Consider the following 57,671-nt stretch of genomic DNA (forward strand, 5'->3'; position numbering starts at 1 on the left):
GGCGAGCCGTCCATCCTGGTCGGTCACTCGCTGGGCGGGATGCTGAGCATGATGGCGGCGCGCCAGCGGCCCGACCTGGTGCGCTGCGTGGTGATGCTCGATTCGCCGGTGGTGGCGGGCTGGCGCGCCATGCTGTGGCGCGTGGTGAAGTCGAAGCAAAGCTGGAGCGATTACCTGTCGCCGGCGCGCCTGTCTCGGCGCCGCCGCACCGTGTGGCCGAGCGTGCAGGCGGCCTACGACCATTTCATTTCCAAGCCGGTGTTCGCCAGCTGGGCGCCGGGCGTGCTGCACGACTACCTGGAACACGGCCTGGAACCGCACCCGGACGGCGTGCAGCTGCGCTTTTCACGCGAGGTGGAGACCGAGATTTACCGTGGCCTGCCGCACCACCTGGGCAGCGTGATGGACAAGGCCTACCCGGTGCCGATCGGCTTCATCGCCGGCACCGAATCGGTGGAGCTGCGCCAGGCCGGCCTGGACGCCACGCGCAAGCTGGTGGGCGACAATTTTGCCGAGATCCCCGGCGGCGGCCATCTGTTCCCGATGGAGTCGCCCGAGCTGGCGGGGCGCCTGACGCGCGAGATGATCGCCAGATTGCTCGCGCAGCGCCAGGGTTGACGATTCCCGGGCGCGGCCAACGCCGCGCCCGGGAGGACCGCATCAGCCGCGCGGATAGGGTGGAATCGGTCCGGCCTGCTCCGCGTCGGCCCCAGGCGCCGTATCCGGCAAGCCGGCGCTGGCGATCAGTCCACGCAGAAACACCAGGATCAAGCGTCCCGACGGATCGGGCCGTCCCCCCACTCTTTGCAGCGCCAGGCCATGCGTCAGCGCCATGAAGGCCCCCGCGAGCTCCTCCGGTTCGGCCGGCGGCGTGCGTCCGAGCACGGCGAATAATCTGCCGACCACGCGGCCAAGCCCGGCCCGGTGCGCATCCCACACCGTCTGGTACTCGAGCGCGAACGTCGGGCTGCGATTGGCGTGCAGCTGCAGCTCGATCGACAGCATGCACCAGTCGGCATCGTTGTTGAGCGTGGCAGCCCAGGATTCCAGCTCGCTCAAAATCTGTTCCGGCGCGCGCCCGTCACTGTCGATGACCTTGGACAGTTGCGCGGCTTCGGCCGCCATATGCCCCCGCAGCAACTCCAAAAGAACCTCCTCCTTGCTGGCAAAGTTCGAGTAGAAGGCCCCCTGCGAATACCCCGCCCCATCGGCGATATCGCGGATCGACGTGCCTCCATAGCCGGTCGTGACAAACAGCTGGCGCGCGGTGTCGATCAGGCGCGTGCGCGTCTGGGCCTGGCTTTCCTCGCGCGACAAGCGCTTTCGTGGTGTGGTTTGACTCATACCCATAAAGATATCATATGAACTCTGGATATGGTCTGAAATATTGCTTGACATGCCTGGATGTCTCACGCACACTAAATATCACTTGAACTTTGAAAATCATCTGATATGAACACAAACACCCAACTGAGGTCCGCCTTCGTCACCGGCGCGACTGGCCTGCTCGGCAACAACCTGGTGCGCGAGCTGATCGGGCGCGGCGTTTCCGTCAAGGCGCTGGTTCGCTCTCTGGAGAAGGGCCGGCAACAATTCGGGGAACTGGAAGGCATCGAACTGGTGTTGGGCGACATGGCGGACGTGCCCGCCTTCGCCGACAAGCTGCGGGGATGCGATGTCGTGTTTCACACGGCGGCCTTCTTCCGGGACAACTACAAGGGCGGCAGCCACTGGCAGGAACTCAAGCGCATCAATGTCGACGGGACCCGCTCGCTCATCGAACACGCTTACGGCGGCGGCGCCCGGCGTTTTGTCCAAACCTCATCGATTGCCGTGCTCAATGGTGAACCGGGCGCGCCCATCGACGAATCCTGCTTGCGCGAGCTGGACGATGCGGACGACTATTACCGCAGCAAGATATTGGCCGATCAAGCCGTGCTGGACTTTCTGGAAAGCCACCCTGAGATGCACGCCAGCCTGGTTCTGCCCGGCTGGATGTGGGGACCGGCGGACATCGGTCCCACCTCGTCGGGACAATTTGTCAACGATGTGGTGCTCGGCAAATTGCCGGGGCTGGTGCCAGGCAGTTTTTCCGTGGTCGACGCGCGCGACGTGGCGCAGGCGCACATCGCGGCGGCGCTGCACGGGCAACGCGGCGGACGCTACCTGGCGGCGGGCCGCCACATGACAATGCGGCAACTGGTGCCTATGCTGGGCAAGATCGCCGGCGTCAAGACGCCGGAGCGCAATCTGCCCTTACCCCTCTTGTATGCCTTGGCGGCGGTGCAGGAACTCTACGCGCGCATCACCGGCAAGCCCGTTCTGCTCAGCCTGGCTACGGTGCGCCTGATGGTCAAGGAAGCCGGACGCAGCCACTTCAACCACGCCAAGAGCGAGCGCGAACTCGCACTGAAGTTCAGGCCGCTTGAACAAACCATGGCGGATACCGTCGCGTGGTATCGCAGCCATGGCTGGTTTTGACGCAACGTTTCCCGCGCGCCGGCCTGGCGACTGTCGCTGGCAGGGACTTTTCGCGTAAAATCGCGGGAAAATCCCTATTCTCTCTTCTGGAACGACACGTATGAGCATTAAATCCGATAAATGGATCCGCAAGATGGCGGCCGAAACGGGCATGATCGAGCCTTTCGAACCGGGCCAGGTCAAGGAGCGCGATGGTCAGAGAATCGTTTCATACGGTACCTCGAGCTACGGCTACGATATCCGCTGCGCCGACGAATTCAAGCTGTTCACCAATATTAATACCACCATCGTCGACCCGAAGAATTTTGACGAAAACAATTTCGTCGATGTGTCGGGCAAGGGCTTCTGCATCATTCCGCCCAATTCCTTCGCGCTGGCGCGCACCGTGGAATACTTCCGCATTCCGCGCAATGTGCTGACCATTTGCCTGGGCAAGTCGACCTACGCGCGTTGCGGCATCATCGTCAACGTGACCCCGTTCGAGCCCGAATGGGAAGGGTTCGTGACGCTGGAGTTTTCCAACACCACGCCGCTGCCGGCCAAGATCTACGCCAACGAAGGCGTGGCGCAGGTGCTGTTCTTCGAATCGGACGAAGTGTGCGAAGTGTCATACAAGGATCGCGGCGGCAAATACCAGGGCCAGGTCGGGGTGACCTTGCCGAAGGCCTGAGCATCGCCCTCGCGTCCGCGCGCATGAAAAAAGGAACCCGAGGGTTCCTTTTTTGTTGTGCCAAGGAGGCGCTGGCGCCTCCCGACGGTGCCGCTTACTGGCGCACGCAGTCCACGAAGTAGCCGCGCTTGCCGTCCACTTCGCGCTTGACCAGGCCGTGCACGTCGGTCTCGAAGCCGGGGAAGCGCTCGTTGAAGTCGCGCGCGAAGCGCAGGTAGTCGACGATGGTCTTGTTGAAGCGCTCGCCCGGGATCAAGAGCGGAATGCCCGGCGGGTAAGGCGTCAGCAGAATCGCCGTGATGCGGCCTTCCAGCTCCTCGATCGCCACGCGGTCGATCTCGCGGTGCGCCATCTTGGCAAAGGCGTCGGACGGCTTCATCGCCGGGATCATGTCCGACAAATACATCTCGGTGGTCAGGCGCGCCACGTCGTAGGTCTTGTAGAAGTCGTGGATCTGCTGGCACAGGTCGCGCAGGCCCATCGCTTCGTAGCGCGGGTTGGCCGCCGCAAACTCCGGCAGGATGCGCCACATCGGCTGGTTCTTGTCGTAGTCGTCCTTGAACTGCTGCAGCGCCGTGACCAGCGTGTTCCAGCGGCCCTTGGTGATCCCGATCGTAAACATGATGAAGAACGAGTACAGCCCGCACTTCTCGATGATCACGCCGTGTTCGGCCAGGTACTTGGTGACGATCGAGGCCGGAATGCCGGACTCGCCGAACACGCCGTCGAGCGACAGGCCGGGGGTGACCACGGTGGCCTTGATCGGGTCGAGCATGTTGAAGCCGGGGGCGAGGTTGCCGAAACCGTGCCAGTCGTCCTCGGCGCGGATCATCCAGTCGTCCTGGGTGCCGATGCCTTCTTCCGAGAAGGTGTCCGGGCCCCAGACCTGGAACCACCAGTCGTTGCCGAATTCGGCGTCGACTTTTTTCATGGCGCGGCGGAAGTCGAGCGCTTCGAAGATTGACTCTTCCACCAGCGCGGTGCCGCCCGGCGCTTCCATCATGGCCGCGGCCACGTCGCACGAGGCGATGATCGAATACTGCGGCGAGGTCGAGGTGTGCATCAGGTAGGCTTCGTTGAAGGCATCCTGGTCCAGCTTGACCGTCTCCGACTCGCGCACCAGCACTTGCGACGCCTGCGACAGGCCGGCGAGCAGCTTGTGGGTCGACTGGGTCGAGAAGATCATCGATTCCTTGGCGCGCGGACGGTCCTTGCCGATCGCGTGCATGTTCTTGTAGAAGTCGTGGAAGGTCGCATGCGGCAGCCACGCTTCGTCGAAGTGCAGGGTGTCGATCTTACCGTCCAACATTTCGCGCAGCGTTTCGACGTTGTATACCACGCCGTCGTAGGTCGACTGGGTAATGGTCAGGATGCGCGGCTTCTTGTTGACGGCCTGGCGCGCGAACGGATTGGCTTCGATCTTGCGGGCGATCGACTCGGGCGTGAATTCTTCGAGCGGAATCGGGCCGATGATGCCGAGGTGGTTCCGGGTCGGCATCAGGAACACGGGAATCGCGCCGCACATGATGATCGAATGCAGGATCGACTTGTGGCAGTTGCGGTCCACCACGACGATGTCGCCCGGTGCGACGGTCGAGTGCCACACCATCTTGTTCGAGGTCGAGGTGCCGTTGGTGACAAAGTAGCAGTGGTCGGCGTTGAAGATGCGCGCCGCGTTGCGCTCGGACTTGGCGACCGGGCCGGTGTGGTCGAGCAGCTGGCCGAGTTCTTCGACGGCGTTGCAGACGTCGGCGCGCAGCATGTTCTCGCCGAAGAACTGGTGGAACATCTGGCCGATCGGCGACTTCAGGAAGGCCACGCCGCCCGAGTGGCCGGGGCAGTGCCAGGAGTACGAACCGTCGTTGGCGTAGTTGACCAGCGCGCGGAAGAACGGCGGCGCCAGGCCGTCGAGGTAGGACTTGGCTTCGCGGATGATGTGGCGCGCCACGAATTCGGGCGTGTCTTCGAACATGTGGATGAAGCCGTGCAGTTCGCGCAGGATGTCGTTCGGGATGTGGCGCGAGGTGCGCGTTTCGCCGTAGATGTAGATCGGGATGTCCGAGTTCTTGTGGCGGATTTCCTTCACAAACGCGCGCAGCGCGATCAGGGCCGAATCGGTGTCTTCGATCGAGCCGGTGCCGAATTCCTCGTCATCGATCGACAGCACAAAGGCCGAGGCGCGCGACTGCTGCTGGGCGAACTGCGACAGGTCGCCGTAGCTGGTCACGCCAAGCACCTCCATGCCCTCTTTTTCCATCGCCTCGGCGAGCGCGCGGATACCGAGCCCGGAGGTGTTCTCGGAACGAAAATCCTCGTCGATAATGACGATTGGGAAACGAAATTTCATGGACAGCTCCAAAGCGAAGCGCCGTGAGGATGTCCACGCCTGTGCGGGACGCCTCTCACGGCACCGGTCAAAAAAAGAAGAAGCGGATTTTCGCAGAAATGGCGGCAATCCGGTGAAAAACTTTTGCTAGATTAACTACAAGCGGGCCGTAGTGTCGCACACTATGCCCGCCACCGTGAAAGCGTACCGGATCAGTGGTGCGCGAGCGCGCCCGCGCCCATCAGCGCGCCGATCGGATCGACGTGCAGCCAGGCGAACACGCCGAGCAAAATGCCGACCGCGGCGACCGCGTAGGCGCCGATCATCAGCCATTTTTTACGCGTCAGCAGGGTGATCGCCGCCAGCGATATGGCAATCTGTTCGGCCGTGGTGGCCAGCGCCCACTGGTGATGCTGGTGCATCTTGGAGTCGGACTGGTGGTTCCAGTCGTCGGCCTTGGCGTCGAGCGCTTCGGCTTCCTTGCGGATGTCGTCCTTCTCCGCCTTGTAGCGCACCACGTCGGCCTTGTATTTTTCCGGGTCGACCCCGGGCAGCACCATCGCCAGTTCGGCCAGGTTCTGCTTGTTCGACTTGGCCTGGTAGTAGTTCCAGCTGTTGGCGGCCTTGGTCTTTTCGATGGCGGCGTTGTTCTTGTACAGGGCCGCGTCGTTCTGGGTGGCGCCGCCCTGGTAGCCGAACATGGCGCCGACTGTGGCCAGCACCGCCGTCATGACGGCGATATTGTTCGAAAAGGGATCGTTGTTGTGGGCTGCGTGTTCGACCGCATGGTCGTGCGGTCCGTGTACGTGAAAACCGTGTCCTGACATGTATTCAGCTCGCTTTTTTGGTGTAGGTGACGAAGGCGTAATCGAAGCCGTTGGCATCGGAGCGGTGCGCTTCGCGCGCGCTCTCGGACCATGCGGGGGCGTCGAGCGGCGGGAAAAACGCGTCGCAGGCGAAGGTGTGCGCGATCTCGGTGACGATCACGCACTGCGCCAGCGCCAGGGTTTGCGCGTAAATCTGCGCGCCGCCGATCACAAACGCCGGCGCCTCGCCCGCCAGCGCAATCGCGTGCGGCACCGACAGGGCGCGTTCGACGCCGTCGCGCTGCCAGTCCACATCGGTGGTGACGACGATGTTGCGGCGGTTCGGCAGCGCTCGCCCGATCGAGTCGAACGTCTTGCGGCCCATGATGATGGGGTGGCCCGTGGTCAGGCGCTTGAAGTGCGCCAGGTCTTCCGGCAGGCGCCAGGGCAGGGTGTTGTCGATGCCGATGCCGCGCATGGCATCCATGGCGACGATGAGAGTCAGTGTGCTCATAAAGCCTTAGTGTTTCGAAAAAAATCGGAAGGTCGCCATTATGGTCCAAAACGGCGGCTTCGCAAGATGCTCATGCCGGCTACAGTGTCTCAGGATTGTGAATTTTTTGTTTTGGACGGAACCAAATGTCACACACTCTCACCATTGTGTTGCCTGTATATCCTTAATTACAAAGGGGAAATTGACTAAGTAAAAACTAAGTGTTGGGTTAAAACGTCAAATCCTAATTTCTGTGTGGCAACTTCGTCGTTTGCTGTATCGTCTTTCAACGCCTGCAGTAACGCACCTGGGATGAGCAGGTTTTCTTATCGATATGCAAAGAAACCTCACCAGAGCCGGCCGAGCTTGCCCTACGTCTTGGAGACCCGATGAAGCACCCACTCAGTAACAGCAGCAGCGCAGGTCCGCGCGCCACCCTGGCCTTGGCGGACGGCACGCTGTTCGAAGGCCGCGCCATCGGCGCCGCCGGCCAGGCCAGCGGCGAAGTTGTGTTCAACACCGCCATGACCGGCTATCAGGAAGTGCTGACCGATCCGAGCTACACGCGCCAGATCGTCACGCTGACCTATCCGCACATCGGCAACACCGGCATCAACAGCGAAGACGGCGAGTCCGGGCGGGTGCAGGCCGCGGGCCTGGTCATCCGCGACCTGCCTTTGCTGGCTTCGAATTTTCGCTCTACCCAAAGCCTGTCGGATTACCTGGTGCGGCAGGGCGTGGTGGCGATTGCCGATATCGACACCCGCAAGCTCACGCGCCTGCTGCGCGAAAAAGGGGCGCAGAACGGCGCCATCGTCGTCGACGCCGCACCGGGCCAGGCGCTGGCGCTGGCGCGCGCCTTTCCCGGCCTCGATGGCATGGACCTGGCGCGCGTGGTCTCGACAACGGCGCCTTACGAATGGACTGAAGGCCCGTGGCGGCTCGGCGCCGGCTTCGCGCCGCAACCGGGCCGGCACCTGCACGTGGTGGCCTACGACTACGGCGTGAAAACCAATATCCTGCGCATGCTGGCCGGGCGCGGCTGCCGCGTCACCGTGCTGCCCGCGCAAGCGAGCGCGCAGGACGCGCTGGAGCTCAAGCCGGACGGGATCTTTTTGTCGAACGGCCCGGGCGACCCGCAGGCCTGCGACTACGCCATCGAAGCGGCGCGCACCCTGATCGACAGCGGCACGCCGGTGTTCGGCATCTGCCTCGGTCACCAGATCATGGCGCTGGCCTCGGGCGCGCGCACGGTCAAGATGAAATTCGGCCACCGCGGCGCCAATCATCCGGTTCAGGAGCTCGATACTGGAAAGGTTTCTATCACCTCCCAGAACCACGGCTTCGCGGTCGATGCCGCCACCTTGCCGGCCAACTGCCGGGTCACCCACGTGTCGCTGTTCGACGGCACCTTGCAGGGCTTCGAGCGGCTCGACAAGCCCGCTTTCTGCTTCCAGGGCCACCCCGAAGCTTCCCCTGGCCCGCACGACCTGGCCGTGCTGTTCGACCGCTTTGTCACCCTGATGGAAAGTAGCAAACATGCCTAAGCGCGCAGATATCCGCAGCATCCTGATTATCGGCGCCGGCCCGATCGTGATCGGCCAGGCGTGCGAGTTCGATTATTCCGGCGCCCAGGCCTGCAAGGCGCTGCGCGAGGAGGGCTACAAGGTCATCCTCGTCAACAGCAATCCGGCCACCATCATGACCGACCCCGAAATGGCCGACGTCACCTACATCGAGCCGATCGACTGGGAAGTGCTGGCGCGGATTATCGCCAAGGAGCGTCCCGACGCCATTTTGCCGACCATGGGCGGGCAGACCGCCCTCAATTGCGCGCTCGACCTGCACCGCCACGGCGTGCTGGCCGAATTCGGCGTGGAGCTGATCGGCGCCACGCCCGAAGCGATCGACAAGGCCGAGGACCGCGCCAAGTTCAAGGCCGCCATGACCAGCATCGGCCTGGCCTCGGCCCGTTCGGGCGTGGCGCACAGCATGGCCGAAGCCTGGGAAGCGCAGGCGGCGCTCGGTTTTCCGGTCGTGATCCGGCCATCGTTCACCATGGGCGGCAGCGGCGGCGGCATCGCTTACGACGCCGCCCAGTTCCACACCATCTGCCAGCGCGGGCTGGAGCTGTCGCCCACCAAGGAGCTGCTGATCGAAGAGTCCCTGCTCGGGTGGAAAGAGTTCGAGATGGAAGTCGTGCGCGACCGCGTCGATAACTGCATCATCGTCTGCTCGATCGAAAACCTGGACCCGATGGGCGTGCACACGGGCGACTCGATCACGGTGGCGCCGGCGCAGACCCTGACCGACAAGGAATACCAGATCATGCGCAACGCCTCGGTGGCGGTGCTGCGCGAAGTGGGCGTGGACACGGGCGGCTCGAACGTGCAGTTCGCGGTCAACCCGCACGACGGGCGCATGATCGTCATCGAAATGAACCCGCGCGTCTCGCGTTCGTCGGCGCTGGCCAGCAAGGCCACCGGATTCCCGATCGCGCGCGTGGCGGCCAAGCTGGCGGTCGGTTTTACGCTCGACGAACTGCGCAACGAAATCACCGGCGGCGCCATGCCGTCCTCGTTCGAGCCGTCAATCGACTATGTGGTAACCAAGATCCCGCGCTTCGCCTTCGAAAAATTCCCCGGCGCCGACGAGCACCTGACCACCCAGATGAAGTCGGTCGGCGAAGTCATGGCGATCGGCCGCACCTTCCAGGAATCGTTCCAGAAGGCCCTGCGCGGGCTCGATATCGGCGTCGACGGCGTGCGCCGCGACGGCATGCAGACCGGGCGCTCCGTCATCGAAGAGCAATTGAGCAAACCGGGACCGGACCGCATCTGGTACGTGGGCGAAGCGTTCGCCCAGGGCTTCACCGAGGACGAGGTGCATGCCTGCAGCGCCATCGATCCGTGGTTCCTGGCGCAGATCGGTGACCTGGTCGAGATCGAGCTGTGGATCGAACAGCAAACCCTGGCCGCGCTGGACAAGCCGGTCATGCATCGCCTCAAGCAGCAGGGCTTCGGCGACCGCCGCCTGGCCGCGCTGCTGGGCGCGAGCGAGCAGGCGGTGCGCGAGGCGCGCCACGCGCTCGGCGTGCGCCCCGTGTACAAGCGGGTCGACACCTGCGCGGCCGAATTTGCGACCAGCACCGCCTACCTGTACTCGACCTACGACGAAGAATGCGAGGCGGCGCCTAGCGCGCGCAGCAAGATGATGGTGCTCGGCGGTGGCCCGAACCGCATCGGCCAGGGCATCGAATTCGATTACTGCTGCGTGCACGCGGCGATGGCCCTGCGCGAAGATGGCTACGAAACCATCATGGTCAACTGCAATCCCGAAACCGTCTCCACCGACTTCGACACCTCCGACCGCCTGTATTTCGAGCCGGTGACCCTGGAAGACGTGCTGGAGATCGTCGCCCTCGAACAGCCGGCCGGCGTGATCGTGCAGTACGGCGGCCAAACGCCTTTGCGCCTGGCGCTGGCGCTGGAAGCGGCTGGCGTGCCGGTCATCGGCACTTCGCCCGACATGATCGACGCCGCCGAAGACCGCGAGCGCTTCCAGCAATTCCTGCAAAAGCTGGACCTGCGCCAGCCGCGCAACCGCACCGCGCGCACCGAGCCTGAAGCGGTGCGCCTGGCCGGCGAGATCGGCTACCCGCTGGTGGTGCGCCCCTCGTATGTGCTGGGCGGACGCGCCATGGAAATCGTGCACGAGCAGGCCGACCTGGAACGCTACATGCGCGAAGCGGTCAAGGTGTCGCACGATTCGCCGGTGCTGCTGGACCGTTTTTTGAACGACGCCATCGAGGTGGACGTCGATTGCATCTGCGATGGCGAGCGCACGCTCATCGGCGGCGTGATGGAGCATATCGAGCAGGCCGGCATTCACTCGGGCGACTCGGCCTGTTCGCTGCCGCCGCATTCGCTGGGTGAATCGACGGTGCGCGAAATCAAGCGCCAGACGGCGCTGATGGCCAGGGAGTTGAACGTGGTGGGCCTGATGAACGTGCAGTTCGCGGTCCAGCAGAGCCGGATCGATGGACGCGTGCACGATGTGGTGTACGTACTCGAAGTGAACCCGCGCGCCTCGCGCACCGTGCCGTTCGTGTCCAAGGCGACCGGCCTGCAGCTGGCAAAAATCGCCGCGCGCTGCATGGCCGGGCAGTCGCTGGAAAGCCAGGGCGTGCTCGATGAAGCGGTGGCGCCGTGCTTTTCCGTCAAGGAGGCGGTTTTCCCGTTCGCCAAATTCCCCGGCGTGGACACCATCCTCAGTCCCGAAATGAAATCGACCGGAGAAGTGATGGGCGTTGGCGCTACTTTCGGTGAAGCCTACTTCAAGGCCCAGCTGGGCGCCTCGGTCAAGGTGCCGCGCTCCGGCCTGGTGTACCTGCGCGTCAAGCGCGGCGACCAGGCGCGCGCGGTCGCGCTGGCGCGCCAGCTGCTTGGCGCCGGCTTTACCCTGTGCGCCAGCCTGGTGACGGCAAGCGTGATCGAGGCCGCCGGCATGGCGGTCGAGGAGATCGACGAAGCCGCCATCCTGGAGCGGCTGGCCGCGCGCCAGGTCGCCATGATGGTCCTGACGGTCGACGAAAAGCGCAGCGCCGTGGTGGCCTCGCGGCCGCTGCGGGTGGCCGCGCTGGCCGCCGGCACGGTGGTGTGCACCACCATCGCCGGCGCCGAATGCATGTTCGAAGCCACCCTGCACGCCGACAGCTACAGCCTGGCGTCGCTGCAGGAACTGCACGGCAAGCGGGGCGCAGCCATGGAGGCGCCAGCGCCGCATGCGCGCCCCTTGCCCGGCCCCGCCGACTTGGCGGCGGCGTCCATCGTCCTGCCCGAACGGCGCGCCCATGCGCGTGAAAGGACGGCCGGCGGCACGCCGCTCAAGCTGTTCATCCGCCAGCCGTTCACCGAATCGGACGCCGAGCAGCAGCGCCTGATCGGCGACATCATGGCGCTGATCGACAGCGCCAACGGCCTCCCGCATCCGTTCGACTACCTGACCGGCACCCGCGCCGAAAGCGCGGACACCTTCAAGAAGTCGTTCGAGCGCGATTATCACCTGCCGTTCACGCCCAAGAACTTCCGCGACCACCGCCTGGGCCTGCTCGACCATGCCGATGCGGTGGTCAACATCCGGGTCGGCATGAGCGAGAGCAGCGCTTTCGAACTCGGTTACCACATCTTCAAAGGACGCTGCACGCCTGTGCTGTTCCTGGTGTGGAAGCACGCGCCGATCAAGACCACCCTGATCCGCGAGCTGCAGGACCTGTGCGACGTCACCTACCTCGAATTCGAGCATGTGGACGAACTGCGCAGGGGCATTCACGCATTTTTCGGCACCATCCGGCGCGGCACGAGCAACGCCACAATGAATAGTCAGAAGGAGTAAAACATGTTCGCCAACTTGAAAATCAGGACACTCGTCATTGGTGTCCTATGCTTTCTCATCGCGCTGATGGTCACCATCGGCGCCATGGGCATCTACAGCGGCCGCCATGCGGTCGGCCTGGTGCGCGACGTTACCGTCGAAGACGAGCGCAACACCACCGTGCAAACGTCCATCCGTCTTGAAATGGAACTCAATCGCAGCCAGATCCTGCAGGCGCTCCAGCATAATCCGGTGCTCTCGTGGGCGCAGCTGCACGACCATCCGCTGACGGTCCACTTCGACCAGATCGACGCGATCGCCGGGCGCACCACCAAGCGCTGGGAAGAATACATCGCCGCCATCAAGACGCCCGAAGAGAAACGCCTGGCCGAGGAGTGGTACGCCAAGAGCGATGGACTGGGCATCGAGAACGTGCGCGCCGCCGCCGCCTTCATCAAGGCCGAGAAGTGGGATGACGCCGAAACGGTCCTGATCAAGAAGATCAACCCGGGCTACCGCATTGGCGACGCCACCCTGGCCAACCTCAAGGAGCTGGCCGCCAAGCGCGTCAAGGCCGACGATGAGATGGTCAACGCCAGCCTGGCGCGCATCGCCTACGGCATGGTCGGCATCCTGCTGCTCGGCGTGGGACTGGGCGTAGCGGTCGGCTGGGCGCTGGTGCGCGCCATCTCGGCGCCGCTGCAGGAAGCCATGCGGATCGCCGTGCGCGTCGCCGACGGCGACCTGACCGGGCAAATCGCCGCGCACGGGAACAATGAAATCGGCGCCTTGCTCGGTGCGATGGACAAGATGAAATCGAACCTGGCGCAGATTGTCTCGGAAGTCCGCAACAGCACCGACACCATTTCGAGCGCCTCGAGCGAAATCGCGGCGGGCAATACCGACCTGTCGGACCGCACCAGCTCGCAGGCCAGTTCGCTCGAGCAGACCGCCGCGTCGATGGAAGAACTCACTTCCACCGTGCGCCAGAACGCCGACAATGCGCGCCAGGCCAATGTGCTGGCCATGTCGGCGTCGGAAGTGGCCACCAAGGGCGGCCTGGTGGTGGCGCAGGTGGTCGAGACCATGGGTTCGATCAACGCCTCGTCCAAAAAGATCGTCGACATCATCGCCGTCATCGACGGCATCGCCTTCCAGACCAACATCCTCGCGCTCAACGCGGCGGTGGAAGCGGCGCGCGCCGGCGAACAGGGACGTGGCTTCGCGGTCGTGGCGTCCGAAGTGCGCAACCTGGCGCAGCGTTCGGCCAGCGCCGCCAAGGAAATCAAGCAGTTGATCGGCGACTCGGTCGATAAGGTCGACAGCGGCGCCAAGCTGGTCGACCAGGCCGGCCTGACGATGCAGGAAATCGTCACCAGCATCCATCGGGTCACCGACATCATGGGCGAAATCACCACCGCCAGCGCCGAGCAGACCGCCGGCATCGACCAGATCAACGAAGCGGTCGGGCAGATGGATTCCATCACCCAGCAAAACGTGGCCCTGGTCGAAGAAGCCGCGGCGGCGGCTGGCCTGCTGCAAGAGCAAGCCAGCACGCTCACGCAAGTGGTCAGCGTGTTCAAGCTCGATGGCGCGGCCGCGTCGATGGCCGCGGTGCGCCACGCGCCGCAGCGCAAGCTTGCCGCCGTGACGGCGCGCCCGGCCGGCAAGCCGGCGCCCGCCGTGCGCAAGCTGGCAGCGCCCAAGCCCGCGCCGCACCAGCGCGCCGCCGCCACGGTCGCCGCATCGGACTGGGAAGAGTTCTGACGCGCGTGCGCGCGCAACGATCGGGCAGGGCGCGGGAGCGCGCCCGCCCGTTTTGTAACAAACTGTCATTGATCCATATCATTGCCGTTTTCCCTTTCGCTGCTGGCGAACAGACGGCACATACCAAATGTTGGTTTAAGAAGACAAGCGACAAATCTTCGATGTAAGGCTTTATTTCTTTCAGGTATCGTGTTTTTCGACAGGCAGCGTGGGCTCCCAACCGCCACGCGCCGTGCCGAATGCACCCTACTGGGAGACAGTATGAAGCACCCGCTCAGCGGCTCGGGCACTCGCCCCGGCGCCATTCTCGCACTTGCCGATGGCACGCTATTTCACGGCAGCGCCGTCGGCGCGCCAGGCCGGACCAGCGGCGAAATCATCTTCAACACCGCCATGACCGGGTACCAGGAAATCCTGACCGACCCCAGTTACGCGCGCCAGATCGTCACCCTGACCTATCCGCATATCGGCAACACCGGCGTCAACCCACACGACTGCGAATCGACGCGCGTGCATGCGGCGGGGCTGGTGATCCGCGACCTGGCGCTGCTGGCATCGAACTTCAGGAGCGGCGCCAGCCTGTCCGACTACCTCGCCGCGCACGGCGTGATCGCAATTGCCGGCATCGACACCCGCAAACTGACACGCCTGCTGCGCGACGGCGGCGCCCAGAACGGCGCCATTGTCAGCGGCGACGACCCGCAGCCGGCGCTGGCACTGGCGCGCGCTTTCGGAGGCCTGGCCGGCGCCGACCTGGCGCGCCTGGTCAGCACCCAAACGGCGTACGAGTGGGACCAGACGGTGTGGCGGATGGAAACCGGTTTCGGACGCCGGCAAGGGGCGCACCTGCACGTTGCCGCCTTCGACTTCGGGATCAAGTCGAACATCCTGCGCATGCTCGCCGAGCGCGGATGCAGGATCACCGTTCTGCCCGCGACGACGCCCGCGGCCGAGGTGCTGGCGCTCGCCCCGGACGGGATCTTTTTGTCGAACGGCCCGGGCGACCCGGCCGCCTGCGACTACGCGATCGAGGCGGCGCGCATCCTGATGGAAAGCCGCATTCCGATGTTCGGCATCTGTCTCGGCCACCAGATCATGGCGCTCGCGTGCGGCGCCACGACGGTCAAGATGAAGTTCGGCCATCGCGGCGCCAACCACCCGGTGCAGGACCTGGCCAGCGGCAAGGTGGCGATCACGTCGCAGAACCACGGTTTCGCGGTCGACGCCGCGACCTTGCCGGCCAATTGCCGGGTCACCCACGTGTCGCTGTTCGACGGCACCTTGCAGGGTTTCGAGCGCGTCGATACACCAGCGTTTTGCTTCCAGGGCCATCCCGAAGCCTCACCCGGCCCGCACGATACGGCTGGCCTGTTCGACCGGTTCGTGACCATGATGGAGGATTGCAAACATGCCTAAGCGCGCAGATATCCGCAGCATTCTGTTGATCGGCGCCGGCCCGATCGTGATCGGCCAGGCGTGCGAGTTCGATTACGCCGGCGCGCAGGCCTGCAAGGCGTTGCGCGAGGAGGGCTACAAGGTCATCCTCGTCAACAGCAACCCGGCCACCATCATGACCGATCCCGAGATGGCCGACGTCACCTACATCGAGCCGATCGCCTGGGAAGTGGTGGCGCGCATCATCGCCAAGGAGCGTCCCGACGCCTTGTTGCCGACCATGGGCGGGCAGACCGCGCTCAATTGCGCGCTCGACCTGCACCGTCACGGCGTGCTGGCCGAATTCGGCGTGGAGCTGATCGGCGCCACGCCCGAAGCGATCGACAAGGCCGAGGACCGCGCCAAGTTCAAGGCCGCCATGACCAGCATCGGCCTGGCGTCGGCCACATCAAGCGTGGCGCACAGCATGGCCGAAGCCTGGGAAGCGCAGGCGGCGCTCGGTTTTCCGGTCGTCATCCGGCCCTCCTTCACCATGGGCGGCAGCGGCGGCGGCATCGCTTACGACGCCGCCCAGTTCCACACCATCTGCCAGCGCGGGCTGGAACTGTCGCCCACCAGGGAGCTGCTGATCGAAGAGTCCCTGCTCGGGTGGAAAGAGTTCGAGATGGAAGTCGTGCGCGACCGCGTCGACAACTGCATCATCGTCTGCTCGATCGAAAACCTGGACCCGATGGGCGTGCACACGGGCGACTCGATCACGGTGGCGCCGGCGCAGACCCTGACCGACAAGGAATACCAGATCATGCGCAACGCCAGCCTGGCGGTGCTGCGCGAGGTCGGCGTGGACACGGGCGGCTCGAACGTGCAGTTCGCGGTCAACCCGCAAGACGGGCGCCTGATCGTCATCGAAATGAACCCGCGCGTCTCGCGTTCGTCGGCGCTGGCCAGCAAGGCCACCGGGTTCCCGATCGCGCGCGTGGCGGCCAAGCTGGCGGTCGGTTTCACGCTCGACGAACTGCGCAACGAAATCACCGGCGGCGCCATGCCGGCCTCGTTCGAGCCGTCGATCGACTACGTGGTGACCAAGATCCCGCGCTTCGCCTTCGAAAAATTCCCCGGCGCCGACGAGCACCTGACCACCCAGATGAAGTCGGTCGGCGAAGTCATGGCGATCGGCCGCACCTTCCAGGAATCGTTCCAGAAGGCCCTGCGCGGGCTCGATATCGGCGTCGACGGCGTGCGCCGCGACGGCATGCAGACCGGGCGCGCGGTGATCGAGGAAGAGCTGCGCAAACCGGGGCCGGACCGCATCTGGTACGTGGGCGCCGCCTTTGCGCAGGGTCACACGCTCGATGAGGTGCACGCCTGCAGCGCCATCGATCCGTGGTTCCTGGCGCAGATCGGCGACCTGGTCGAGATCGAATTGTGGATCGAGCAGCAAACCCTGGCCGCGCTGGACAAGCCGGTCATGGTCCGCCTCAAGCAGCAAGGCTTCGGCGACCGCCGCCTGGCCGCGCTGCTGGGCGAGACCGAGCAGGCGGTGCGCGAGGCGCGCCACGCGCTCGGCGTGCGGCCCGTGTACAAGCGGGTCGATACCTGCGCCGGCGAATTCGCCGCCACCACGGCCTACCTGTATTCGACCTACGACGAACAGTGCGAAGCGGCGCCTAGCGCGCGCCGCAAGATGATGGTGCTCGGCGGTGGCCCGAACCGCATCGGCCAGGGCATCGAATTCGACTACTGCTGCGTGCACGCGGCGATGGCCCTGCGCGAGGATGGCTTCGAGACCATCATGGTCAACTGCAATCCCGAAACCGTTTCCACCGACTTCGACACCTCCGACCGCCTGTATTTCGAACCGGTGACCCTGGAAGACGTGCTGGAGATCGTCGCCATCGAACGGCCCGAAGGCGTGATCGTGCAGTTCGGCGGCCAGACCCCGCTCAAGCTCGCCCTGGCGCTGGAAGCGGCCGGGGTACCCATCATCGGCACCTCGCCCGACATGATCGACGCCGCCGAGGACCGCGAGCGCTTCCAGCAGATGCTGCAACAGATCGACCTGCGCCAGCCGCGCAACCGCACCGCGCGCTCGGAGCAGGAAGCGGTGCGCATGGCCGACGACATCGGCTACCCGCTGGTGGTGCGGCCCTCGTATGTATTGGGCGGGCGCGCCATGGAAATCGTGCACGAAGCGGCGGACCTGGAACGCTACATGCGTGAAGCGGTCAAGGTCTCGCACGATTCGCCGGTGCTGCTGGACCGTTTTCTGGATGACGCCATCGAGGTCGATGTCGACTGCGTGGCGGACGGCAGCCGGGTCCTGATCGGCGGCGTGATGGAGCATATCGAGCAGGCCGGCATTCACTCGGGCGACTCGGCCTGTTCGCTGCCGCCGCATTCGCTGAGCGAGGCCACGGTGCTCGAAATCAAGCGCCAGACCGCGCGCATGGCGATGCAACTGAACGTGGTCGGCCTGATGAACGTGCAGTTCGCGGTGCAGCAGTTGCGGGTCGACGCGCGCCTGCTGGACTTCATCTACGTACTTGAAGTCAATCCGCGCGCCTCGCGCACCGTGCCGTTCGTGTCCAAGGCCACCGGCCTGCCGCTGGCCAAGATCGCCGCGCGCTGCATGGCCGGGCAGTCGCTCGACCAGCAGGGCGTGCAAGAAGCACTGGCGCCACGTTTCTGCGTCAAGGAAGCGGTTTTCCCATTCGCCAAATTCCCCGGCGTGGACACCATCCTCAGTCCCGAAATGAAGTCGACCGGCGAAGTGATGGGGGTCGGCTCGAGCTTCGGCGAAGGCTTCTTCAAGGCCCAGCTGGGGGCGTCGGTGAGGGCGCCCACGGGCGGGCGCGTGTACCTGCGCGTGCGGCGCGGCGACCAGGCGCGCGCGGTGGCGCTGGCACGGCGCCTGGCGGGCGCCGGCTTCACCCTGTGCGCCAGCCTGGTGACGGCGACCGTCATCCACGCCGCCGAAATCGAGGTCGTCGAGATCGACGACGCGGCGGTGCTGGCCGCGCTGGCGGCGCGCGAACTGGCCATGGTGGTGCTGACGGTGGATGAACGGCGCAGCGCGGTGGTCGCTTCGCAGGCGTTGCGGGTGGCCGCGCTGGCCGCCGGCACGGTGGTTTGCACCACCATCGCCGGCGCCGAGAGCATGTTCGAGGCGAGCCTGCATGCGGCCAGCTTCGGCCTGGTGTCGCTGCAAGAGCTGCACCGCGCGCCCGCCCTGGCCGCGCCATCGCCCACAGCGCGGCCACGCCCCACGCCGGCCGACCTGTTGGCGGCCGCCGCCACCTTGCCCGAGCGGCGTCGCCAGGCGCGCCAGCGCACGGTCGGCGCGCCCGCGCTCAAGTTGTTCATCCGCCAGCCCTTCACCGAATCGGACGCCGCCCAGCAGCATCTGATCGGCCAGGTGCTGCACCTGATCGACAGCGCCAACGGCCTGCCGCACCCGTTCGACTACCTGACCGGCGCCAAGGCCGAAAGCGCCGACACCTTCAAGAAATCGTTCGAGCGCGATACCGGCCTGCCGTTCACGCCCAAGCACTTCCGCGACCACCGGCTTGGATTGCTCGACCAGGCCGACGCGCTGGTCAACATCCGGGTCGGCATGAGCGAGAGCAGCGCTTTCGAACTCGGTTACCACATCTTCAAAGGACGCCGCACGCCGGTGCTGTTTTTGGTGTGGAAGGAGGCGCCGATCAAGACCACCCTGATCCGCGAACTGCAGGACCTGTGCGACGTCACCTACCTCGAATTCGGGCATGTGGACGAACTGCGGGCCGGCATCCAGGCATTTTTCGCGCGCTTGCCGCCTCCCGCCGCAAGCTGGTAGGGCACGCACGCACGCAGGCACGCCGGCCGCATGGTGCGGCCGGTGCTTCAACGCTTCCCTTAAGAACAGTAATCCAAGGAGTATTCGAATGTTCGACAACATCAGCATCAAAAGCCTCGTCACCGGGGTTCTCGGCTTCCTGATCGCGCTGCTGGTGGCGGTTGGCGCCATGGGAATTTTTGGCGCAAGCCATTCGGTCTCCCTGATTCGCGACGTCACGCTTGAAGACTATAAAAACAGCTCGGTGCAGGCGGCCAGCCGGCTGGAGATGGAACTCAATCGCAGCCAGATCCTGCAGGCGCTCCAGCACAATCCGGTGCTGCCCTCGTCGCAGTTGCACGACCATGCGCTGACCGTGCATTTCGACCAGATCGAGGCCATCGCCGAACGCGCCACCAAGCGCTGGAAGGAGTACATGGCCGCCATCAAATCGCCTGAAGAAAAGCGCCTGGCCGAGGAGTGGTTTGCCAAAAGCGAGGGGCTGGGCCTGGAACATATCCGCAGCACGGCGGCCCTGATCAAGGCCGGAAAATGGGACGACGCCGAACATGTGCTGATCAAGAAAATCAACCCGACCTACCGTGTGGGCGACGCGGCGATGGAGCGCATGAAGGAAGCCATCGCCACGCGCGTGAACAGCGACGAATTGCGCGTCAAGGAAGAACTCAAGGAAATCGGCTACGCCATGATGGTGGTGTTGTTTGTTGGCGTGGTGCTCGGGCTCGCGGTAGGCTGGGCGCTGCTGCGCGCCATCTCCGCGCCGCTCGAAGAAGCCATGCAGATCGCGGTGCGCGTGGCCGATGGCGACCTGACCGGAAAAATCGGCAAGCACGGACGCAATGAAATCGGCGCCTTGCTTGGCGCGCTGGACAAGATGAAAGCCAACCTGGCCAGCATCGTCTCGGAAGTTCGCAGCAGCACCGACACCATTTCGAGCGCCTCGAACGAAATCGCGGCGGGCAATACCGACCTGTCGGACCGCACCAGCTCGCAGGCCAGTTCGCTCGAGCAGACCGCCGCGTCGATGGAAGAACTCACTTCCACCGTGCGCCAGAACGCCGACAATGCGCGCCAGGCCAATGTACTGGCGCTGTCGGCGTCGGAAGTGGCCACCAAGGGCGGCGTGGTGGTGGCGCAGGTGGTCGAGACCATGGGTTCGATCAACGCCTCGTCCAAAAAGATCGTCGACATTATCGCCGTCATCGACGGCATCGCCTTCCAGACCAACATCCTCGCGCTCAACGCGGCGGTGGAAGCGGCGCGCGCCGGCGAACAGGGACGTGGCTTTGCGGTAGTGGCGTCCGAAGTGCGCAACCTGGCGCAGCGTTCGGCCGGCGCCGCCAAGGAAATCAAGCAGTTGATCGGCGACTCGGTCGATAAAGTCGACAGCGGCGCCAAGCTGGTCGACCAGGCTGGCGTGACGATGCAGGAAATCGTCACCAGCATCGCCCGCGTGACCGACATCATGGGCGAAATCACCACCGCCAGCGCCGAGCAGACCGCCGGCATCGACCAGATCAACGAAGCGGTCGGGCAGATGGATTCGATCACCCAGCAAAACGTGGGCCTGGTCGAGGAAGCGGCGGCGGCGGCCGGCCTGCTGCGCGAGCAGGCCGGCGCGCTGACGCAGGTGGTCAGCGTGTTCAAGGTCGATGGTGCGCCGGCGCGCACGCCGCAGGAGGTGCGCAAGGCGCCTGCGCGCAAACCCGCGTCGGCGGCCCCGCGCCTGGCGGGCAAAGCGCAAGCGGCGGCGCCCAGGGCCGCCGCACAGAATGCGGGCGCACCCAAGGCGGCCGCACCCAAGGCGTCCGCCGCGAGGCGCCCCGCCAGCACCGCCGTCGAAGCCGATTGGGAAGAGTTTTAAGTCAGGTAGAGCGCCCGCGGCGCCGGGCCGCGGGCGTGTATTTATACCGCGACCTTACACCGCGACCGGCGCCTTGATGTGCGGGTGCGACTGGTAGCCCTCGACCTCGAAGTCCTCGAATTTGTAGTCGAACAGCGAGTCGGGTTTGCGCTTGATGAGCAGGCGCGGGAGCGCGAACGGCTCGCGCGCAAGCTGCAGGTCGACCTGCTCCATGTGGTTCGAATACAGGTGGCAGTCGCCGCCGGTCCAGACGAAGTCGCCCACTTCCAGGCCGGCCTGCTGGGCCATCATGTGGGTCAGGATCGCATACGAGGCGATATTGAATGGCACGCCCAGGAAAATGTCGGCGCTGCGCTGGTACAGCTGGCAGGACAGCTTGCCGTCGGCCACATAGAACTGGAACAGCGCGTGGCACGGGGGCAGCTTCATGTTCGGGATATCGGCCACGTTCCAGGCCGAGACGATCATGCGGCGCGAGTCGGGATTATTCCTGATCTGCTCCATCACCTGCGAGATCTGGTCGATATGGGCGCCGCCCGGCGTTGGCCAACTGCGCCACTGGTAGCCGTAGATCGGACCGAGGTCGCCATTGGCGTCGGCCCAGTCATCCCAGATACTGACGCCGTTGTCCTTGAGGTAGCCGATATTGGTGGAGCCGGCCAGGAACCAGATCAATTCATGGATGATGGACTTGAGATGGACTTTCTTGGTGGTCACCAGCGGGAAACCATCTTGCAGGTTGAAGCGCATCTGATGGCCGAAGACGGAGCGCGTACCGGTGCCGGTGCGGTCGGTTTTTTCGGTGCCATGGTCTTTCACATGGCGCATGAAGTCGAGGTATTGGCGCATGGCTAAATCGCTGATTATACCTCACGGTCCGGCCATGGCCCGGGCCAGCAGTTCGACGCTGTCGCGCACGCGCTGGTCGGGCAGGGCGGCGAGGTTCTCGCCGACGTACAGTTCGACCACGCAGGTGTCGCCCAGCGCGCCGTGGGCGGCGCGGCCGAACAGCCATATCTTGTGCTCGTGCGCGATGCGGTCGCGGATCGCCAAAGCGCGCTCGCGCGCGACCGGCAGGTGCAGGTGCAGCATGTTCGCCTGCGGGCGCGCCGGATTGACGCGGATCGCCGGAAAGTCGCGCAGCACCTCATAGAGCCACTCGGTGCGGCGGAAGTAATGCGGCATGGCGGCCAGGCGCGCGTCGAACTGCATCGCCGCCGCCACCACGTAGGGCGAGCGGTGAATCACATTGCCGCCTTCGCGGCGGAACCACTCGGCGGCGCGTTCGACGAACGCGCGGCGCCCGGCCAGCATGGCGCCACCGAGCCCGCCGATGCCCTTGTACAGCGACACATATACCGAATCGAAGCCGGCGGCGATCTCGCGCAGCGGGCGCTTGTAGCCGGCGGCCGCTTCCCACAGGCGCGCGCCATCCATGTGCAGGTGCGCGTTGCGGGTGCGGCAGTGGGCCTTGATCGCTTCGAGTTCCTCCCACGGCGGGTTTTGTCCGCCGATTTCGCGCATGGGAATTTCGATGGCGACGGCGCCGAGTTTATCGGGAATGGCGCGCAAGTCGTCGCTCGACCAGGGGCGGTGCCGGTCGCCCGCCTGCAGCGCGTGGAAGTGGCCGAGCAACTGGTAGTTCGATTTTTCGTGGACGATGATGTGCGACGTCGGATGGAGTGCCACAAGGGTGCTGGCGCGGTCCTCGCAGGCCAGGCGCAGCGCGGTCACCTGGGCCATGGTGCCGCTGATGCAGAACACGGCCGCCTCGAAGCCGAGCAAGTCGGCGATTTTCTGCTCGAACTCCTCGATCAGGGCGCCGTTGCCGTAGACGTCATGGGCGACGCGATTATCTTCGCACCACGCGGCCATGGCGGCGAACATCTGCGCCGGCGTGCGCGCCCGATGGCCCGGCAGCACCGTATGACACTGTTGAAACAACTCGGCATCCGTCACCACGATCTCCTTGAGCAACTATCTCCCAACCGGGGTCTGACCTCTGATTCGAAACATTGTTAAACCGGTAGCCGGCAGCGCGCTGCGATGCCCGACATGCCGCCTCAATGCGTCGACTTGGTTGGTGCTATCGTCGCAAAACCCGGGTCTGTCCCCGGTTTTGCAACAAAAATGTTAAAAGTTTCGAATCAGAGGTCAGACCCCGGTTTGGGGGTTCAGGCCGCTTCGTGGGCGATGTGGATGTTGTGGAACTGCAGGGCGGCGAGGTTGGCGTAGATGCCGCCCAGCGCGACCAGCGAGGCGTGCGTGCCGGTTTCGACGATCCGGCCGTCTTCCATCACGATGATGCGGTCGGCCCGCTGCACCGTCGCCAGCCGGTGCGCGATGATGACCGTGGTGCGCCCGACCATCGCCGCTTCCAGCGCACTTTGCACCAGCCGCTCCGATTCGGCGTCCAGCGCGCTGGTCGCTTCGTCGAGCAGCAGCAGCGGCGGGTTTTTCAGCAGCGCGCGCGCAATCGCGATCCGTTGCCGCTGCCCGCCCGAGAGCCGTACCCCGCGCTCGCCCAGGAACGATTTGTACCCCTGCGGCAGGCGTTCGATGAATTCGTGGGCGGCCGCCATGCGCGCGGCGGCGATCACTTCGGCGTCGCTGGCGCCGGCGCGCCCGTAACGGATGTTTTCCATGGCGTCGGCCGAGAAAATCACCGTGTCTTGCGGGACGATGCCGATGGCGTCGCGCAGGGTGTGCAGGTCGAGCCGCTTGATGTCGACGCCATCCAAGGTGATGGTGCCGCTTTGCGGGTCGTAAAAGCGCAGGAACAGCTGGAACAGGGTGGTCTTGCCAGCCCCCGAGGGGCCGACCACGGCCACCGTTTCGCCAGGCGCGATCGACAGTGTCAGGTGCCCCAGCGCCGCCGTCTCAAGCCGCGATGGGTACGAGAAGGTGACGTCGTTTAAGGCCAGCGCGGCCCCGGTGGCGGTGCGCGCGGGCAGGGCGACCGGCTTGGCCGGGTTCTGGATCGACGATTGCACCGACAGCAGTTCGAGCAGGCGTTCGGTGGCGCCGGCGGCGCGCTGCGCTTCGCCCATCACTTCCGACAGCGCGCCGATCGAGCCGGCCACGATCGAGGCGTACAAAATGAACTGGCCAAGGTCGCCGCCGGTCATGGTCCCTTCCAATACGGCGTGCGCGCCCAGCCACAGCACGAACACGATGGTGCCGAACACCAGCACGATGGCGAGCATCGTCAGCAGCGCGCGCGCGCGGATGCGCCGCATGGCGGTCGCAAAGGCGCCTTCGACCGACTTGCCGAAGCGCGCCGATTCGATTTTTTCGTGCGTGAAGGCTTGCACGGTCGGCATGGCGTTGAGGATTTCGCCGGCCATGGCGGAGGCGTCGGCGATGCGGTCTTGCGAGTCGCGCGAGAGCTTGCGCACGCGCCGCCCGAACAGCACGATCGGCACGATCACCGCCACCAGCAGCGCCAGGATGATGGAGGAGAGCTTGACGCTGGTGACGAACAGCATCACCAGGCCGCCCAAGAACAGCAGCACGTTACGCAGTGCCATCGAGATGCTGGTGCCGACCACCGCCTGGATCAGGGTGGTGTCGGTGGTGATGCGCGAGAGGACTTCGCCGGTTTGCGTGGTTTCGAAAAACTCGGGGCTCTGGTCCACCACGTGCTGGTAGACGGCGCTGCGGATGTCGGCGGTGACCCGCTCGCCCAGCCAGCTGACGGTGAAAAAGCGCGCGGCGGTGGCCACGGCCAGCAGCGAGGCGACGCCGAACAGGGCGAGAAAGGTGGCGTCGACATGGCGGATGCTCCTGGCCCCGGCCGAGGCGCCGAAACCGAGGTCGATCATCTGCTTGAAGGCGGCCGGAATCGCCAGCGTGGCGCCGGCGGCGACCACCAGCGCGATGCCGGCCATCAGGAACTGGCGGCGGTACGGCCGCAGGAACGGGAACAGGCCCTTGAACGCGGCGAGACTTCCTTTGCGGTTGGTGTCGGACGCGTTGGTGCTGGAACTGCTGCTTGGGGCGCTGCTGGTGGAGCTGTTGGTCATTGTGTCAGTGCTTCAGTGTTCGTTTTTTAAAATTTCATCGCACGGTCGTAACCGGTCATTTCAAGGTAGCCATGGCCGGCTTGCGCGCCGTCGCGCTTGATCGTCACCGCGCCTTCCCAGTACACGGCGCCGGTCGAGCGCCGCGAATCGAGTTCCTGGTCCGGCTGCAGGGGGGTGATCTGCCATTGCGTGGCGCCGGTGGTGATTGTCGTCGCCACCGGGTAGACGGCCTTCGTGCGCGGCGACGTCCAGTGGACCTGCGGCGTAAATACCACGTCGTCGGGGGCGTATTGGGTCACTTTGCCGGCCGCATCGCGCAGCGTCGCGTGCGCCCATAGTTTACCACCTTGTTTGCCGCGGATCTGGAAAGCCATCAGCGCCGAGCCGTCATCGAGGTTGGCGCCGACCCAGTTCCAGCCCTGGGTATCGGGCGGCAGCGCTTCGGTCGACCATTCGTGATCGAGCCAGGCGCGCCCTTCGACCGTGCGCGCGGCCCCGTTGCCGGCGGCGGCGCTGCCGCTTACCTTCAGTTGCGGCTCGCTGTAGTAGTAGCTCGCATGCCGGCCTTGCGCGCTTTTGCGCGAGTAGCCGTTTTCGCCTTGCGGCAGGACCGGCTGGGTCGGCGCCAAGGTCAGGTTCAGGTTCAGCTTCGGCGAGACGATGGTGACCTGGTAGGCGCCGTCGGCCCCGCGCACCATGCGCCAGTCGTCCAGTTTGAGGTCGGTGGTGCCGGTTTTGGCGTATGCCAGGCCGAAGCCTTCGCGTACGGTGCGCTGGTCGTGCGCCAGCTTGCCGAGCGCCGGGTCGGACAGCGCGGCGTGCCCGATTACCAGTTGCCTGGGCGCGAACGCGCTCGGATTGGCGCGGTCATGCCCGGTGGCGCGCCTGAAGAAGGTGACCTGGAAGCCGAGCGGCTTGCCGTCGGCGGTCGTGAGCCAGCCCGTGACGTACCACCATTCGGTGAGGTAGTCTGGATGGGCGCCGTAGTCCGCCGGGAACGACAGTGCTTTGCCGGGCGCGACCGTGCCGAACACCGGCGGCGCCGCGTGCCCGGCCTGCGCCGCCGCCAGCAGCAGCGCAAGAATGAATCTGAATCCGAATCGTTTCACCAGTCCTCCCTGACTGCTCGAATAGGTCCGCCCGAGAGCGCATAGCGCCCCGACACCAGCGCTGTGACCACCGACGCGATCAACAGCACGGCGGCCACGCCGGCCACCAGCGGCCAGGGCACGTGCAGCTGCATCGACCAGTGGAACGACTGCGGGTTGACCACGTAGACCAGGATGGTGCTGATGATGAGGCCGAGGACGAAGCCGCAGGCCACGCCGAGCGCGGTCAGGGCGCCGCCTTCGAGCGCGAGGATGCGCAGGATCTGCCCGCGCGTCACGCCCACGTGGCGCAGCATGCCGAATTCCTTGGCGCGCGCCAGGGTCTGGGCCGAGAAGGTCGCCGCCACCCCGGCCAGGCCGATGGCGATGGCGATCGCTTCGAGCACGTAGGTGACGGCGAAGCTGCGGTCGAAAATGGTCATGCTGAGCGCACGGATGTCGCCCGGTTTGGCGAAAAACAGCGTGCGGCCGAAGGGCAGGGCGCGTATCTGCTGTTCCATCTGGTCGGCCGTGACGCCCTGCCTGGCCCACATGGCGGAGTCGTTTACTTGCGTGTCGCCGGTGAGGCGCCGGTAGTCCGGCAGGCGCATTTGCACCGAGCCGGCTTGGGTTGCGTAGTCGCGCCACACGCCGGCAACAAAAAAATCGCGCAGCTGGCCGCCGAGCGGCATGCGTAGCGTGCCCCCGGCGCGCACGCCATACAGGTCGACCATCGCTTCCGACACCCAGACCGGCGCCGCGCCGGCCGGCGCCGGTACGGTTGCGCCGCGCAGCAGGAGCATGCGGCCAGGGTCGGCCGCGTCGATGTTGCGCGCCATGAGCAGCACGTCGGGCCGCGCCGGGTCGAGCGAGATCTGGCGCGAACGCATAAAATCGACCCGCGCCGCGCCCGGCAGGGCGGCCAGCGCGGCCTGCTGCGGGGGGCCGAGCCCGCCGGCGCTGCCGCCGCTGGCGATGCGCACATACAGGTCGGCCGGCAGCAGTTGCACCAGCCAGTCGTCGAGCGAGACGCGAAAGCTCGATACCATGATCGCCATCGCCACCATCAGGCTGAAACTCGACAGCACGCCGCCCAGCGCAATGGCGGCCTGGCCGGAGGCGTTGGCCAGGCGCGCCATGGTCAGCGCGAGCACCGGATGGCGCGTGTTGCGGCGCATCGCCACGCGGTTGACCAGTCCGAACAGCGAGGCGGCCAGGCGCGGCATCAGGCCGATCCCGCCGATCAGCAGCAGGCCGATGGCGACGTAGCCGAACAGCGGCAGTTCGAATACCGGCGGCGCGAACGCCAGCGCGCATGCCGCAACGATGCACAGCGCCGATGGCCAGACGCGCGCAAGGCGCGCCAGCGCGACTTCGTCGGCGCCGGACTTGAGCGCCACGGCCAGCACCGCGCGCGAGGCTTCCCAGGCGGGCGCCAGGCAGCCAAGCAAGGCTACGCCCAGTCCCAGGGTGAAGAAGACCACGGCCGCCACCGGCGTGAAGTGGACCGCCGGGCGCGCGCCGGCAAAGTAGCCGGCCCCCAGGTCGCCGCCGAAGAAATGCAGTGCGGCCGCCGCCAGCGCGTAGCCGGCGCCGATGCCGAGCAGGGCGCCGAGCACGCCCAGGCTGGCGCCTTCGAGCATTACCTGGCGCAGCAGCTGGCCGCGTTCGACGCCGAGCACGCGCAGCAGCGCGAACTGGCTGCGGCGCCGGATCACCGACAGCGCCTGGGTGGAAAACACCAGGAAGGCGCCGGTAAACAAGGCCACCAGCGCCAGCACCGTGAGGTTGACGCGGTAGGCCCGGCTCATGCCCTGGTTGCGGCTTTCGGCGTCTTCGTCATTCGGCTGGCCGACGTTGAAGCGCCCCGGAAAATCGCGTTCGAGTTCCTGCGCCAGTTCGCGCGCAAAGCCGGCGCGGTCGACGCCATCGCGCAGGCGCAGGTCGATCCGGGTGAGCGTGCCGATTTTGTCGAAGCGCCATTGGGCCGCGCCGATGTCCATCACGCCGATGCGCTGACCGGGGCGCGCTTGTTGCAGGCCGCCGGCCACGCGCAGGGAAAAGTCGCGCGTGCCCGAGCGCAGTTGCACGGCGCCGCCGCGCTGCGTCTTGAGCCAGCTCATGGCCGCCGGCGACAGGAACACGGCGTCGTCGGCCATCATGTCGAGCATATTTTCGCCGTCGGTGGCGGCCAACAGGCCGGGCGAGACAAAACCGGCGCGAAAGGCGTCCAGGCCGATGATTTTCAGGTTGCCCTGCTCGCCCGGCACGCCGGCGTTGAGGGACAGCACCGGGGAGGCCACCGCCACCGAGCGGTGCTGGGCCAGGCGCGGGTAAATCGCTTCGTCGAAGCCGGTGTCGCGCGCCGCGACCTGGATGTCGGCCTGGCCCGACAGGCTCTTGACCGCCGCCGAAAATTCATTGAAGGCGGAGGCGTTGATCAGGTGGATGGCAAAGCCCATCGCCACGCCGACCGCGATTGCGGCCACCGCGAGCAGAGCGCGCACCGGGTGGGCGCGCCATTCGCCGAACAGGAGCCAGCGTGACAGTGTCTTCATCGGCTGCACGCCGCTTCCACCGCCCGCGCCATGACCTCGGCGTCGAGGTCGCGTTCGATCTTGCCTTGTCCGCCGACCTTGGCCGCTTCGGCGGCCAGGCGCTTTTGGTCTTTTTTCTGTCGTTGCTGCATGCGGGCGCACTCCGCCTGGCGCCCGGCGGAGACGCGGTTGATGTGGGCGGCGTCGTGCGCGGCCTGGGTCTGCCTGGCCGTGCTGGCGGTGCGCTCTTTGTCCCGCGCCGCCAGCACGGCCTTTTGCCGCTCCAGGGTGCTGGCGGCATCGGCCTGGGCGCCCGTCGCTGGCGGCGTGGTTTCGAGCTCGGTGGCGCGGCCGGCGGTGCAGGGCGCGCTGCTGTAGGTGATCTTGCCGCCGACGCTGCATTTGTAGATGCTGTCGGCATGGGCAGCGCCGCACAAGGCCAGCAGGCCCAGGATGGTCAGGTGTCGTAACATGATGGGGCTCCGGGTCAAAGGATTTTTCCTGGATTCATAATGCCGAGCGGGTCCAGCGCCGCTTTGACGGCACGCATCATGTTCAGTTCAACCTCCGGTTTATATCGCTTGAGCTCGTCTCGTTTGAGGGCGCCGATGCCGTGCTCGGCCGAAATCGAGCCGGCATGCGCGGCCACGCTGTCGTGGACGATGCGGTTGATGGCTTCCTGGTTGACCAAAAAATCCTCGTGCGCGGCGCCCGGCGGCGGCGCCACGTTGTAGTGCAGGTTGCCGTCGCCCACGTGGCCGAAACAGACCAGCTGGCAGCCGGGGTAGGCCGCCAGCACCAGGGCGTCGGTGCTGTCGATGAAGTCGGCGATGCGCGAGACCGGCAGGGCAATATCGTGCTTGATGTTCTTGCCGGCCGCCGCTTGCGCCAGCGGAATGTGTTCGCGCAATTGCCACAGGGCCAGCGACTGGCCGACCGAGGTGGCCACGACGGCGTCGTCGGCAATATCCTGGGCAATCGCGTCGGCGATGGTTTGTTCGAGCAAGCCGACCGCGTGCTGTTCCGATTCGCTGCTCGACAGTTCCAGCAGCACGTACTGGGGATGGCGCGTCACGAAGGGCTGCGCCAGGCTGGGAAAATGCGTGCCCACCAGGCGCAGGCAAAAGTCGGACATCAGCTCGAAGCCGGTCAGGCTGGCGCCGCAGCGGTCCTGGGCCAGGCGCAGCAGGTCGAGCGCCTGGCGTGGCGCGGCGATGGCCACCAGCGCCGTGATCGATGCCTTTGGCTGCGGAAACAGGCGCAGGACCGCGCCGGTGATCACGCCAAGCGTGCCTTCGGCGCCGATGAACAGGTCGCGCAGGTCGTAGCCGGTGTTGTCCTTGCGCAGGGCGCGCAGGCCGTTCCAGAGTTCGCCCTGGGGCGTGACCACTTCCAGCCCCAGGCAGAGCTCGCGTGTGTTGCCGTAACGCAGCACGGCGGTGCCGCCGGCATTGGTCGACAGGTTGCCGCCGATGCTGCAACTGCCTTCGGCCGCGAGCGACAGGGGAAACAGGCAACCCTCGGCGGCGGCCGCTTCCTGGATCGTTTGCAAGATGCAGCCGGCGTCGACCGTAATGGTGCGGTTGAGCGCGTCGAGCGCGCGCACCCGGTTCAGGCGCGCCAGCGACAGCACCACGGCGCTGCCGCTCGCGTCCGGCACGCTGCCGAGCACCAGGCCGGTCTTGCCGCCCTGGGGCACCAGCGGCACGCGGTGCGCGGCGCAGGCTCGCACCAGTTGCGCCACCTGCTCCGGGTCGGCCGGGCGCAGCACCGCCAGCGCGCGCCCGGTGAAGCGTCCGCGCCAGTCGGTGAGAAAGGGCGCCATGTCGGCCTCGCCGGTGAGCACGTGGGCCGCGCCGGCGATGGCGCGGCAGCGCTCGAGGAAGCCGGCGCCGGGGGCGGCTCCAGGCAATGCGTTCGGCTCGCTCACTTGGTCGACTTGGTGGAGTTGACTTTCTCCAGCAATTCCTTGGCCATTTTCTTCGCGGCTTTTTTATACGGGCGCAGGTACAGCAGCGCGCAGGCGAAATAGATGAAGACGAGCGCGATTTCGCCCATCGCCATGAAGCGCGACACTTCCAGCTTGTCGCTCCAGGCGCGCACCACGCCTTCGGTGAAGTAGAGCAAGATCACCATCGACGACCATTGCAGGGTATAAATGTCGCGCTTGATTACCCCGCCCAGGGGGATCAGCAGGGGCAAGACCTTGAGCGAGAGGATCCAGCTGCCGGGGCGCAATGGCGCGACCACGGTTTCCCAGGCCAGCAGCCAGGCGATCAGGATCACCAGGCTGGCGATGGCGCCGATGTGAAAGTACTTTGGTGGCTGCATTTAGTTAGCTCCCTGCCGCGCGCCGTGCAGGCGCGCGGCGGTTTCCGCCAGGCGCCGGCCCATGGCCACGGCCAGGCGTTTTTCATCGTCGCTGACCGGCTTGTCGCCGTCCACGCCGGCCCAGTGGGTCGGGCCGTAAGGCGTGCCGCCGCTGGTGGTGGTCATCAGTTCAGGATTGCTGTAAGGCAGTCCCATGATCATCATACCGTGGTGCAGCAGCGGGATCATCATCGACAGCAGGGTCGATTCCTGGCCGCCGTGCAGGCTGCCTGTGGACGTGAAGACCACCGCCGGCTTGCCCGACAGGGTGCCGGCCAGCCATTCGGCCGCCGTGCCGTCCAGAAAATATTTGAGGCTGGCGGCCATGTTGCCGAAGCGCGTGGGCGAGCCCAGCGCCAGGCCGGCGCACTCGGCCAGGTCCTGCGCTTCCACGTAGGGCGCGCCGGCCGCCGGAATGGCCGGCGCGGTCGCTTCGGCCACGCTGGAGACGGCGGGCACGGTGCGCAGGCGCGCATCGACCCCGGGCACGCTCTCGATGCCCTGGGCAATCATTTCGGCCAGCTTGCGCGTGGCGCCATGGCGCGAGTAGTACAAAACGAGAATAATCGGATTGGTTTGGTTCATCGTTGGTATTATAGGGCGCTTTACAGGGTTACATCGGCGCAGCCGGCGCGTTTTTCACGCGTTTATCGAGATACATGCTTTCAAAAACAGTCCATTCGATTTCCCGGTCCACCAGCGAAATGATCAATACCAGCGTCGACATGGTACGCGGCCTGACCTGGAGCGAAGTGCGCGACCTGCTGCGCTTCGCCCGGCGCCGCCTGAACGAAGAGAAATTGCCGCAGGTGGCAGGCAGCCTCACGTTCACCAGCACCCTCGCGCTGGTGCCGCTGTTGACCATCGTGCTGGCCATTTTCACGACCTTTCCGGTATTTAGCAATTTTCGGGTTGCATTGGAAGCGTATTTTGTCCAGACCCTGATGCCCAAGGCCATCGCCAACACCATCACCGGCAACCTGACCCAGTTCGCCAGCAAGGCCAAGAGCCTGTCGGCGGTCGGCGCGGTCGCGCTGGTGTTCACCTCGGCGGCGATGATGAACATGATTGAGCGCGCCTTCAATCAGATCTGGCGCGTGCGCGAAGTACGCCCGATCGCCCAGCGCGTCACCATTTACTGGGCGCTGGTCACGCTCGGGCCGCTGCTGTTCGGCTTGTCGCTGACGGCCACTTCGCAACTGTTCAGGGCCACCAGCGCGCTGACCGACGCTTCGCCGTTCTTCAGTGCCCTGTTTTACACGGTCGCCTCGGTCGGGCTGACCACCGGCGCCTACACGCTGTTATATATGACGGTGCCGAACCGCTTCGTCGACTGGCGCGACGCCGTCTGGGGCGGCCTGGTGGCGGCGGTCGCCTTCGAGGTCGCCAAGCGCCTGTTCGCCATGTTCGTCAGCCAGTTTCCGACCTACGCGATCATTTACGGGGCGCTGGCGGCGCTGCCGCTGTTTTTGCTCTGGATTTACCTGTCGTGGATGATTACCCTGGTCGGCGCGATCATCACGGCGGCGCTGCCGGTCGTCAAGTACGAACGCTGGTGGTACGAGCCGGCGCCGGGCGGGGAGTTCGTCGACGCCATGGCGATCTTGAAAGTCCTGTACGGACGCGCCCAGTTGAGCGACACGGCGCTGGTGTCGAGCGCGGCGATTCGCGCCCACACCCGCATCGGCTACGATGAAATGACCACCTTGCTCGAACAGATGCTGGCCGTGGGCTGGGTCGGCCGGGTGCAGGCCGACGTGACCACGCGTTCGCGCTGGGGCAAGCGCGCCATCGAGAGCGCCGAGAACTGGGTGTTGCTGGTCAATGTGGACAAGCTCAAACTGTCGGACGTGTACCGCCTGTTCGTGTTCGGGCGCACCGCGATCGACGCGGCCGTGGCCATCGATGTCGATAAAGAATACGAGCTCGACAAGAACTCACCGCTGACGCTCGACGGCAGCGCGCTGGCGCGCCAGGTCGAGTTGGCGGTCGAGGAAGGCTTGAACCAGACCCTGGCGCAGCATTTTGCGGCACCACGCTTGCCGGCGGCGCGCGCGTGAGCAGGTCCTGCTTGTTTTTTGCCGATAGTTAAGGGCCCGCATGATGTGCTGCCCGGAATTGGCGTAGGCAAGCGGCCGATCTTCGCGCCGTTCAGGGAACTTGTTGAGTAACTGGGGCTCTAACAAGGAAGCTTGTGTTGATCATGCGCGCCGGAGTTAATGGCGACGTCGCGCGATAGTTAATCCTATACCGAAGTACATATTTCTGGAGTTCGCCGTGTCCGACCTCACTTCGTTGGCACTTGAACTTGATCGCGAAACCCAGCGCCGCCTCGATCGCTTGGCTGAAGTGCGCCAACTGTCGCCGCGCGCGATGATGAACGAAGCGATCGTGCAGTATCTTGAACGCGAGGAAAAGAGCGAAGTTTCGCGACAGAAATCCCTTGACGCATGGAATGAGTATCAGGCAACCGGGTTGCACCTTACTGGTGATGAAGTCATAGCATGGCTTGAGACGTGGGGAGATGAAAACGAGCTTCCCGCACCGGAGTGCCACAAGTGACAATGATTGCTGATGTCGTCAGGCGCACAAAACGGCTTCGCGTGCTAAAACGTGGGAAGATGCAGGCCTACCAGCTCAGCTTGCCCGTCAGCATCTGCCAGTACATCACCCAATCGCCCATGAACGAATACAGCGGTCGCGAAAACGAGGCCGGCCGGTTCTTTTCATAGAAAAAGTGCCCGACCCACGCGCCACCGTAGCCCGAGACCAGCGCCGCCACGATCCACCAGGCATTCATGCTCACTACATACTGCGCCAGCGCCCCAAGCGCCGATGAGCTGCCGATAAAATGCGCCCGCCGGCACAGCATGTTCGCATGCTGCGTCAGGTAGTAAGGATAAAACTCGGCGAAGCTGGCGTGGCGGGTCGACATGCGGCTCTCCTGACGCCCGCTATGCCGGTTCGGTGGCGAACCCGAACAGCGCGTCCAGCACGGCGTCCGGCTGTTCGGCCATCAGCTGGTGCCCGGCATCGACCTGGACGATCTTGCCATGCTTGATGGCGGACGTCAGCACCTTGGTCGAACGCGGCGGCGTCATCATGTCCTTGCTGCCGAAAATGAACAGGGTGGGGCAGCTCACCGCTTCCGCCGCGACCTGGCCGTTGGCGTACGCATTGCAGGCGTAAAAATCGGTGTAGAACAGTTGGTCCGGATTGATGGCCGACATGCGCTGCATCAGCCGGCGCGCGCCGCCCATCGTGTAAAACCCCGGCCCAGGGCAGGAGGGTTTTTGCGCCATCGACGAGTGCGAGAAGATGTTGACCATGTCGATCGCGGCTTGCTCGTTGTTCTTGGCCGTATCGAGCAGCGCATCGGACACCTTCATCGGATAGGTGGTGCCCAGGAGCGCCAGGTGGGTCACCCTGCGCGGCGCCTGGAACGCCGCTTCGAGCGCGATCAGGGAGCCCATGCTGTGGCCGGCCAGGATGGCGCGTTCGACACCGGCGGCGCCCAGCACCGCCAGCAGCCAGGCGGCCATCTCTTCAACGCTGTGCAGGGCCGCGCCCTTGCTGCGCCCGTGGCCGGGCAGGTCGACCGCCAGCACATTAAAACCGTGGTGCGCAAAATAGCGCGACTGCAAAGCCCACACCGAATGGTCGTTCTGGGCGCCGTGGATGAAGACGATGGTCGGATGAAGCGCGTTGAAGGCTTTGCCGCCGGTGTAGCAGTAGGCGTCGACGCCGGGCATGTTGTACATCATGTCAGGCTCCCTTCTGCGACAGTTTCAGGCCGCGCGCCAGGTCTTCGATCAGGTCGTCCACGTTTTCCAGCCCGATCGACAGGCGCATGGTGCCTTCCTTGATGCCGGACGCGGCCAGCTGTTCGGTCGGCACGCGGAAGTGGGTGGTGGACGCCGGATGAATCACCAGCGACTTGGCGTCGCCCACGTTGGCCAGGTGCGAGAAGATCTTGAGCGCGTCGACAAAGCGCCGCCCGGCGGCGCGGTCGCCTTTAAGACTGAACGAGAACACCGCGCCGCAACCCTTGGGCAGCAAGCGCTTGGCCAGCGCATAGTCGGGATGCGACTCCAGTTCCGGATACGACACCGATTCCACCGCGGGGTTCGACAGCAGGAATTCGACCACCTTGCGCGTGTTGGCCACGTGGCGGTCCATGCGCAGGCTGAGCGTCTCGATGCCCTGCAGGACCGCGAACGCGTTATGGGGGCTCATCACCGCGCCGAAATCGCGCAGGCCTTCGCGCCGCGCGCGCAGCGAAAACGGCGCCACGGTCGACTCCTCGGCGAACACCATGCCGTGGAAGCCTTCGTACGGCTCGCACAATTCGGCGAAGCGCCCGGTCTTGTCGTACGCGGCCTGCCAGTCGAAGGTGCCGCCGTCGACCAGCAAGCCGCCGATGGCGGTGCCGTGCCCGCACAGGAACTTGGTGGCCGAGTGGAAGACCAGGTCGGCGCCGTGATCGAACGGGCGCAGCAAATACGGCGTGGTGAAGGTCGAATCCATCATCAGCGGCAGGTGATGGTCGTGGGCGATGGCCGAGACGGTGGCGATATCGAGCACGTCGAGCCCCGGATTGCCCAGCGTTTCGGCGAACAGCACCTTGGTGTTGGGGCGGATGGCGGCGCGCCAGGCGTCATGGTCGCGCGGGTCGACGAAGGTGGTTTCGATGCCGAAGCGCTTGAGGGTGTAGGCCAGCAGGTTCTGCGAGCCGCCGTACAGCGCGCGCGAGGCGACGATGTGCGAGCCGGCCCCGGCGATGGTTACCAGGCCGAGGTGCATCGCGGCCTGGCCGCTGGCGGTGGCAATGCCGGCCACGCCGCCTTCGAGCGCGGCGATGCGCTCTTCCAGCACGGCGTTGGTGGGGTTCGAGATGCGCGAGTACACATGGCCGGCGCGCTCCATATTGAACAGCGAGGCCGCGTGGTCCGAGTCCTTGAACGCGAACGAGGAGGTGAAATAGACGGGGGTGGCGCGCGCGCCGGTGGCCGGGTCGGGCGCGGCGCCGGCGTGCAGCGACAGGGTGTCGAAGCCGGGATATTGAGGTCCGCTCATGGTGGGCTCATCTCATGGAAAAAGGATGGGCCGAATCGTAGCACGCATGCGTTGCACAAAAGCGTGGTTTGCTCGTTAAAATGGTGCAAATGCCAATCGGGCGCTGTCACCAGTGCCATGATCCATCGCAATGCTGGATTTTTTGCCAAGCTTACGCTACAGTCGGAGCTAGGGCTTATAAAAGACATCCCCTTATAACCTCACCAGATCAGGCGGCCACCATGAAAGTCTCAGAAATCCTTCAAGTGAAGGGCAACATCCTCTATACCGCAACGCCCGAGATGCTGCTCGTCGATGCCGTCAACACCATGGCCGAAAAGGACATCGGTTCGCTGGTGGTCATGGAATTCGGCGACCTGGTCGGCATGCTGACGTTTCGCGAAGTCATCAAGGTGCTGCACAAGAATAACGGCGCGGTCGGCGCGGGCACGGTGCGCAAGCACATGGACGACCACCCGATCACCGTCACCCCGGACACCGAAGTGAATGAAGTGCGCCGCATGATGCTCGAAAAGCATGCGCGCTACCTGCCGGTGATGAACGCCAAGACCCTGCTCGGCGTCATTTCGTTCTACGACGTCGCGCGCGCGGTGCTGGAAGCGCAAAGCTTCGAAAACCGCATGCTCAAGGCCTACATCCGCGACTGGCCGGCCGAAACCGCACAGGAAGACTGATTTGAGCCCGGCCCCGGGCGCGACGCGCCGCTTCAAACAGGTGGACGTGTTCACCGGCGTCGCGCTCAAGGGCAATCCCCTGGCCGTGGTGTTAGACGCCGACGGCTTGTCCGACGCTGACATGCAAGCGATGGCGCGCTGGACCAACCTGTCCGAAACCACCTTCGTGCTGACGCCGCGCGATGCGCAGGCCGACTACCGCGTTCGTATCTTTTCTCCCGATACCGAGTTTCCGTTTGCCGGCCATCCCACGCTGGGCACGGCGCATGCCTTGCTCGAAGCGGGCCTGGTCCCGCGCCGCGCCGGCACGCTGGTGCAGGAGTGCGGCGTGGGGCTGGTGCCGATCGACGTCGGCGCCGGTGGCATGCTGGCGTTTCGCGCACCGGCGGCCAGCCTGGCGCCGATGGCGCTCCAGCACCAGACATTGCTGGCGCGGGTCTTGCCGGACACTGAGCTAGATGCCGGATGCACGCCGCTGATCGCCACCATGGGCATCGCCTGGCTGGTGGTGCGCCTGGCAAGCGCGCAAGCCTGCCTTGATGCGCGCGTCGACGGCGCCTCGCTGCAGGAACTGACGCGCCTCGGCGTGACCGGCGTGGCGATCTACGGCCCGTATGACGCCGACGGGCCGGCCGATTACGAGGTCAGGGCGCTGTTTACCAAGCACGGATCGCTGGTCGAGGACCCCGTTACCGGCAGCGCCAACGCCTGCATCGCGCGCGTGCTGCAGGCGCAGGGCTTTCCCGACGGCGGCGAGACCAGCCGCGCTTACAGCGCTCGCCAGGGCGGCTGTTTGCAGTGCGACGGCCGCATCGCGGTCACCTATGTCGATGGGCAGCCGTGGATCGGCGGCCAGTCGGTCACGGTGGTCGATGGCGTGGTGCGCATCTAAGATGTGGCATCGCTATGCATGCCTGATCGTCGCAGCCAGTGTGGCCGGCGCCGCGACGGCGTCGGCGGCAAGCCCGGACACACCTTGTGGCAAGCATGATGCCGGGGCGGCCGGCAAAGTGGCATTGCCGGCGATGAGCATCAAGACGGCGCTGTATGGGGTGGCTGTGTCGGGTCGCTTACTCAAAGTCGACCTCAATGGCGGCAAGACGACCATTCTGTCCGACCACGGTTTCGAATCGATGCCCTCCTTGCGCGCCTCGGCCGACGGCAGATGGCTCAGTTATAGCGGCGTGCTCAAAACGGGTAACAAGACGCAGTACTGGCTCTACGACCGGCGTCGTCATTCAGAACAGCTGGTGTATGAACACCCTGCATGGGGTGGTGGCATTCCCGCATTTTCGCCGGACAGCCGCTACCTCGCCATTGGCGCCGCTTACGACAGCCGCTGGGGCGGCGCCAGCGGCGATGGCCTGTTCCTGTTTGATACCCAAACGTCGCGCTTGTTACCCGTCAAACTGCCACCAGGAATATCCGGGCGGCAGGCATGGCCATCGACCAGCTGGTCGCGCGACGGCACGCTGCTATTCCTGGCGCGCGGGTTGTTGCCAGATGCCCGTTTCAGCTATGTTGGCTATCATCCCGCGAGTACGAGAAGCAGCATGCTGTCGGGCCAGTACGATTCGCAGGAACATCGTTATACGTTCAAGCGTGGTAACAAGACCATACCCGCCGCCGATGAAGGCGTGCCGCGATCTGACATCGCGCACGAATCGGGCTGGTCGCCGGGCGGGCAGTGGCGCGCGTACTTCGACCAGCGACAGGATAGCCGTCCGTATCAGCTGCTTGTTGCAGGCAAAGCCGGCGCGATCAGGCCGGTCGCTGTGGGCGGCTATTCCCAATGCGAAGGCTACACGCTCAACATCATTGGCTGGTTTGACGAGCGCCATCTGCTGTACCGAAGCGGCATGACGACGTACCGGGTCTTCGACGCGGAAACGGGGAACACGGCGGATCTTCCGGGCGAAGACGACATGCCGCTGTCGTTCACGTGGTAGAGCAGTGCCGGCCTGTCCCGGTCCGTGACCGCTCTCCATGAACGCATACGCGCGCGTTTCCGATCTGCTCGCAGTGCCTGACGCATTGCGCGCCTGCGCCCTTGGCGCCATCGCACTGCCTGTCGCTGGCGCCGAGGCGCCGGCGTACTGGTATGGCTTCCCGCCCGCGCTCATCCCGCTCTGGAGCGAGCCGTCAGGCCCGTCGTACCATGGCTATTGGAAGCACTGGTTCATCGAGCGTGAACTGACGTATGTGAGGATGTATGTCGAGTGGCCCATCGCGCTGGAGCTTGCCCGCACGCCCGCCCAGCTGTTCGCGCTGGTGGCCATCAGGGCGATTGTGGAAACTGACGCGGTGACGCCGCAAGTGGCGGCGTTCGCCGCTGCGGTCGGCATCGGCAACCTTGACCAGATCGACGCGGTGTCGCTCGACACGGGCGACGATGCGCCAGGCTTGGTCCGGCTCGACCAGTTCGCGGCCGATGCGCCGTTGGCGTGCTTTTCCGACCCCGCTTCGTACGGCGGAAGCTTTCCATTGTCTACCCAGCCGCCCGGCGCGGACGCGCTGGCGCGTACCAGCCAGTTCGAGCTCGATGCCGATGTCCTTGCTGGCTGGCTTGGGGACGCAGGGTGTCCGCCGTGGCTCTCCACGCGGCCGCAGTCCCGGCTGGCGCTGTGCCGCAGCTACCTTGCCCAGGGTGCGTTCGGACTGGCCTGGCTCACCATCAATGCGCGCGGATGGTCGATTGCCGACGCCCGTACCGCTGTCGCGGAACTGGCCGCAGCGGCGGGCGACCCACGGTTCGAGGTGCTCGCCTCTGCGTGGCTGTCGGTTGCCAACGACAGCGCCGGCGGGTATTGAGATTCCGCCAGCGCGGCCGGATGCTGCTTTTTCTTAGTGCCCTGAACCGTGCTGCCCGAAGTCGGGTGGCCAGTACTCCCGGTTCGTTGGCCTCACCGAAAAATAGATGCCACGGGGCGTGGTGAATTGCTCAAGGACTAATGCGCCGGCAGCGATACGCGCTACCAATTGCTCCAGAAACTCCACCAGCGTCTCGGCGACGGGTTCGACCGTCGGCGAGTCGTGCGGGACATAATAAAGCTTGCCGGAATCTTCGTTGTGGCGAATGCAGAGATAGTCTCCGTTGGCGCAGAACAAGGGAACGAGCGTCATTGCTTCGGCTTCGTCGGGGCGGTCCGATTCGAGGGAAATCTGTAGTTCTGTCGAATGGTCGCCGACGAACGCGAGCGATATCCATTCCCAACCACCAAAAATTGCGTCGCCTTGGCTGCAACCATCCGCTTGGCGATACAGCCGGCGAACTGGATCGGGAAGCCGAATGCCAGTTTCCTGCTCAAATGAATCGATTTGCGCTGCGCTTGCCGGCTCGCTCAATCGCTTCGACAAGTCGGGATGAAGCGCTTCAACAGCACGCCGGGCTTCTCCGAATGCATGCTCCACACTTGCCACGATCTGTCTCCCGGTTGCGAACGTGATATCGGCGCCATGCCGATGCTGTTACAAATTTTAGCATGGCGTTTGAACGCGGATAAATACGTCCCGGTCCAGCCCGAACCTGACATCCTCAGTCCAGCGCCGTTGCCGTTTTCTCGCCAAACGTCCTGCGCCAGTCCCTCGGGCCGACTTGAAACCGTTTTTTGAAATGCTGCCGCAACGAGATCGGCGTCTGGAACCCCGCAAGATCGGCAATTTTCTCGACTGACAGCGATGTCGTTTCCAGCAGGTCGCGCGCGCGCTGCAAGCGCTCGTTCACCAGCCAATCGACCAGCGTCATGCCGGTCGCCTTGATGAAATGACGGGTGAACGTGCGCCGGCTCATCGACGTTCGCGCCGCCAGTTCATCGATATTGTGCGCGATGGCGAGATGTTCGCGCAAATAGTCGAGAAGACGATTGACCTGGGCGTCCTGCGTCGAAACGGCCATCGGTTGTTCGATGAACTGCGCTTGTCCACCTTCGCGGTGCGGCGGGATGACCATGGTGCGCGCGACCTTGTTGGCGATTTTGGACCCGTAATATTCGCGCACGATGTACAGGCAGCAATCAAGCCCGGCGCCCGTGCCCGCCGAGGTGATCAGCTTATCTTCCTCGACATACAGCGCATTCATGTCGAGCCGCACGCGCGGAAACCGGGCGCTGAAATCCTTTTCGGCCATCCAGTGCGTCGAGGCGCTTTTACCGTCGAGCAGACCGGCATAGGCGAGCGCGTACGCCCCATAGCACAGCCCGACGACGTGGGCGCCCCTGGCATGGGCGCGCGCCATCGCCGCTACCAGGTCCGGCTCGGGAGGCATGTTCAAGTCGTCCCAGCCCGGCACCACCACGATGTCGGCCGTTTCAACGAGTTCGAGTCCGCCATCGGGATGCATGGTCAAGGCACGTTCCGCCGCCAGGGGCCTTGCGCCCGAGGACACGATCTTCAGGTCGAACAGCCGCCCTTCGGGCAACTGTGCGTTGAAGATCAGGTACGGCACCGCGAAGTGGAACGGGCTGAAGTTGGGATAGACGACCAAGGCGACGACAGGCGTTTTTGTGGTCATAAGGAGCGGAAAAGTGGCATATGGCCCGATCGTGTCGTTAAATGGCTTGCGGGTCAATTTTATACGGAAGGCGATGCGCCCACAATACTGCTACCGAACACACATCAATGGAGTAGCAAAATGCAACGAGTAAAAACCCTGGTTATTGCCCTCACCCTGGCCCTTGGCACGGTCGGCGTCGGCGCCCACGCAGCGGCCCCTGTCGCCGCGGCAGCGACCGCGCCAACGGTGCAGATCCAGCAAATCCGTAACGCGACGGCCCGGATCAGCTATGCGGGCAAGACCTTCCTGGTCGATCCCTTCCTGGCAAAGAAGGGTACCTATCCGGGCTTTGCGGGAACGTTCAACAGCCAGTTGCGCAATCCCATGGTCGAACTGCCGATGTCGGCGAAAGACGTCATGAAGGGCGTCGACGCGGTGCTGGTCACCCATACTCACCTTGACCATTGGGACGGCGGCGCTCACCAGTTCATTCCGAAAGCGATTCCGCTGTTCGTGCAGCATGAAGCCGATGCGACGCTGGTTCGCGGACAGGGCTTCACCAACGTCCAGATCCTCGGAGAAAACACCGTGTTCGAAGGCGTGCAGTTGACCAAGGCCGGCGGCCAGCACGGCACCGATGCCATGTTCGCCACAAAGCCGCTGGCCGAGGCGTTGGGCGAGTCGATGGGCATTGTCTTTCGCGCCCCTGGCGCGAAAACCGTCTACGTCGTCGGCGACACCGTATGGCGTTCCGAGGTTGACCAGACGCTGGAGAAATTCAAGCCCGATGTCATCATCCTCAACGCCGGCGACGCCCGCATGGTCGGCTACACCGGATCGATCATCATGGGCAAGGACGATGTGCTCCACGCCTACCAGGCAATGCCGAACGCGACGATCATCGCCACGCATATGGATGCAATCAACCATATGACCTTGAGCCGCAAGGAACTCAAGGACCACCTCAAGCAACATGGTGTCGGCAATCGCGTGCGCGTCCCGGCCGATGGCGAAATGATGGCGTTCTGACGCCCCGCGCCCAGGCGCGCCTCAAGCCGGGTCGTTCGACTCCGCCAGCGCCGCATGCGTTGGCGTCAACTGGTCGCTTGAACTGATCAGGGTCGCGCGCCCGGTATCGATCATCGCCTGCGCGCCCAGGTGCAGTTTTTCGATCAGTTCGGCGTTGTCGCCGCCCGCCTTGGGCCGCAGCGCGCTCCAGCCGTTGCGGCCATTGGCCTTGATCCAGTACAGCGCCGCATCGGCCAGTTCGACCAGGTGCTCCCAGCTCACGCGCTTGGAATCGTCGAGGTACAAGCCGCTTTCGGCCAGCCCCACCGAGCAGGTCAGCGCGACCGTGATGCCGTCGCCCAGGTCGAACACCTGGTTGGCCACCGCGCGCCGGATGCGTTCTCCCAGCACCGGCACGAACTGGCGCGTGCTGGGCCGGCATACCAGCAAGAATTCTTCCCCGCCCCAGCGCACGATGTAGTCGCCCACCCGCACCTGGGCGCGCAGCACGTCGGATACCTGCTGCAGCACGCGGTCGCCCGCGCGGTGGCCGTAGGTGTCGTTGATGCGCTTGAAGTGGTCGATGTCGACCAGCGCAAACAGCAGCGTGTTGTCGCCCGAGCCGGTGCGCTTGTTCTCGCGTTCGTAAAACGCCAGGTCGGCCGGAATCTGGTTGCTCAGGTAGCGCCGGTTGTGCAAACCGGTCAGCGGGTCGGTCTGGCTGGCCAGCTCCAGCGCGCGGTTGGCCACATGCAGCTGCTCGGTGCGCTCGGCCACTTGCAGTTCCAGTGCGGCGCGCTGCTTTTCGTGCGCGCGGCGCTGCAACCGGTAGCCGCCGTACACGGTGCCGCACAACATGGCCAGCAGCAGGCCGTAGAACCAGCTCGTTTCGTAGAAGTGCGGGGCGATGGTGAAGTTGAGCCGCGCCGGCAGTTTGTTCCAGACGTCGGCATTGTTGCTGGCCTTGACTTCGAAGGTGTACGAGCCGGCCGGCAGGTTGGTGTAGTTGACCGAGCGCGGCGCCCCGGCCGCCAGTTCGCGCCAGTCCTTGTCGTAGCCGTGCAGGCGGTAGCGCAGCACCACGCTGGCCGGGTCCTGGAAACTGAGGGCGGTAAATTCGAAGGCCATGTCGCGCGCGTCTTCGCGCACGCGCATGCCGCCGGCCTGGCCCTGGTGGATGTCGCGCCAGGTGTCGAGCACGCGCACCCGCTCGATCACGGCCGTCGGCGCGGTCATGTTCTTGGTCAGGCCCATGGTGTCGAGCGTGACCACGCCGTCGCGGCTGGGCAGCCACAGTGTGCCGGCCGGGTCCATGAAGCCCTTGGAGGTGCCGGCGCCGTTGCAGCAGTAACCCTGTTCGCCGCTGCGCCGGTCGCCGCGTTCGTTGAGGATCATCTCGGCATTGACGGTGCGCGACTGGCCGTTCTGCACCTGGCGCATGTCGGCCACCGGCACCCGCAGGATGCCGCGCAGCCCGGCCGACCAGAGGTAGCCGGCCGCGTCTTCGGTCAGGAAGAAGGGCGCGTTGGGCGGCAAGCCTTCGGCGGCGGCGAACTTGTGCCAGCGGCGCCCGTTGAACAGGTACAGTTCCTCGGTCAGCGAGCCCAATACCAGCGAGCCGTCGCGCAGTTCGGTGATGGCGGTGATGTCCATGCCCGGTTGCAGGCCGCTGTCGAGGCCAATCTGTTCCATGCGCTCGCCGCGCAGTTCGTACAGCCCGTCCTGGGTGCTCACCAGCAGGCGTCCGTCTTTCAGCTCGCGCACCTGGCGCGCGCGCACGTCGTGCAAACCCTCGTTCTTGCCGAACTTGGTGAGCGTGCCGCCGACCAGGCGGAACACACCTTCGCTGGTCGGGAACCAGATCACGCCGTTGCGGTCGCGTACGATGCCGTTGATCTGCGCGGTCGCCATCGGCGCGAACATGGCCGGCGCTTCGAGTTTGCCGCCTTGCCACAGCACCAGCCCGCGACGCGTGCCGATCCAGATCCGGTCGGCGTCGGCCAGCAGGTTGTAGGCGTGCGGATGGGGCAACTGGCTGCCGCTGAGGACCTGGCGGAAGCGCCCGTCGCTGTACACGCTCAGGCCATCGCTGGTGCCGACCCAGGTGCGCCCGTCCGGCGCGCGCGCCAGCGACCAGACGATCGGTTCGGTCAGCCCTTCGGCCGCCGCCAGGCGCCGGGTCGAGCCGTTCCACAGGCGCACCAGGCCCTGCCACTGGCTGCCCAGCCACAGGTTGCGCTCGCGGTCTTCGAACGCCGCCAGCACGCCCTTGAAGGCGGCCGGGTTCTTTTCGGGGATGATTTCGGTGGCCTTGCCATTGCGGATGCGCCCCATGCCGGCGTTGCTGGCCACCCACAGGTTGCGGTCGCTGTCCTGGTACAGCATGGTCGTGGGCGAGCTTTGCAGGAGCGGCTCGGCGGTGGCCGCGACCAGGTCCGCGCCGTCGCGCGTAAACAAGCCGACGCTGGTGCCGACCCAGATTTTTCCTTGCGCTTCCGCCAGCCGGGTGACCACGCCCTGGCGCATCCCGGCCGGCAGGGGAATCAGTTCGGTTTCCTTGCCGCGGCTGTGGAAAATCCCGCCGGCGCCGCCGATATACACGCCGTCGGCGCTTTTCAGCAGTGCGGTGGCCGGGGCCGGGCTGCCCGGACGATGCACCAGCTTGCCGCCGTCGTAGTCGAACACGCCGCTGCTGGTGGCCACCACCAGCCGGCCCTGGTCCTCGACCATGGCGTGGATGTCGAGCACGGGAAACTGCAGCGGGTCGGCCGGCGCAACGGCGCGGAACACGCCGTTCTCGACGACGGTCAATCCCTTGTAGGTGCCGACCCAGACGCGCCCGGCGCTGTCGGCCAGCAGGCTGCGGATCCACACGCCAGCCATTGCCGGCTGGTTTTCAGGCGAATAATTGGTGAAACGTACGCCGTCGAAGCGCGCCAGGCCGGCCTGGGTGGCGATCCAGATGTAGCCTTGCTGGTCCTGGGTGATCGCTTGCACGCTCACCTGCGGCAGGCCGCTCTGGATCGACCAGCTGGTGCGCACGAAATGATGGAATGCCTTGTCGGGGTCGAGCGCCGCCGCCGGGCGCGCCGCCGCCAGGGCCGCCAGGGCCGCCAGCAACAACAGCGCGCGCAGGCGCGATGCGCACCGCGCCAGGGTAGGGAAGCGCCGCGAAATAATCGTACTCATGCATTCATTCAAGATGGCGCCCGTCCGTTGCAAAGCATGAATACGATAGTACGTGAACGCGGGCGCGCACGGGGCGCGCATGCCGCGTTTACGGCGACGGCAGGGGCTGCTGTTGCCGATGTGCAACGGTTGCTTGCTGGTAGGCTATTTCAGGGCCGTGCCGGCCACGGGAATCAGGGCGCGCCGATGCTGCCTTCATCGTTGAGCCAGTCGTACAGCGCCGCCGTGGCCATCGGGCGCGCGAACAGGAAGCCTTGCGCCAGCGGGCAGCCGAGCGACTGCAGGATGGCGGCCTGGCGTTCATCCTCGACCCCTTCGGCGATCACCGACAGGCCCAGGTTGCGCCCGAGCTGGATGACCATTTCGGCAATGCTGCTGCCGCGCGCCGAGTGCGTGATTTCGGTCACGAACGCGCGGTCGATCTTGAGCCGGTCGACCTGCAGCCGCTGCAAATACGACAGCGACGAGAAGCCCGTGCCGAAATCGTCGATCGCGATCGATACCCCGGTGTGCTTGATCTGGGCCAGCATCTTGATCAGCAAGTCCGGTTCTTCCATCGCCATCGACTCGGTGATTTCGAGTTCGATGAATTCGGGCGGGGCGCCGGTTTCTTCCAGCGCCGAGCGCAGCATGTCGAGAAAATACGGGTGGCGGAACTGCACCTGCGAGACATTGACCGACATGGTGAACTGGCGGTGCCCGGCGTCGCGCAGGCGCACCAGCTCGTGGCAGGCGCTGCGCAGCACCCATTCGCCGATATCGATGATCAGGCCCGAATATTCGGCGATCGGGATGAAGCGGTCCGGCGAAATATAGGTGCCGTCGACGGTCTGCCAGCGCAGCAGGGCTTCGGCGCCGACCGGGCGGCGCGCCGTCAGGTCCATCTGCGGCTGGTACACCACGAACAGCTCGCCCTTGGCAAAGCCGGTGCGCAGCGCGTGCATCATGCGCACGCGCTCGCGGATTTCCACGCCCATGCTGCGCGAAAAATAGAAGTGGCCGGCGCGCTGCTGGCTCTTGGCGCGCTTGAGCGCGATGTCGGCGTCCTTGAGCGCGTCGGCGCCGCTGCCGTCGTGTTCCGACAGGCGCACCAGGCCCAGGGTGGCCGACAGCTGCACATCCTGGCCGTCGATCGAGAAGGGCGTTTCGAACAGCGCCAGGATGCGCACCGGATTGACGGCGGCGGCGTCGCCCAGCACCGAAAAAATATCGCCGCCGATGCGCGCCACCGTCAACTGCTGGCCGAGGCGCTGTTGCAGGCGGCTGGCCACGGCGACCAGCAGCAGGTCGCCGAACTGGTGGCCGAGGGCGTCGTTGGTTTCGGCGAAGTGGTCCAGGTCCACCAGCGACAGGGTGGCGTCGTCGCGCCCCGGCCCGGCCAGGGTGGCGTCGAGGATTTCGACCAGGCGCGTGCGGTTGGGCAGCTTGGAGAGCTGGTCGTAAAAGGCGGCGTTGTGCAGGTGGCTGACCAGCTCCACGTTGTCCAGCCCCACGGCCACATTGCTGCAAAAGACTTCCAGCAGGCGCTGGTCGAGCTCGCCCAAGGTGCGTCCCGGCGCCAGGAAGGCGACGAAATCGCGGCTCGATTTGCCGGCGAAGAACAGGGTCACCGCGCCCGGCTCGTAGATGTTGCGGCGCTGCGCCAGGGTGCGCTCCATCGCCGCGGCGACGGCGGCGTCTTCCGAGGCGGTCAGGTTGCCGGTGCCGAGGCGGCGGTAAACGCCGGCCGTGGCCATGATGTGCAGCTCGCGGCAGCGCGCGTCCGGGCACTCCTGCACGCACAGCACCCCGTTCGGCTCGACCCCGAGAATGTCGGCGATCTGCGCCAGCACCCCGGCGGCGAAGTTTTGCACGCCGTGCAGCGCCATCAGCTCGGTGCTGGCGCGCACCACCCGGTCGAGGCCGCGCCGGTTGGCGCTGATCGCGCGGATTTGCTCGTACGAGCGGATCGCCGCCGTCACCGTCGTAAACAGCTTGATGCGGGTCAGTTCGGACTTGGTCTTGTAATCGTTGATGTCGAAATCGCGGATGGCGTCGATCTCGGGCGCGTAGCCGGGCTGCCCGGTGCGCAGGATGATGCGCACGTCGGCCAGCTTGAGCGTTTCGCGGATGTAGCGCACCAGGTGCAGGCCGGCGTCGTCCTGTTCCATCACCACATCGAGCAGGATGACGGCGATGTCGTGTTCGTGCTTGAGCATTTCGCGCGCCTGGCCGGCCGAATAGGCGTGCACGAATTCGAGCGGGCGCTGTTGCATGTCCAGGTTGCCGAGCGCGAAGGTGGTGGTCGAGTGCACGTCTTCGTCGTCGTCGATGATCATCACGCGCCAGACGCCGCCCGTTCCAACGCTGACAGGCGCACCGGGGTGTTCCTCCAAAAATACCAGGTCGTCGTGGTCGTCCTCAAGGTCGTCCAAGGGCGTGCTCGATGGGGGCATGTGTCGCTTCTCCAGGCGTTTTTCGGTAATGACGCGTCGCCAGTATACGTCCGATTGTAACAATCAACGCAGCTTGGTGCCGGCCAGCCGACACCGATTGCAGCGCAATGCCACTGCTTTTCCATAGCATGCCACGAATTTGGCTTACTGTATCTATTGGCAGCGAGAAAAAGAAATTGCACAACAGATCAAGATAGTTGGCAAGATGTTCAGAGGTGCGGGGGGCGCCGTCGCGGCGGTCCTGGCCGTCGGCGCCAGCAAAAGCGCGCGGGCTGGTAGAATTGGCTTTTCCGCCACTCACTTCCCTATCATGTCCGGCAATTCTTTTGGCAAGCTGTTTACCGTTACAACGTTTGGCGAGTCGCATGGCCCGGCCATCGGCTGTGTGATCGACGGCTGCCCGCCGGGCCTGGTGTTGTCGGAAGCCGACATCCAGCCCGACCTCGACCGCCGCAAACCGGGCACCTCGCGCCACGTCACCCAGCGCCAGGAAGCCGATACGGTCGAGATCCTGTCCGGCGTCTACGAGGGCAAGACCACCGGCACGCCGATCATGCTGATCATCCGCAACCAGGACCAGCGCAGCAAGGATTACGGCAACATCGTCGAGAGCTTCCGTCCCGGCCACGCCGACTATACCTACTGGCACAAGTACGGCGTGCGCGATCCGCGCGGCGGCGGGCGTTCCTCGGCGCGCCTCACCGCCCCGGTGGTCGGCGCGGCGGCGGTGGCCAAGAAGTGGCTGCACGAGCAGTACGGCACCGTCTTCATGGGCTGCATGAGCCAGTTGGGCGACATTGCCGTGCCGTTCGAGGGGTGGGAGCATGTGCCGGACAACCCGTTTTTTGCCGCCAGCGGCGATCTTGAGCTGATCGCGCGCATGGAAGCGGCCATGGACGAGCTGCGCCGCGACGGCGACTCGATCGGCGCGCGCATCGACGTGGTGGCCAAAAACGTGCCGGTGGGCCTGGGCCAGCCGATCTACGACAAGCTCGATGCCGACATCGCCTACGCCATGATGGGCATTAACGCCGTCAAGGGCGTGGAGATCGGCGCCGGTTTCCGTTCGGTGGCGCAGCGCGGCTCCGAGCATGGCGACGAACTGACGCCGGGCGGCTTTGTCGGCAACAACGCCGGCGGGGTGCTGGGCGGGATTTCGACCGGCCAGGACATCACGGTGTCGATCGCCATCAAGCCGACCTCCTCGATCCGCACGCCGCGCCGTTCGATCGACAAGGCCGGAACGCCGGTGATGGTCGAAACGTTCGGGCGCCACGATCCGTGCGTGGGCATTCGCGCCACCCCGATCGCCGAAGCCATGCTGGCGCTGGTGCTGATCGACCACGCCCTGATGCACCGCGCCCAATGCGGCGATGTGCGGGTCGACACGCCGAAAATTGCATAAAACCGCTGCGGGGCCGGACGCTCCGCAGTCCGCGCCCTCGCTCGCGCCGTTCGCGCTGTTCCTGTTCGCGTACTACGCGCAGGTCGGCGCGTTTGCCATTTACGCAACCCTGTTCTTCGCCGCGCACGGCATGAGCGCCCCGCAAATCGGGGTGCTGATGTCGCTGATCCAGGTGATGCGCATCATCGGCCCGAACCTGTGGGGGTGGCTGGCCGACCATACCGGCCAGCGCGTACGCGTGCTGCGCCTGACCACCGGCGGCGCGCTGCTCGCCTTTTGCGGCATCTTTTTCGCCGAATCGTACTTCCAGTTCATCGCCGTGATGGTCGCCTTCAACCTGTTTTCGAGCGCCCAGGCGCCCCTTAGCGAAGCGCTGCTGCTGGCGGCCCTGCGCGGCGACGCCAGCAACTATGGGCGCGTGCGCATGTGGGGTTCGGTCGGCTTCATCGTGGCGGTGCTGGCCGCCGGCTGGCTGCTCGAGTCGCTGGGCGTGGACGCCTTGCCATGGATCGCGCTGTTCCTGCTGGTGTGCGTGGGCGCGGCCGGCCTGCGCATCCGCCAGGCGCCTTTGGTGGCGCATGCCGCGGGCGCGCCGGGCCTGTGGAGCGTGCTGCGGCGGCGCGAGGTGATCGCGTTTTTCGTCTCGGCCGCGCTGATGGCGGGCGTGCACATGTCGCTCAACGCCTTTTACTCGCTGTACCTGGAGCAGGCCGGCTACAGCAAGCCGGTGATCGGCATGATGTGGGCGCTCGGCGTGGTGGCCGAGGTGGCGTTCTTCTATTTCCAGGCGCCGCTGCTGCGCCGCTTCGGCGCGCAGCGGGTGATGATGTGCGCCTTCGCGCTGGCCGTCGTGCGCTTTCCGGTCATCGGCGCCGCCGGCCAACTGCTGGCGGTGCTGGCGCTGGCCCAGTTGCTGCACGCGGCCACGTTCGCGGCGCATCTTTCGAGCGCGGTGATGGTCATGCAGCGCTGGTTCGCCGGCCCCTTGCAGGCGCGCGGGCAAGCGCTGTACATGAGCCTTGCCTACGGCATCGGCGGCACTTGCGGCGGGCTGGCGATGTCGCTGTGCTGGGACCGGATCGGCCCGCAGGCGGTGTTTTACCTGGCCGGGGCGCTCGCGCTCGCGGCCGCCGGGAGCGCGGCGCTGTCGTTCCGCTGGCAGCGCCAGGCCAAGGGGTGATCAGCGCGGCTTGGCGGCGGCCATCAGTTCCACTTGCTGGCGCCGCACCACGGTCTTGACGATCAGCGAGCGCAGGTCGTTGAGCAGCGCGAATTCGGTCTGGCTCAGGTGAATCGCCGGGAAGCTGTCGTCCCAGTCGCCATAAATGAAACCGACCGGCTGGCCGTTGGACGACAGCGGCAGGATCACGAAGCTGCGCGCGTCCGACAGGCAATCCTTCCACCACTGCGGCAGCTTGGCCGCGAACTTGGCGTCCTGCGCGTTTTCGACAAATATCACACGGTCGCTGCCCAGCGAGGCGTGGAACACGTTGGCGCTGTAGGCGTCGTCGAAGCTCAGGGCGCCGATCAGTTCCTTGGCGCCGTCGCCCAGGCCGATCTTGGCGACGTATTTGTTCTCGCGCCGGTTGCGCAGAAAGGCCACGGCGCGCGAGAAGGTCAGTCCCTGGAACACGGTTTCCAGCGCCATCGACATCATCTGGCCCGGAGTTGCGGTGGCGACGACGTCGCGCATGTCGGCTACGCCCGAGAGCAGCACCTTGTTGCCTTCGGCGCGCATGCGGCGCGTGGCGATGTCGGCGGCGCGCTTTTCGGCCGGCTTGGCCAGCGGCGCGATCGACAGGTCGGTGGCGGCGGTTTCCTTGGCTTTTTCGATGGCCGTCAAAATATGGTCCGGCTCGACCCCGAGCATCGATGAAAAACTGCTGGCCAGCACGCGCACCTGGGCGGCCCCGGCTTCATCGTCGTTCCACAGGGAGCTGGCGCACTGCGACGACATGGTCGATACCGCGGCCAGCCAGTCTTCGTGGGTGAACACCTCGCCGCGCGGGGCCGGTTCGACCCGGCGCATGCCGGCGATCAGGTTCTTCGGCAAGCCCCAGTGCTCGGCGGTGGCGCGCCCGATGGCTTCCATCGACAGGCCGAGCAGCGGCGGCGCGGCGGCGTCTTCGCCACCGCTGCCGCCAACCGCCTGCAGCGCGGTCCAGCGTTCGGGCATGTAGAAGGTGATCATCATGCGCCCCAGCGTGTGCAGCATCGAGCACACCACGGCTTCCTCGGCGTCGCGCCCTTTGGCGCTGGCGGCCACCTGTTGCGCCACCATCCCGGCCAGCACCGCTTTTTCCATCTCCACGTGGGCAACGGCCGAATCGGGCGAGGCGCGCGTCAGTTCCTCGATCAGCTTCAGGCCCAGCGCCAGGTGGCCGATGGCCTCCGTGCCGAGCACCAGCACCGCCTTGGTCACCGTGTTGATGCGCTGGCCGAACGCCGAATACATGCCGCTGTTGGCCAGGCGCAGGACCTTTTGCGTCAGGACCGGGTCCGACAGCACCGTTTGCGTCATGCTGAACTGGTGCTCGTCCTCGCCGCGCATGGCGCCCAGGATGGCGCTGATGGCCTTGGCGAAGCCGGGCATGTCGCCGCGCCGGCGCACCCGTTCCCACAACTGGGCCAGGGTGGCGTCGGCGCTGGCCGGGGAGGGCGGGGCCGCCTGGAGCAGGGAATTGGCGATCATCGCAGCCCCGCGTGCGGTTCGATCGGCATCAGGGACGCGTACAAGTCTTCCTTGAGGGCGGCCATGGCCGCGTGGGCCGGCATCGGCTTACCTGTCAGGTAACCCTGGATGTACTGGCAGCCGCGCTGGTCGAGGTAATCGAGCTGCGCTTCGGTTTCCACCCCTTCGGCCACCACCGACAGGCCAAGGTGCTTGGCCAGGTCGAGCACCGCGTTGCAGATCGCGCCATCCTTGGGCGAATCGGGCAGGTCCTTGATGAAGGCGCGGTCGATTTTCAGCACCGAGATCGGGAAGCGCTTCAGGTACGCCAGCGAGGAGTAACCGGTGCCGAAATCGTCGATGGCGATGCGCGCCTGTCGCTCGGCCATCTTGAGGAGGATGGATTCTGCGTGCACGGGATCGATCATCAGGGTTCCTTCGGTGATTTCGAGTACCAGCTGGCTGCCGGGCAGGCCCGAAAAGGCCAGCGCATGGTCCAGCACCTCGAGGAATTTATCGTTGCGAAACTGGCGCGGGCTGATATTGACCGAGATGTACAACGGTCGCTTGGCCACTTCTTCGAAGTGCCTGAGCTGGACGCAGGCCGCTTTCAGGGCCCAGGCCCCGAGCAGGTTGATCAGGCCATTGGTCTCGGCGATGGGAATGAAGCGCACCGGCGGCACCATGCCGAGGGTGGGATGCTTCCAGCGCATCAGGGTCTCGAAACCCTGGATGCGGCGCGTGGCGGCGTCCACGATCGGCTGGTAATAGAGCAGGAATTCGCCTTCGCGCACCGCCAGGAACATGGCCGCTTCGAGCGAGATATCGTGTTCCGGCGGGCCGCTGGTGCGCGGGCTGTAGACCAGGCAGCGCGCCTTGCCGGTTTCCTTGGCGCGCGACATGGCGGCGTCGGCCAGCGCGACCAGCTGGACTTCATCCTCGGCGTGCTCGGGAAACAGGGCCAGGCCGATCGAGGCGCCGATGTAGATGGTGTGCTTGTCGACTTCGAACGGGGCCTGCAGGGCCGCCAGCAGGCGCCCGGTGACCAGCTTGATCTGGGCTTCGCTGCAGGTGCCCGGCAGGACCGCGACGAATTCGTCGCCGCCGATGCGCGCCAGGGTGTCGCTGTCGCGCAGGGTCTTGCGCAGGCGCGCCGCGGCGATGCGCAGCACGGCGTCGCCGACCGGGTGGCCGAGGCCGTCGTTGACCTTCTTGAAGCCATCGAGGCCGATGGTGGCGACCGAAAAATTCTGCCCCGAGCGGCGCGCGTGGGCGATCACCATGCGGATCCGGTCCGACAGCAGCAGGCGGTTGGGCAGTTCGGTCAGGCTGTCGTGGGTGGCCAGGTGGCGCAGCCGTTCTTCGGTTTCGCGCTGGGCCGAGATGTCGCGCCCGACCGCCAGCAGCACCGTGTCGCCGCTTTGCTGCATGCGGCACAGGCGCAGTTCGAACCAGAGTTCCTTGTGCGGGGCCTTCAGGCGCACTTCGATGCGCGCCGGGGCGCCGGCGGCGTCGAGCAATGCCGCGCCCAGGCTGGCCTGGTCGGCGTCGGCGACCAGCGTGGCGAGCGGGGCGCCTGCATCGAAGGCGAACAGGGCGCCGGTGCGCTTGCTGGCGGCCTTGATCCGGCCGGCCGCATCGAGGCGGAACACGATATCGCCGGCCGCTTCCATGAACTGGTCGAGCTCGGTGAGGGTGTCGCCGTGGGGCACTGATGGGGCACTGGTGCGCATTGTAAAAGTCGTTACCTTCGTATTGTGGCTTGCCGCTGGCTGCCAGGCGTCCTAGTGTCCCGAGTTAGGAATTCGTTGAATAAATATGGCGACAATCGCACCGATACTGCGTCACAAATGCTCGCCAGGCCTCGGCCTGTCTGCGCTTTGTTCCTTGTCTCGTTACGATTTCACCACATTTAATCATCAACGAATTTCTAACTCGGGACACTAGTTTAGCAAATCGGCATTCACCGTGGCATGGAAAGATTCCAGAATGCATCAAAAACAGCCGGTGCGGTGGGTCATTGGATGTTGCTTGACCGAACGCAAAAAACCGCGTGCCGGACGGGCGGGAAAGCAACTCTTGCTCCGTTTTCGGCTTTGGGCTAGGCTCTGGAAGCCTGTCGGGTCTTCCCCGCCGGTGCGCTATTGTCGCTCACCGGGGCCGTTTCGGGGGCGGGCCGGCCCTGGAAACGCTGCTTTTGTGCAATATTTTTCGGAGTTTGAGACGATTCACACCATGAACCCATTCGATACGCATACGATTTTCAATCAAGCCAGTCAATTCGGCAATACCAACCTGTTCGCTGTCGATCCGGCGCTGCGCGAGGCGGTGGTGCGCGAGGGCGCGCCGTGGGCAGTCGATGGCTTGCTGGCGCTCGGCGCAACGCTCGGCCGGGCCGAGGTGCTCGACCTGGCGCGCCTGGCTAATGTAAACAAACCCGTCTTGCATAATTTCGACCGCAATGGACGGCGCATCGACGAAGTCGAATTCCATCCATCCTGGCAGCAGTTGATGGCCTTGATGATCGGCGCCGGCGTGCATGCCTCGCCGTGGGAATCGGGCAAGGGCGGCGCACAGGTGGCGCGCGCGGCCCAGTACCTGCTGTTCGGGCAGGTGGAAAACGGCGCGCAATGCCCGGTCACGATGACCTACGCCTCGGTGCCGGCGCTGCGCCAGGCCGGCGCGATCGGGGCCAAGTGGCTGCCCAAGATCTTGTCGCGCCACTACGATCCGCGCTCGCTGCCGATCGAGCAGAAGACCGGTGCGCTGATCGGCATGGGCATGACCGAAAAGCAGGGCGGCACCGACGTGCGGGCCAATACCACGCGCGCGACGGCGATCGAGGCCGGCCAGGCGCAGGCGCGCTTTGGCGAGGAGGGCGTGGACGCCTGGCGCATCGTCGGCCACAAATGGTTTTTCTCGGCACCGCAGTCCGATGCGCACCTGATCCTGGCCCAGACCGACGCTGAAGGCAGCGCCGGCCTGTCGTGCTTCTTCGTGCCGCGCTACCTGCCCGACGGCAGCCGCAATGCGATCCGCGTGCAGCGGCTCAAGGATAAACTGGGCAACCGTTCGAACGCCTCGTCCGAAGTGGAGTTTTGCGACGCCGTCGGCTGGCTGGTGGGCAAAGTCGGGCGCGGCATTCCCACTATCCTGGAGATGGGCGGGCATACCCGGCTCGATTGCGTGCTCGGTAGCGCCGCCATCATGCGCGCGGCGCTCACGCACGCGCTGCACCACGCGCGCGAACGCGCCGCTTTCGGGCGCGCCTTGGCCGAACAGCCGCTGATGCAAAACGTGCTGGCCGACCTGGCGCTGGAATCGGAAGCGGCCACCGTGTTTGCGCTGCGCCTGGCGCGCTGCTTCGACCAGGGCGCCGACCCGGCCCAGGCGCTGCTTGGCCGCATCCTCACGCCGGCCGGCAAATACTGGCTGTGCAAGCGCGGCCCGGCGTTCGGGGCCGAGGCGATGGAAGTCATGGGCGGCAACGGCTATGTGGAAGACGGTCCGCTGGCGCGCCTGTACCGTGAGGCCCCGGTCAATTCGATCTGGGAAGGTTCCGGCAATGTGATGTGCCTGGACCTGCTGCGCGCCTTCGGCAAGACGCCGGCGGCGCGCGCGGCGCTGGCGGGCGAGCTGGCGCTGGCCGGCGCCGCCAATCCGGCGTTTAACGCGTTCAGCGAACGGCTGCTGGCCGAGCTGGAAGGGCCGCAGGGCGACGAATACGGCGCGCGCCGGCTGGCCGAACGGATCGTGATCGCGGTGCAGGCGGCGCTGCTGCTGCGCCATGCGCCGGCGTTTGTCAGCGCCGCCTTCATCGCCTCGCGCGTGGCGGCGGGTGTGGGCGGGGCGTTCGGCCGCTTGCCGGCCGGTGTCGATTGCGCGGCGATCCTGGCGCGAGCGCTGCCGCCTGGCGCTTGAACCGGCGCCTGTACTGACTAAATTGGCGCAAAATGCGGACAAGCGCTCGGTTTGCGAGATAATACGGGCACAAGCCACAACCGGGGACATCGACAAACCTGCTGCGCGGCGTCATTTTCGCTTTGCGATGCTCACCGTACCTTCGTACGGCTGCGCTCCTCGGGCGAAAATGACGCCGCTCGCTACGGTTTTTCGAGGCCCCTGACAACAATGATTGAATCGAACTCCATGAAACAAGATCCGCGCTTCCCCAACCTGTTCATCCTCGATCACCCGCTGATCCAGCATAAGCTGAGCCACATGCGCGAACGCGACACGTCCACGCGCACGTTCCGCGAGCTGCTCAAGGAAATCACGCTGCTGATGGGTTACGAAATCACGCGCGACCTGCCGCTCACCACGCGCCAGATCGAAACCCCGCTGGTGACCATCGACGCCCCCGTCATCGCCGGCAAAAAACTGGCCATCGTGCCGATCCTGCGCGCCGGTATCGGCATGAGTGACGGCCTGCTGGAACTGGTGCCGTCGGCGCGCGTGGGCCACGTCGGCGTGTTCCGCGACCCGGAAACCCACAAGCCGGTCGAGTACCTGGTGCGCCTGCCCGACACCACCGACCGCATCTTCATCCTGTGCGATCCGATGGTCGCCACCGGTAACTCGGCGGTGCACGCCATCGACGTGCTCAAAAAGCGTGGCGTGACCGACGAGCAGATCATCTTCCTGGCCCTGGTGGCCGCGCCCGAAGGCGTGCAGGTGGTGCAGGACGCGCATCCGAACGTCAAGCTGTACGTGGCCTCGCTCGATTCGCACCTGAACGAGCACGCTTACATCGTGCCGGGCCTGGGCGACGCGGGCGACCGCATTTTCGGCACCAAGTAAGCGGCGCGATGGCCACGCTGATCGACCAGGAGTTTTTCGCGCGCCTGCACGCCTTGAACGAGAAGTTCGCGGCCAGCGTGCCGGCCACCCTGGTGCGCCTGGAAGAGCTGCGCGCGCAGTTCGACCCGGCGGCCGCCGACGCGGCCCTGGTCAAGGAGCTCCATCAGAGCCTGCATACCATCGCCGGCTCGGCGGCGACCTTCGGCTTTCGCGTGTTCGGGGCGCAGGCGCGCCAGCTGGAACAACGCTTGCGGGTGCTGATGGCGTTCGAGCTGATCGCGGCGAAGGACTGGAACGACTGGCTGCACGCCCTCGACGAGTACATCGCGTGGGCACGGCTGGACCCCAAGGCGGCCGCTTATCCCGGCTCGCCTGACTGAAAACCGCAAGAAAACCACATAGCTCGTTCTTTTTTGCCAATTGTGCGCGCATGCAAGGTCAAGTGGGCGTATCGTTTGATCTAGCGCAAACTTCGGCGGTCTCGATGTTCTATATTTATCGGACTGCCGCTGCAAACCGGGCGCTGTAAAAGTTGATATTCTGAATTTTTACAGCATGCGGGAAGTTTATTTTGCAGAGAACGTGTTTTTTGTGTTTTATTCGGTATAATGCGGGATCGTTGTGATTCGAGGTAGTTGTGCAGTCTGTCTGTCATTTCTTTCTTGCTTCGTCAAACGATCTAAAACGGGCGTAAGCCCAACTTAACTGAAATAGGAAATTGTAATGGCAACTGGCATCGTAAAATGGTTCAATGATTCGAAGGGTTTTGGCTTTATCACTCCTGATGAAGGCGGCGAAGATCTGTTCGCTCACTTCTCGGCGATTCAGTCGAACGGCTTCAAATCTTTGCAAGAGAACCAGCGCGTCTCTTTCGAAGTAACCGCTGGC

General features: G+C 65.2%; 45 protein-coding genes (2 of these 45 only partly in view). 22 read left to right on the forward strand and 23 right to left on the reverse strand.

Annotation, left to right across the window (positions count from 1 at the left end; all coding sequences use genetic code 11):
* Positions 1-618: the 3' portion of an alpha/beta fold hydrolase gene (locus tag F0185_RS03120; RefSeq protein WP_167221525.1), read on the forward strand. The gene continues 192 nt to the left of window position 1, outside the view; 618 of the gene's 810 nt are visible here — the last part of the coding sequence; the start codon falls outside the window, past its left edge; its stop codon occupies positions 616-618.
* A 42-nt stretch (positions 619-660) separates the two neighbouring features.
* On the opposite strand, the gene F0185_RS03125 is transcribed toward F0185_RS03120, so the two are convergent.
* Positions 661-1,350: a TetR/AcrR family transcriptional regulator gene (locus F0185_RS03125; RefSeq protein WP_308622797.1), complete on the reverse strand. Its 690-nt coding sequence runs from the start codon at positions 1,348-1,350 to the stop codon at positions 661-663.
* A gap of 102 nt (positions 1,351-1,452) precedes the next feature.
* Here F0185_RS03125 and F0185_RS03130 point away from each other — a divergent pair, with 102 nt between their 5' ends.
* Both F0185_RS03130 and dcd read left to right on the forward strand, forming a co-directional pair.
* Positions 1,453-2,481, forward strand: coding sequence for an SDR family oxidoreductase (locus F0185_RS03130; RefSeq protein ID WP_167221527.1), 1,029 nt, complete (start codon positions 1,453-1,455; stop codon positions 2,479-2,481).
* A 100-nt stretch (positions 2,482-2,581) separates the two neighbouring features.
* The gene (gene dcd, locus F0185_RS03135; RefSeq protein ID WP_054267910.1) at positions 2,582-3,151 is read left to right on the forward strand and encodes a dCTP deaminase; all 570 of its coding nucleotides are present in this window, start codon (positions 2,582-2,584) and stop codon (positions 3,149-3,151) included.
* Positions 3,152-3,245: 94 nt separating this feature from the next.
* Here dcd and F0185_RS03140 read toward each other — a convergent pair whose 3' ends face one another.
* From F0185_RS03140 to F0185_RS03150, 3 genes are all read right to left on the reverse strand, one after another.
* Entirely contained in the window at positions 3,246-5,498 is a 2,253-nt protein-coding gene (locus F0185_RS03140; protein ID WP_166885044.1) for an arginine/lysine/ornithine decarboxylase, read from the reverse strand.
* A 191-nt stretch (positions 5,499-5,689) separates the two neighbouring features.
* Positions 5,690-6,304, reverse strand: coding sequence for a DUF4337 domain-containing protein (locus tag F0185_RS03145; protein ID WP_167221529.1), 615 nt, complete (start codon positions 6,302-6,304; stop codon positions 5,690-5,692).
* 4 nt (positions 6,305-6,308) lie between these two features.
* Positions 6,309-6,797, reverse strand: a complete 489-nt coding sequence (locus F0185_RS03150; protein ID WP_167221531.1) for a dihydrofolate reductase — start codon at positions 6,795-6,797, stop codon at positions 6,309-6,311.
* 368 nt (positions 6,798-7,165) lie between these two features.
* Here F0185_RS03150 and carA (F0185_RS03155) point away from each other — a divergent pair, with 368 nt between their 5' ends.
* The 6 genes from carA (F0185_RS03155) to F0185_RS35285 all read left to right on the forward strand — a co-directional run bounded on the left by carA (F0185_RS03155) (position 7,166) and on the right by F0185_RS35285 (position 21,013).
* Positions 7,166-8,323 (forward strand): glutamine-hydrolyzing carbamoyl-phosphate synthase small subunit, encoded by a 1,158-nt coding sequence (gene carA / locus F0185_RS03155; RefSeq protein ID WP_167221533.1) that lies wholly within the window; start codon positions 7,166-7,168, stop codon positions 8,321-8,323.
* On the forward strand, positions 8,316-12,170 hold the full coding sequence (gene carB / locus F0185_RS03160; RefSeq protein WP_167221535.1) for a carbamoyl-phosphate synthase large subunit: 3,855 nt from the start codon (positions 8,316-8,318) through the stop codon (positions 12,168-12,170). Before carA (F0185_RS03155) ends, carB (F0185_RS03160) begins: the two co-directional genes overlap by 8 nt.
* Before the next feature lie 3 nt (positions 12,171-12,173).
* The gene (locus F0185_RS35145) at positions 12,174-13,916 is read left to right on the forward strand and encodes a methyl-accepting chemotaxis protein (protein WP_167221537.1); all 1,743 of its coding nucleotides are present in this window, start codon (positions 12,174-12,176) and stop codon (positions 13,914-13,916) included.
* A gap of 261 nt (positions 13,917-14,177) precedes the next feature.
* A complete protein-coding gene (gene carA, locus F0185_RS03170; protein WP_167221539.1) occupies positions 14,178-15,332 on the forward strand; it encodes a glutamine-hydrolyzing carbamoyl-phosphate synthase small subunit in 1,155 nt (384 codons plus the stop codon).
* Positions 15,325-19,149 carry a carbamoyl-phosphate synthase large subunit gene (gene carB, locus F0185_RS03175; protein WP_167221541.1) on the forward strand — a complete coding sequence of 1,275 codons (3,825 nt, stop codon included), beginning with the start codon at positions 15,325-15,327 and terminating at the stop codon, positions 19,147-19,149. The genes carA (F0185_RS03170) and carB (F0185_RS03175) overlap by 8 nt, the downstream gene beginning before the upstream one ends.
* Positions 19,150-19,237: 88 nt before the next feature.
* Positions 19,238-21,013 carry a methyl-accepting chemotaxis protein gene (locus F0185_RS35285; protein ID WP_167221543.1) on the forward strand — a complete coding sequence of 592 codons (1,776 nt, stop codon included), beginning with the start codon at positions 19,238-19,240 and terminating at the stop codon, positions 21,011-21,013.
* Between the two features lie 54 nt (positions 21,014-21,067).
* Here F0185_RS35285 and F0185_RS03185 read toward each other — a convergent pair whose 3' ends face one another.
* The 9 genes from F0185_RS03185 to wrbA all read right to left on the reverse strand — a co-directional run bounded on the left by F0185_RS03185 (position 21,068) and on the right by wrbA (position 31,618).
* On the reverse strand, positions 21,068-21,862 hold the full coding sequence (locus F0185_RS03185) for a thymidylate synthase (protein ID WP_167221545.1): 795 nt from the start codon (positions 21,860-21,862) through the stop codon (positions 21,068-21,070).
* Between the two features lie 21 nt (positions 21,863-21,883).
* Complete coding sequence (locus F0185_RS03190; RefSeq protein ID WP_167222163.1) at positions 21,884-22,972, reverse strand: threonine aldolase family protein; 1,089 nt, start codon at positions 22,970-22,972, stop codon at positions 21,884-21,886.
* Between the two features lie 215 nt (positions 22,973-23,187).
* The gene (locus F0185_RS03195; RefSeq protein ID WP_167221547.1) at positions 23,188-25,038 is read right to left on the reverse strand and encodes an ABC transporter transmembrane domain-containing protein; all 1,851 of its coding nucleotides are present in this window, start codon (positions 25,036-25,038) and stop codon (positions 23,188-23,190) included.
* A gap of 26 nt (positions 25,039-25,064) precedes the next feature.
* Positions 25,065-26,147 (reverse strand): lipocalin-like domain-containing protein, encoded by a 1,083-nt coding sequence (locus F0185_RS03200; RefSeq protein ID WP_167221549.1) that lies wholly within the window; start codon positions 26,145-26,147, stop codon positions 25,065-25,067.
* Positions 26,144-28,684: an FtsX-like permease family protein gene (locus tag F0185_RS03205; RefSeq protein ID WP_167221551.1), complete on the reverse strand. Its 2,541-nt coding sequence runs from the start codon at positions 28,682-28,684 to the stop codon at positions 26,144-26,146. Before F0185_RS03205 ends, F0185_RS03200 begins: the two co-directional genes overlap by 4 nt.
* On the reverse strand, positions 28,681-29,136 hold the full coding sequence (locus tag F0185_RS03210; protein ID WP_167221553.1) for a DUF4124 domain-containing protein: 456 nt from the start codon (positions 29,134-29,136) through the stop codon (positions 28,681-28,683). The genes F0185_RS03205 and F0185_RS03210 overlap by 4 nt, the downstream gene beginning before the upstream one ends.
* A gap of 14 nt (positions 29,137-29,150) precedes the next feature.
* Positions 29,151-30,593 (reverse strand): FAD-binding oxidoreductase, encoded by a 1,443-nt coding sequence (locus F0185_RS03215; RefSeq protein WP_370663966.1) that lies wholly within the window; start codon positions 30,591-30,593, stop codon positions 29,151-29,153.
* Positions 30,590-30,994, reverse strand: coding sequence for a DUF2069 domain-containing protein (locus F0185_RS03220; protein WP_166885019.1), 405 nt, complete (start codon positions 30,992-30,994; stop codon positions 30,590-30,592). The genes F0185_RS03215 and F0185_RS03220 overlap by 4 nt, the downstream gene beginning before the upstream one ends.
* Positions 30,995-31,618, reverse strand: coding sequence for an NAD(P)H:quinone oxidoreductase (gene wrbA / locus F0185_RS03225; RefSeq protein WP_167221555.1), 624 nt, complete (start codon positions 31,616-31,618; stop codon positions 30,995-30,997). It abuts the gene before it with no gap.
* 74 nt (positions 31,619-31,692) lie between these two features.
* Between wrbA and F0185_RS03230 the strand changes: the two genes are divergently transcribed.
* Both F0185_RS03230 and F0185_RS03235 read left to right on the forward strand, forming a co-directional pair.
* Positions 31,693-33,093: a YihY family inner membrane protein gene (locus F0185_RS03230; protein WP_229476709.1), complete on the forward strand. Its 1,401-nt coding sequence runs from the start codon at positions 31,693-31,695 to the stop codon at positions 33,091-33,093.
* Positions 33,094-33,310: 217 nt separating this feature from the next.
* The gene (locus tag F0185_RS03235; RefSeq protein WP_167221556.1) at positions 33,311-33,595 is read left to right on the forward strand and encodes a CopG family ribbon-helix-helix protein; all 285 of its coding nucleotides are present in this window, start codon (positions 33,311-33,313) and stop codon (positions 33,593-33,595) included.
* 67 nt (positions 33,596-33,662) lie between these two features.
* On the opposite strand, the gene F0185_RS03240 is transcribed toward F0185_RS03235, so the two are convergent.
* The 3 genes from F0185_RS03240 to F0185_RS03250 are packed head-to-tail and all read right to left on the reverse strand — an operon-like array spanning position 33,663 to position 36,109.
* Positions 33,663-33,968: an Mpo1-like protein gene (locus F0185_RS03240; protein WP_167221558.1), complete on the reverse strand. Its 306-nt coding sequence runs from the start codon at positions 33,966-33,968 to the stop codon at positions 33,663-33,665.
* A gap of 19 nt (positions 33,969-33,987) precedes the next feature.
* Positions 33,988-34,797 (reverse strand): alpha/beta fold hydrolase, encoded by an 810-nt coding sequence (locus F0185_RS03245; RefSeq protein WP_167221560.1) that lies wholly within the window; start codon positions 34,795-34,797, stop codon positions 33,988-33,990.
* Position 34,798: 1 nt separating this feature from the next.
* Entirely contained in the window at positions 34,799-36,109 is a 1,311-nt protein-coding gene (locus tag F0185_RS03250) for an O-acetylhomoserine aminocarboxypropyltransferase (RefSeq protein WP_167221562.1), read from the reverse strand.
* A gap of 221 nt (positions 36,110-36,330) precedes the next feature.
* Here F0185_RS03250 and F0185_RS03255 point away from each other — a divergent pair, with 221 nt between their 5' ends.
* From F0185_RS03255 to F0185_RS03270, 4 genes are all read left to right on the forward strand, one after another.
* On the forward strand, positions 36,331-36,783 hold the full coding sequence (locus tag F0185_RS03255; RefSeq protein ID WP_166874557.1) for a CBS domain-containing protein: 453 nt from the start codon (positions 36,331-36,333) through the stop codon (positions 36,781-36,783).
* A 1-nt stretch (position 36,784) separates the two neighbouring features.
* On the forward strand, positions 36,785-37,675 hold the full coding sequence (locus F0185_RS03260) for a PhzF family phenazine biosynthesis protein (protein WP_167221564.1): 891 nt from the start codon (positions 36,785-36,787) through the stop codon (positions 37,673-37,675).
* A gap of 1 nt (position 37,676) precedes the next feature.
* Positions 37,677-38,732, forward strand: coding sequence for a TolB family protein (locus F0185_RS03265; protein WP_167221566.1), 1,056 nt, complete (start codon positions 37,677-37,679; stop codon positions 38,730-38,732).
* A gap of 73 nt (positions 38,733-38,805) precedes the next feature.
* The gene (locus tag F0185_RS03270; protein WP_167221568.1) at positions 38,806-39,594 is read left to right on the forward strand and encodes a hypothetical protein; all 789 of its coding nucleotides are present in this window, start codon (positions 38,806-38,808) and stop codon (positions 39,592-39,594) included.
* Positions 39,595-39,627: 33 nt separating this feature from the next.
* Here the strand turns inward: F0185_RS03270 and F0185_RS03275 are convergent, their stop codons facing one another.
* Positions 39,628-40,203 (reverse strand): SMI1/KNR4 family protein, encoded by a 576-nt coding sequence (locus F0185_RS03275; RefSeq protein WP_167221570.1) that lies wholly within the window; start codon positions 40,201-40,203, stop codon positions 39,628-39,630.
* A 115-nt stretch (positions 40,204-40,318) separates the two neighbouring features.
* Positions 40,319-41,293: a GlxA family transcriptional regulator gene (locus F0185_RS03280; protein WP_167221572.1), complete on the reverse strand. Its 975-nt coding sequence runs from the start codon at positions 41,291-41,293 to the stop codon at positions 40,319-40,321.
* Between the two features lie 120 nt (positions 41,294-41,413).
* On the opposite strand from F0185_RS03280, the gene F0185_RS03285 reads away from it, so the two are divergent.
* The gene (locus F0185_RS03285; RefSeq protein WP_167221574.1) at positions 41,414-42,304 is read left to right on the forward strand and encodes an MBL fold metallo-hydrolase; all 891 of its coding nucleotides are present in this window, start codon (positions 41,414-41,416) and stop codon (positions 42,302-42,304) included.
* 21 nt (positions 42,305-42,325) lie between these two features.
* Here F0185_RS03285 and F0185_RS03290 read toward each other — a convergent pair whose 3' ends face one another.
* From F0185_RS03290 to F0185_RS03300, 3 genes are all read right to left on the reverse strand, one after another.
* Entirely contained in the window at positions 42,326-45,472 is a 3,147-nt protein-coding gene (locus F0185_RS03290; protein WP_167221576.1) for a ligand-binding sensor domain-containing diguanylate cyclase, read from the reverse strand.
* 173 nt (positions 45,473-45,645) lie between these two features.
* Positions 45,646-47,907: an EAL domain-containing response regulator gene (locus F0185_RS03295; protein ID WP_167221578.1), complete on the reverse strand. Its 2,262-nt coding sequence runs from the start codon at positions 47,905-47,907 to the stop codon at positions 45,646-45,648.
* A complete protein-coding gene (locus F0185_RS03300; RefSeq protein ID WP_167221338.1) occupies positions 47,873-48,274 on the reverse strand; it encodes a hypothetical protein in 402 nt (133 codons plus the stop codon). The genes F0185_RS03295 and F0185_RS03300 overlap by 35 nt, the downstream gene beginning before the upstream one ends.
* Between F0185_RS03300 and aroC the strand changes: the two genes are divergently transcribed.
* Both aroC and F0185_RS03310 read left to right on the forward strand, forming a co-directional pair.
* Positions 48,218-49,312: a chorismate synthase gene (aroC, locus tag F0185_RS03305; RefSeq protein WP_167221580.1), complete on the forward strand. Its 1,095-nt coding sequence runs from the start codon at positions 48,218-48,220 to the stop codon at positions 49,310-49,312. The two genes, F0185_RS03300 and aroC, sit on opposite strands and share 57 nt — an antisense overlap.
* Entirely contained in the window at positions 49,305-50,492 is a 1,188-nt protein-coding gene (locus F0185_RS03310; protein WP_229476710.1) for an MFS transporter, read from the forward strand. Before aroC ends, F0185_RS03310 begins: the two co-directional genes overlap by 8 nt.
* On the opposite strand, the gene F0185_RS03315 is transcribed toward F0185_RS03310, so the two are convergent.
* Together F0185_RS03315 and F0185_RS03320 are read right to left on the reverse strand one after the other, a co-directional pair.
* Positions 50,493-52,004, reverse strand: a complete 1,512-nt coding sequence (locus tag F0185_RS03315; RefSeq protein WP_229476711.1) for an HDOD domain-containing protein — start codon at positions 52,002-52,004, stop codon at positions 50,493-50,495.
* Complete coding sequence (locus tag F0185_RS03320; protein ID WP_229476712.1) at positions 52,001-53,716, reverse strand: putative bifunctional diguanylate cyclase/phosphodiesterase; 1,716 nt, start codon at positions 53,714-53,716, stop codon at positions 52,001-52,003. Before F0185_RS03320 ends, F0185_RS03315 begins: the two co-directional genes overlap by 4 nt.
* Positions 53,717-54,218: 502 nt before the next feature.
* On the opposite strand from F0185_RS03320, the gene F0185_RS03325 reads away from it, so the two are divergent.
* From F0185_RS03325 to F0185_RS03340, 4 genes are all read left to right on the forward strand, one after another.
* Positions 54,219-55,904, forward strand: a complete 1,686-nt coding sequence (locus tag F0185_RS03325) for an isovaleryl-CoA dehydrogenase (RefSeq protein ID WP_167221584.1) — start codon at positions 54,219-54,221, stop codon at positions 55,902-55,904.
* A 228-nt stretch (positions 55,905-56,132) separates the two neighbouring features.
* Entirely contained in the window at positions 56,133-56,783 is a 651-nt protein-coding gene (upp, locus tag F0185_RS03330) for a uracil phosphoribosyltransferase (protein ID WP_166884987.1), read from the forward strand.
* Positions 56,784-56,791: 8 nt separating this feature from the next.
* On the forward strand, positions 56,792-57,163 hold the full coding sequence (locus F0185_RS03335) for an Hpt domain-containing protein (protein WP_167221586.1): 372 nt from the start codon (positions 56,792-56,794) through the stop codon (positions 57,161-57,163).
* Positions 57,164-57,506: 343 nt separating this feature from the next.
* Positions 57,507-57,671: the 5' portion of a cold-shock protein gene (locus tag F0185_RS03340; RefSeq protein WP_010398811.1), read on the forward strand. Its footprint extends 39 nt past the window's final position; 165 of the gene's 204 nt are visible here — the first part of the coding sequence; its start codon is at positions 57,507-57,509; its stop codon lies beyond the right edge, outside the window.

Source organism: Massilia rubra (genome assembly GCF_011682065.1).
Lineage (GTDB): Bacteria > Pseudomonadota > Gammaproteobacteria > Burkholderiales > Burkholderiaceae_D > Telluria_A > Telluria_A rubra.

Bases quoted from the DNA above. Each gene is read 5' to 3' on its own strand.
- F0185_RS03240 (WP_167221558.1), bottom strand. From the start codon at position 33,968: ATGTCGACCCGCCACGCCAGCTTCGCCGAGTTTTATCCTTACTACCTG.
- carA (WP_167221533.1), top strand. From the start codon at position 7,166: ATGAAGCACCCACTCAGTAACAGCAGCAGCGCAGGTCCGCGCGCCACC.
- carB (WP_167221535.1), top strand. From the start codon at position 8,316: ATGCCTAAGCGCGCAGATATCCGCAGCATCCTGATTATCGGCGCCGGC.
- F0185_RS03230 (WP_229476709.1), top strand. From the start codon at position 31,693: ATGCTTTCAAAAACAGTCCATTCGATTTCCCGGTCCACCAGCGAAATG.
- F0185_RS03220 (WP_166885019.1), bottom strand. From the start codon at position 30,994: ATGCAGCCACCAAAGTACTTTCACATCGGCGCCATCGCCAGCCTGGTG.
- F0185_RS03255 (WP_166874557.1), top strand. From the start codon at position 36,331: ATGAAAGTCTCAGAAATCCTTCAAGTGAAGGGCAACATCCTCTATACC.
- F0185_RS03210 (WP_167221553.1), bottom strand. From the start codon at position 29,136: ATGTTACGACACCTGACCATCCTGGGCCTGCTGGCCTTGTGCGGCGCT.
- F0185_RS03315 (WP_229476711.1), bottom strand. From the start codon at position 52,004: ATGATCGCCAATTCCCTGCTCCAGGCGGCCCCGCCCTCCCCGGCCAGC.
- F0185_RS03280 (WP_167221572.1), bottom strand. From the start codon at position 41,293: ATGACCACAAAAACGCCTGTCGTCGCCTTGGTCGTCTATCCCAACTTC.
- dcd (WP_054267910.1), top strand. From the start codon at position 2,582: ATGAGCATTAAATCCGATAAATGGATCCGCAAGATGGCGGCCGAAACG.
- F0185_RS03185 (WP_167221545.1), bottom strand. From the start codon at position 21,862: ATGCGCCAATACCTCGACTTCATGCGCCATGTGAAAGACCATGGCACC.
- F0185_RS03150 (WP_167221531.1), bottom strand. From the start codon at position 6,797: ATGAGCACACTGACTCTCATCGTCGCCATGGATGCCATGCGCGGCATC.
- F0185_RS03140 (WP_166885044.1), bottom strand. From the start codon at position 5,498: ATGAAATTTCGTTTCCCAATCGTCATTATCGACGAGGATTTTCGTTCC.
- carB (WP_167221541.1), top strand. From the start codon at position 15,325: ATGCCTAAGCGCGCAGATATCCGCAGCATTCTGTTGATCGGCGCCGGC.
- F0185_RS03290 (WP_167221576.1), bottom strand. From the start codon at position 45,472: ATGAGTACGATTATTTCGCGGCGCTTCCCTACCCTGGCGCGGTGCGCA.
- F0185_RS03195 (WP_167221547.1), bottom strand. From the start codon at position 25,038: ATGACCAACAGCTCCACCAGCAGCGCCCCAAGCAGCAGTTCCAGCACC.
- F0185_RS03325 (WP_167221584.1), top strand. From the start codon at position 54,219: ATGAACCCATTCGATACGCATACGATTTTCAATCAAGCCAGTCAATTC.
- F0185_RS03295 (WP_167221578.1), bottom strand. From the start codon at position 47,907: ATGCCCCCATCGAGCACGCCCTTGGACGACCTTGAGGACGACCACGAC.
- F0185_RS03300 (WP_167221338.1), bottom strand. From the start codon at position 48,274: ATGCGACTCGCCAAACGTTGTAACGGTAAACAGCTTGCCAAAAGAATT.
- carA (WP_167221539.1), top strand. From the start codon at position 14,178: ATGAAGCACCCGCTCAGCGGCTCGGGCACTCGCCCCGGCGCCATTCTC.
- F0185_RS03145 (WP_167221529.1), bottom strand. From the start codon at position 6,304: ATGTCAGGACACGGTTTTCACGTACACGGACCGCACGACCATGCGGTC.
- F0185_RS03250 (WP_167221562.1), bottom strand. From the start codon at position 36,109: ATGAGCGGACCTCAATATCCCGGCTTCGACACCCTGTCGCTGCACGCC.
- wrbA (WP_167221555.1), bottom strand. From the start codon at position 31,618: ATGAACCAAACCAATCCGATTATTCTCGTTTTGTACTACTCGCGCCAT.
- F0185_RS03245 (WP_167221560.1), bottom strand. From the start codon at position 34,797: ATGATGTACAACATGCCCGGCGTCGACGCCTACTGCTACACCGGCGGC.
- F0185_RS03285 (WP_167221574.1), top strand. From the start codon at position 41,414: ATGCAACGAGTAAAAACCCTGGTTATTGCCCTCACCCTGGCCCTTGGC.
- F0185_RS35285 (WP_167221543.1), top strand. From the start codon at position 19,238: ATGTTCGACAACATCAGCATCAAAAGCCTCGTCACCGGGGTTCTCGGC.
- F0185_RS03265 (WP_167221566.1), top strand. From the start codon at position 37,677: ATGTGGCATCGCTATGCATGCCTGATCGTCGCAGCCAGTGTGGCCGGC.
- F0185_RS35145 (WP_167221537.1), top strand. From the start codon at position 12,174: ATGTTCGCCAACTTGAAAATCAGGACACTCGTCATTGGTGTCCTATGC.
- F0185_RS03125 (WP_308622797.1), bottom strand. From the start codon at position 1,350: ATGGGTATGAGTCAAACCACACCACGAAAGCGCTTGTCGCGCGAGGAA.
- F0185_RS03335 (WP_167221586.1), top strand. From the start codon at position 56,792: ATGGCCACGCTGATCGACCAGGAGTTTTTCGCGCGCCTGCACGCCTTG.
- F0185_RS03320 (WP_229476712.1), bottom strand. From the start codon at position 53,716: ATGCGCACCAGTGCCCCATCAGTGCCCCACGGCGACACCCTCACCGAG.
- F0185_RS03130 (WP_167221527.1), top strand. From the start codon at position 1,453: ATGAACACAAACACCCAACTGAGGTCCGCCTTCGTCACCGGCGCGACT.
- F0185_RS03205 (WP_167221551.1), bottom strand. From the start codon at position 28,684: ATGAAGACACTGTCACGCTGGCTCCTGTTCGGCGAATGGCGCGCCCAC.
- aroC (WP_167221580.1), top strand. From the start codon at position 48,218: ATGTCCGGCAATTCTTTTGGCAAGCTGTTTACCGTTACAACGTTTGGC.
- upp (WP_166884987.1), top strand. From the start codon at position 56,133: ATGAAACAAGATCCGCGCTTCCCCAACCTGTTCATCCTCGATCACCCG.